General features: G+C 60.1%; 45 protein-coding genes (2 of these 45 only partly in view). 28 read left to right on the top strand and 17 right to left on the bottom strand.

Annotation, left to right across the window (positions count from 1 at the left end; translation table 11 throughout):
* On the bottom strand, positions 1–359 hold the beginning of the coding sequence (locus MOP44_RS16835) for a LysR substrate-binding domain-containing protein (protein WP_260791378.1). Its footprint begins 559 nt before the window's first position; only the first 359 of its 918 coding nucleotides appear in the window; its start codon is at positions 357–359; its stop codon lies beyond the left edge, outside the window.
* Positions 360–853: 494 nt separating this feature from the next.
* Between MOP44_RS16835 and MOP44_RS16840 the strand changes: the two genes are divergently transcribed.
* Entirely contained in the window at positions 854–1,858 is a 1,005-nt protein-coding gene (locus tag MOP44_RS16840; protein ID WP_260791379.1) for a tetratricopeptide repeat protein, read from the top strand.
* 425 nt (positions 1,859–2,283) lie between these two features.
* Here the strand turns inward: MOP44_RS16840 and MOP44_RS16845 are convergent, their stop codons facing one another.
* Positions 2,284–5,922, bottom strand: coding sequence for a TonB-dependent receptor (locus MOP44_RS16845; protein ID WP_260791381.1), 3,639 nt, complete (start codon positions 5,920–5,922; stop codon positions 2,284–2,286).
* Between the two features lie 186 nt (positions 5,923–6,108).
* Between MOP44_RS16845 and MOP44_RS16850 the strand changes: the two genes are divergently transcribed.
* From MOP44_RS16850 to MOP44_RS16875, 6 genes are all read left to right on the top strand, one after another.
* Positions 6,109–7,173 carry a LacI family DNA-binding transcriptional regulator gene (locus MOP44_RS16850; RefSeq protein ID WP_260791382.1) on the top strand — a complete coding sequence of 355 codons (1,065 nt, stop codon included), beginning with the start codon at positions 6,109–6,111 and terminating at the stop codon, positions 7,171–7,173.
* 180 nt (positions 7,174–7,353) lie between these two features.
* Positions 7,354–8,418: a G1 family glutamic endopeptidase gene (locus tag MOP44_RS16855; RefSeq protein ID WP_260791383.1), complete on the top strand. Its 1,065-nt coding sequence runs from the start codon at positions 7,354–7,356 to the stop codon at positions 8,416–8,418.
* Positions 8,419–8,536: 118 nt separating this feature from the next.
* Positions 8,537–9,193: a class I SAM-dependent methyltransferase gene (locus tag MOP44_RS16860; protein WP_260791384.1), complete on the top strand. Its 657-nt coding sequence runs from the start codon at positions 8,537–8,539 to the stop codon at positions 9,191–9,193.
* Between the two features lie 45 nt (positions 9,194–9,238).
* Positions 9,239–10,627 carry a M28 family peptidase gene (locus MOP44_RS16865; protein WP_260791385.1) on the top strand — a complete coding sequence of 463 codons (1,389 nt, stop codon included), beginning with the start codon at positions 9,239–9,241 and terminating at the stop codon, positions 10,625–10,627.
* 108 nt (positions 10,628–10,735) lie between these two features.
* Positions 10,736–12,253: a phospholipase C gene (locus MOP44_RS16870; protein WP_260791386.1), complete on the top strand. Its 1,518-nt coding sequence runs from the start codon at positions 10,736–10,738 to the stop codon at positions 12,251–12,253.
* Positions 12,254–12,340: 87 nt separating this feature from the next.
* Entirely contained in the window at positions 12,341–14,452 is a 2,112-nt protein-coding gene (locus MOP44_RS16875) for a RecQ family ATP-dependent DNA helicase (protein WP_260791387.1), read from the top strand.
* A 12-nt stretch (positions 14,453–14,464) separates the two neighbouring features.
* On the opposite strand, the gene MOP44_RS16880 is transcribed toward MOP44_RS16875, so the two are convergent.
* The 3 genes from MOP44_RS16880 to MOP44_RS16890 all read right to left on the bottom strand — a co-directional run bounded on the left by MOP44_RS16880 (position 14,465) and on the right by MOP44_RS16890 (position 17,385).
* Positions 14,465–15,934, bottom strand: coding sequence for a metallophosphoesterase (locus tag MOP44_RS16880; protein WP_260791389.1), 1,470 nt, complete (start codon positions 15,932–15,934; stop codon positions 14,465–14,467).
* 98 nt (positions 15,935–16,032) lie between these two features.
* Entirely contained in the window at positions 16,033–16,563 is a 531-nt protein-coding gene (locus tag MOP44_RS16885; RefSeq protein WP_260791391.1) for a peptidylprolyl isomerase, read from the bottom strand.
* Positions 16,564–16,647: 84 nt separating this feature from the next.
* Positions 16,648–17,385 carry a peptidylprolyl isomerase gene (locus MOP44_RS16890; RefSeq protein WP_260791393.1) on the bottom strand — a complete coding sequence of 246 codons (738 nt, stop codon included), beginning with the start codon at positions 17,383–17,385 and terminating at the stop codon, positions 16,648–16,650.
* Between the two features lie 68 nt (positions 17,386–17,453).
* Between MOP44_RS16890 and MOP44_RS16895 the strand changes: the two genes are divergently transcribed.
* From MOP44_RS16895 to MOP44_RS16940, 10 genes are all read left to right on the top strand, one after another.
* Positions 17,454–18,989, top strand: coding sequence for a S10 family peptidase (locus MOP44_RS16895; protein WP_260791395.1), 1,536 nt, complete (start codon positions 17,454–17,456; stop codon positions 18,987–18,989).
* 137 nt (positions 18,990–19,126) lie between these two features.
* Positions 19,127–19,456, top strand: a complete 330-nt coding sequence (locus MOP44_RS16900) for a PadR family transcriptional regulator (RefSeq protein ID WP_260791396.1) — start codon at positions 19,127–19,129, stop codon at positions 19,454–19,456.
* A 36-nt stretch (positions 19,457–19,492) separates the two neighbouring features.
* On the top strand, positions 19,493–22,135 hold the full coding sequence (locus tag MOP44_RS16905) for an ABC transporter permease (RefSeq protein WP_260791397.1): 2,643 nt from the start codon (positions 19,493–19,495) through the stop codon (positions 22,133–22,135).
* 118 nt (positions 22,136–22,253) lie between these two features.
* The gene (locus MOP44_RS16910) at positions 22,254–22,799 is read left to right on the top strand and encodes a retropepsin-like aspartic protease (protein WP_260791398.1); all 546 of its coding nucleotides are present in this window, start codon (positions 22,254–22,256) and stop codon (positions 22,797–22,799) included.
* Positions 22,800–22,950: 151 nt separating this feature from the next.
* The gene (gene efp, locus MOP44_RS16915; protein ID WP_260791399.1) at positions 22,951–23,511 is read left to right on the top strand and encodes an elongation factor P; all 561 of its coding nucleotides are present in this window, start codon (positions 22,951–22,953) and stop codon (positions 23,509–23,511) included.
* Between the two features lie 157 nt (positions 23,512–23,668).
* Positions 23,669–24,094 (top strand): DUF2178 domain-containing protein, encoded by a 426-nt coding sequence (locus MOP44_RS16920; RefSeq protein ID WP_260791400.1) that lies wholly within the window; start codon positions 23,669–23,671, stop codon positions 24,092–24,094.
* Positions 24,094–24,309 carry a helix-turn-helix transcriptional regulator gene (locus tag MOP44_RS16925; protein ID WP_260791401.1) on the top strand — a complete coding sequence of 72 codons (216 nt, stop codon included), beginning with the start codon at positions 24,094–24,096 and terminating at the stop codon, positions 24,307–24,309. Before MOP44_RS16920 ends, MOP44_RS16925 begins: the two co-directional genes overlap by 1 nt.
* 144 nt (positions 24,310–24,453) lie before the next feature.
* Entirely contained in the window at positions 24,454–25,773 is a 1,320-nt protein-coding gene (locus MOP44_RS16930; RefSeq protein WP_260791403.1) for an HD domain-containing protein, read from the top strand.
* A gap of 116 nt (positions 25,774–25,889) precedes the next feature.
* Entirely contained in the window at positions 25,890–26,381 is a 492-nt protein-coding gene (locus MOP44_RS16935) for a DinB family protein (RefSeq protein WP_260791404.1), read from the top strand.
* Between the two features lie 433 nt (positions 26,382–26,814).
* A complete protein-coding gene (locus MOP44_RS16940; RefSeq protein WP_260791405.1) occupies positions 26,815–27,567 on the top strand; it encodes a hypothetical protein in 753 nt (250 codons plus the stop codon).
* Between the two features lie 801 nt (positions 27,568–28,368).
* Here the strand turns inward: MOP44_RS16940 and serA are convergent.
* The 4 genes from serA to MOP44_RS16960 all read right to left on the bottom strand — a co-directional run bounded on the left by serA (position 28,369) and on the right by MOP44_RS16960 (position 35,115).
* Positions 28,369–30,198, bottom strand: coding sequence for a phosphoglycerate dehydrogenase (gene serA, locus MOP44_RS16945; protein WP_390905442.1), 1,830 nt, complete (start codon positions 30,196–30,198; stop codon positions 28,369–28,371).
* 130 nt (positions 30,199–30,328) lie between these two features.
* Positions 30,329–31,504: a pyridoxal-phosphate-dependent aminotransferase family protein gene (locus MOP44_RS16950; RefSeq protein ID WP_260791406.1), complete on the bottom strand. Its 1,176-nt coding sequence runs from the start codon at positions 31,502–31,504 to the stop codon at positions 30,329–30,331.
* Between the two features lie 358 nt (positions 31,505–31,862).
* Positions 31,863–32,888, bottom strand: coding sequence for a FecR family protein (locus MOP44_RS27880; protein ID WP_313901013.1), 1,026 nt, complete (start codon positions 32,886–32,888; stop codon positions 31,863–31,865).
* Between the two features lie 139 nt (positions 32,889–33,027).
* Positions 33,028–35,115, bottom strand: coding sequence for a PP2C family protein-serine/threonine phosphatase (locus tag MOP44_RS16960; RefSeq protein WP_260791407.1), 2,088 nt, complete (start codon positions 35,113–35,115; stop codon positions 33,028–33,030).
* Positions 35,116–35,300: 185 nt separating this feature from the next.
* Here MOP44_RS16960 and MOP44_RS16965 point away from each other — a divergent pair, with 185 nt between their 5' ends.
* Positions 35,301–35,780, top strand: coding sequence for a GatB/YqeY domain-containing protein (locus MOP44_RS16965; RefSeq protein WP_260791408.1), 480 nt, complete (start codon positions 35,301–35,303; stop codon positions 35,778–35,780).
* Between the two features lie 637 nt (positions 35,781–36,417).
* Here the strand turns inward: MOP44_RS16965 and MOP44_RS16970 are convergent.
* Entirely contained in the window at positions 36,418–37,251 is an 834-nt protein-coding gene (locus MOP44_RS16970; protein ID WP_260791409.1) for an NmrA family NAD(P)-binding protein, read from the bottom strand.
* Positions 37,252–37,654: 403 nt separating this feature from the next.
* Positions 37,655–38,953, bottom strand: a complete 1,299-nt coding sequence (locus MOP44_RS16975; RefSeq protein WP_260791410.1) for a Gfo/Idh/MocA family protein — start codon at positions 38,951–38,953, stop codon at positions 37,655–37,657.
* A gap of 281 nt (positions 38,954–39,234) precedes the next feature.
* Here MOP44_RS16975 and MOP44_RS16980 point away from each other — a divergent pair, with 281 nt between their 5' ends.
* From MOP44_RS16980 to MOP44_RS16990, 3 genes are read left to right on the top strand one after another with little or no spacing between them, the layout of a single operon-like run.
* Complete coding sequence (locus MOP44_RS16980; RefSeq protein ID WP_260791412.1) at positions 39,235–40,401, top strand: acyltransferase family protein; 1,167 nt, start codon at positions 39,235–39,237, stop codon at positions 40,399–40,401.
* Between the two features lie 18 nt (positions 40,402–40,419).
* The gene (locus MOP44_RS16985; protein WP_260791414.1) at positions 40,420–42,024 is read left to right on the top strand and encodes an alpha/beta hydrolase; all 1,605 of its coding nucleotides are present in this window, start codon (positions 40,420–40,422) and stop codon (positions 42,022–42,024) included.
* 20 nt (positions 42,025–42,044) lie between these two features.
* Positions 42,045–42,779 (top strand): alpha/beta fold hydrolase, encoded by a 735-nt coding sequence (locus MOP44_RS16990; protein ID WP_260791415.1) that lies wholly within the window; start codon positions 42,045–42,047, stop codon positions 42,777–42,779.
* Here MOP44_RS16990 and MOP44_RS16995 read toward each other — a convergent pair.
* From MOP44_RS16995 to MOP44_RS17005, 3 genes are read right to left on the bottom strand one after another with little or no spacing between them, the layout of a single operon-like run.
* Positions 42,776–43,540 (bottom strand): sugar transferase, encoded by a 765-nt coding sequence (locus tag MOP44_RS16995; protein ID WP_260791416.1) that lies wholly within the window; start codon positions 43,538–43,540, stop codon positions 42,776–42,778. The two genes, MOP44_RS16990 and MOP44_RS16995, sit on opposite strands and share 4 nt — an antisense overlap.
* A gap of 48 nt (positions 43,541–43,588) precedes the next feature.
* Complete coding sequence (locus MOP44_RS17000; RefSeq protein WP_260791417.1) at positions 43,589–43,888, bottom strand: c-type cytochrome; 300 nt, start codon at positions 43,886–43,888, stop codon at positions 43,589–43,591.
* The gene (locus tag MOP44_RS17005) at positions 43,885–44,937 is read right to left on the bottom strand and encodes a hypothetical protein (protein ID WP_260791418.1); all 1,053 of its coding nucleotides are present in this window, start codon (positions 44,935–44,937) and stop codon (positions 43,885–43,887) included. Before MOP44_RS17005 ends, MOP44_RS17000 begins: the two co-directional genes overlap by 4 nt.
* Positions 44,938–45,184: 247 nt before the next feature.
* Here MOP44_RS17005 and MOP44_RS17010 point away from each other — a divergent pair, with 247 nt between their 5' ends.
* From MOP44_RS17010 to MOP44_RS17040, 7 genes are all read left to right on the top strand, one after another.
* Complete coding sequence (locus MOP44_RS17010; RefSeq protein WP_260791419.1) at positions 45,185–45,565, top strand: cupredoxin domain-containing protein; 381 nt, start codon at positions 45,185–45,187, stop codon at positions 45,563–45,565.
* Between the two features lie 93 nt (positions 45,566–45,658).
* Positions 45,659–46,036 (top strand): c-type cytochrome, encoded by a 378-nt coding sequence (locus MOP44_RS17015; protein WP_260791420.1) that lies wholly within the window; start codon positions 45,659–45,661, stop codon positions 46,034–46,036.
* 11 nt (positions 46,037–46,047) lie between these two features.
* Complete coding sequence (locus tag MOP44_RS17020) at positions 46,048–47,379, top strand: nucleotidyltransferase family protein (RefSeq protein ID WP_260791422.1); 1,332 nt, start codon at positions 46,048–46,050, stop codon at positions 47,377–47,379.
* A 349-nt stretch (positions 47,380–47,728) separates the two neighbouring features.
* Positions 47,729–48,466 carry a response regulator transcription factor gene (locus MOP44_RS17025; protein WP_260791424.1) on the top strand — a complete coding sequence of 246 codons (738 nt, stop codon included), beginning with the start codon at positions 47,729–47,731 and terminating at the stop codon, positions 48,464–48,466.
* Positions 48,467–48,471: 5 nt separating this feature from the next.
* A complete protein-coding gene (locus MOP44_RS17030; RefSeq protein ID WP_260791425.1) occupies positions 48,472–50,307 on the top strand; it encodes a sensor histidine kinase in 1,836 nt (611 codons plus the stop codon).
* A complete protein-coding gene (locus tag MOP44_RS17035; RefSeq protein ID WP_260791426.1) occupies positions 50,307–51,827 on the top strand; it encodes a hypothetical protein in 1,521 nt (506 codons plus the stop codon). The genes MOP44_RS17030 and MOP44_RS17035 overlap by 1 nt, the downstream gene beginning before the upstream one ends.
* A 44-nt stretch (positions 51,828–51,871) precedes the next feature.
* A complete protein-coding gene (locus MOP44_RS17040) occupies positions 51,872–52,546 on the top strand; it encodes a hypothetical protein (RefSeq protein WP_260791427.1) in 675 nt (224 codons plus the stop codon).
* 28 nt (positions 52,547–52,574) lie between these two features.
* Here the strand turns inward: MOP44_RS17040 and MOP44_RS17045 are convergent, their stop codons facing one another.
* From MOP44_RS17045 to MOP44_RS17055, 3 genes are all read right to left on the bottom strand, one after another.
* Positions 52,575–53,837, bottom strand: coding sequence for an MFS transporter (locus tag MOP44_RS17045; protein ID WP_260791428.1), 1,263 nt, complete (start codon positions 53,835–53,837; stop codon positions 52,575–52,577).
* Positions 53,837–54,844 carry an HPr kinase/phosphorylase gene (locus tag MOP44_RS17050; RefSeq protein ID WP_260791429.1) on the bottom strand — a complete coding sequence of 336 codons (1,008 nt, stop codon included), beginning with the start codon at positions 54,842–54,844 and terminating at the stop codon, positions 53,837–53,839. Before MOP44_RS17050 ends, MOP44_RS17045 begins: the two co-directional genes overlap by 1 nt.
* 65 nt (positions 54,845–54,909) lie before the next feature.
* Positions 54,910–57,671, bottom strand: partial view of a TonB-dependent receptor gene (locus tag MOP44_RS17055; RefSeq protein WP_260791430.1) — the 3' portion only. Its footprint extends 712 nt past the window's final position; the window shows 2,762 of its 3,474 coding nt (coding positions 713–3,474); its start codon lies beyond the right edge, outside the window — the gene reads right to left on this strand; the stop codon is at positions 54,910–54,912.

Raw genomic sequence — 57,671 nt, forward strand, 5'->3', positions numbered from 1 at the left:
AGGCCTGGGTAGGACTGCCGTAGCGGCTTGAGGATCAGTGGCATGAGGTAAGGAGCCAAAGTCGGGATCACGCCAAGACGCAGAGGGCCGACCAAAGGGTCGCGGGCGGACTGCGCAACGGCCTCCATTTCTCGAGCCTGGGCAAGCGCGAGTCGTGCGTGCTCAAGAATCTGCGATCCCACGGGTGTGAGCTCAACACGCTTGTTGGTCCGCTCCAGCAGCTTCACGCCCAGTGAGTCTTCTAGCTTTCGAATCTGACTCGACAGCGTGGGCTGGCTCACATTGCATGCTTCGGCCGCGCGGCCGAAGTGCCGATGCTCCGCGACAGCTACTAAGTACTTAAAATCCTGCAGGTTCATCTTCGCCCTTCAAGAATTACTTGAACAATGGCGGACGCTATTTGAGCAGCAGCCCTTTCAAGGATAGAGGACAAAAATTGCAGATGCGAAATCTCGTCTGAATTCTCCTTCACGTTCTTCAAACAAGACAAACCCAACGTCAGACGAAGGGAGAGGTAATTGTCCATCCCTTCGTCGTCGGCCCATCGCGATATTGGTAGGCCGCTCACCGGCTGTGACCACAGACACATTACCTAGGGTAAATACGGGGTAGAGTTTCAGCCTGGAAATTCACTTCGATCGCCGCATCCGGCGAATTGACATCGCGGACAACAAAGCGGCGACCGGTCCCCGCATGCAAACCCTTCAGGCTTGCATCGGGAGTGGGGGAGGGGACCGTGTGTATCCTTGCTCGTTTTGTCTTAACTTCTCTCAGACTTGTCCTGGCGGCTACCGCCCTGCTTTATGTCAGTGAGATTCCGTGCGCAACTGCCGATAGTAAGAGCGAAAAACATTTGAATGACTTGCGCAAGCGCGCCGAGCAGGGTTACCCGGAGCAGCAGTTGGAGTTGGCCAAGGCTTATCTCATGGGCAAGGGAGTGCCGCAGGACCTCGAAAAGGCTGCTCATTGGTATGAGATGGCGGCGCGGCGCGGCAATCCCGAAGCGGAGAACCAGATCGCGTACTTTTATCAGAAGGGGATTGGCGTACCAACGGATCCGGTGCGCGCGTTCCACTGGTACCAGCTTGCATCGGCATCGGGGCTGGTGTGGGCCAAAGTGAACCTGGGGGTGTCCTATCTGTACGGAATGGGGGTGCCGAAAAATGCATCGACGGCGCGGCACCTGTTCCAAGAGGCAGTCGGCAACGGCAATGGCCTTGCGGCAGCCTACCTGGGTCACATGGATTACTTCGGCCTGGGCGGACCCGTCGACAAAGCTGCCGCGGATAAGTGGTTTGTGATCGGATCTAAACTGCATGATCCGATCGCCGCGTACAGCCTGGGACTTCTGTACTCGGAGTACGACGACCATTCCAAGGATAACCATAGAGCGGCGGAGTTGTTCCGGTTTTCTGCCCGCAAAGGATACATACTGGCGAAGCATGAGCTTGGGCGCCTGCTTGTCAATCACCCGGAACTGGCGAAGTCACCCCAGGAGGCACGCACTCTGCTATTAGAGGCTTCGGGAGCAGGGCTGTGGAACTCGTCGGCGGTGTTAGGAGCGCTGGCGCGCGACGGTATCGGAGAGCCGGCGGATGCGGGCCACGCGTACTACTGGTTCTTTCTGAGTAAGCTGCAGGGCGGTGCGATTGCAGAGAAGGTCGTTGCGCGCGACGTTAGCGTGCTGGAGCAGGAACTACCTGATAGGGAGCTGGCGAAACTCTCGAAGGAGGCGCAAGATCGCTTCGGGCAGCAGCCGAAGGCGGTGATGTTCCTTAGCCAGCTCGGCGACGATGGAGGGGTTCAACTTCGCGTGCCGGTAATTCTGGATTCGACAGGAAAGACGACTGGAGACTGACGCGATGGGCCCATTGGTCCCAGTAAGTGCTGCCCGCTTTACCACCGCACCTACGGGGTCACGTGTATTGCCACGTCTCCTCGTGGTGGTTAGCAGCGCTCAGCCTAACCTCTACCAGCCTTAGGACTCAGGGAAGCGAGATCGCTGCCGCGATTGCGGGAGTCGCGGCAGGAATGGAAGTCGGGGTGGGGGGCGTTAACCACGCCACCCGCTCGTCTACGAAGGGATGCGTCTAGCAGGGTCCGAACAGACTCCAACTAAAAAATGAAAAGCACCAGTGACATATCTGTTATCGCAGGTACAACGACTGGTATCGAGCCCGGAAAGGTTGTCAGCGTGAAGGGGCGTAAGGAATCTGTGCGAACCATGGTTAACAAAAGAGCCCCTGCCGGTCGGCAGGGGCTTCAGGACAACAGGCCAGACATTCAGAAGGTGAATCTTGCGGCGAACTGAAACTGGCGCGGGCTGTTGACGGTTGAGGTGATTTGCCCGAAAGCATCCACATCGGGGGAGCCCGGGGTCAGGGCCGACTTGGCGCTGGGCACGTTGGGCATGCCAAGCTGCGCATGATTGGTTACGTTGTACGAGGCGATCTCGAGTCGCAGATTCTTCGTCTCGCGGATCTTGAAGTTCTTGTAGAGCGACAGATCCAGATTCTGCGCGCCCATGGTGCGGACGTGATCGAGATAGGCAGGCGCCGTTCCCGGCGTGAACGGGTCAGCCGGAGGCCGGAAGCACTCGGTCGTGAACCAGCGCGATTGCGAGTGCGGCGCGTGAATGCTGGGATCGCAAACCATGTCGGCTCGCTGGTTGAAGTACGCAGGCTCAAGCCCTGAACTAGGCGAGGCGATAGGGATGCCGGTGCTCAGGTAAAGGATGAAGCTGCCAGTCCATCCGCCCAGGAAGCCGTTGCCAAGACCGCCAAGGTCGACCGCGCGGCCGCTGCCGATGGGCAGGTCGTAGGACGCGGTGCCGGTGTACTGCAGATGCACGTCCTGCGGGCTAATTGCCCAATCGAGCTTGAGGTTCTTCCAGTCCTGCGGCGCGCCGGCATGCGAGCCCACGAAGCTGAGCGGAGGATTGCCGTCATCGGTCATCAGCTTTGCCCAGGTGAAGGACGACAGCAGAGTGAAGTGATTCGTCAGCCGCTTCTGCACCTTCGTCTGAAGCGAGTTGTACTGCGAATCGCCACCGGGATAGGCGGAGACGTTCACGCCGTTTCCGCCGCCATAGCTGCCGTTGCCGAACTGGGGATACGGCTGCAAAGCGACCCAGAGAGGAACCATGTCTTGGCCGTAATTGGCATTGGTGGCAGGCAAAATCGAAGCCCACTGATTGGGCACCATCTGGCAGCCGTCTGATCCGTCGATGCAGAGCGCTGTTTGGTACCTGCGAATGGTCTGCAGATCAAGCTGGTTCAGATCGACTGAGCCGAGCGGCAGGAAAAGCCCGCGGCTGCCCACGTAGGCTGCGCTCAGCACGAACCCGTGCGGAAACTCATACTCCCATCCCAGGTTGTAGTTGTAAGTGGTGACGGTGCGCTGGGTGTGCAGCATGGTGTTGATTGACTGTCCGAGGTTGTTGCCGAGCCCGCTGGGTGCCTTTGTGAATGTGGGAACGACTCCGTCAGGGAACGGATTGGTGACCGAATAGGGCACTGTGTAATCGCCTACCCCGCTCGAAAGATTGGTTCCACAGGCCGCCGAGCCGTTGAATACGGTGTTGCCGTCCGCGTTGTAGCAGGTGGACTGCCAGTTGGTGACCGAGGAGAATCCATCGCTATTCTGGGAAGCGCCGCCGACCATATGCGCGCTGGGTCCGTAATAGAACCCACCGCCCGCACGGACGACAAAGTGCCGCGTCGCCTGCCATGCGATGCCCAGGCGTGGGCCGAAGTCGTGAAGGTTCGTCTCAAACGGAGAGCGATTGCCGCTGTTCACATAGACCTCGGCTCCCTTGTACGCAACACCGTTGACGGTGTTGCTCACATTCGGTTCGAAGTATTCCAGGCGGTCGTGGCGCTCATTGCGGCTGCCGAAGATGTCCCAGCGCAGCCCGGCAGTGACCGTCAGATTCTGCGTCGGGCGCCAGGTGTCTTCAACGAACGCTGCGTAATACGGGTTGGACCCTGCGATGAACAGGTCCTTGGTGAAGTTATAGCTTTCGGCGCCGGGAACCGAACCCATGCCGACGAGAAAGGAGGCGAAATCGCTGCCGCCGTTGCCGTTGCTCACGGAGTCATCTGTCGCGGTGATGTCGAATGAGTAGTCGCCGGAGGAGGACGGCGGCTGCCCCACGTTGAGGTAGCGCTTAAGCCATTCAAAACCAGTGCTGATGGAGTGTTTGCCCCATGCCTTGGTGATAGCGGCATTGGCATCGCTGTTTTCGCTGGCGTACTGGAAGGTGTTCCAGTTAGCCGTGCCGCCAATGCCGCTACTCACATCCCAGAAATCAATGATGGGCAGCGTCTTGTAGGTCTGCTCCGCCGCGAGCGAGGCGGGGAAACCGAGTTTGGTGATGTCATAGCCGTTCTGGCGGGGATCGCCGCTCTGGTTCTCATAGTGGCGGGTGAAGGAGTAACGCAGCTGGAGAACGGTTGTGGGATTGATGGTCAGGTCGTCGGCAACCAGGATGTTGCGGCCGTTGGTGACGTTCTGTGCGTAGTTGAGATCCCACATGTTGTTGAACGCGTTGAAGCCGGCGGTGAAAAGGCGGTCGAAGGAAAAGCGCCCGAAGATGCGCTGTTTCTCGCTCTGCTGCCAGTCCATGCGGACGTCGAACCGCTGCGCGTCGAAGGGGTCGGTTCCCGGCTGGAAGAAGTTGTTGATGACTCCTCCCTGCGCGTCGCAGGTGGAGGGGCTGGGCATGTTGCACTTAGAGAAGTTCTGGAGGAACGCTAGCGCCGTGGGGTTGGGGTTGGTGATTTTGTTGCCGGGGAAGGGCTGGCGTGTGCCGTCCGCGTTATCGGGCCGCGTGGGGTCGTAGATGGTGAATGGATCGGCGGAGAAGTCGCCCGTGCGCTCGGCCGTGGTGGGGACCGTAAACCAGCCGGAGCCGTCGTACGACTGCTGCTGGGTAGCTTCGTAATCGCCGAAGAAAAACAGCTTGCCATGGAGAATGGGGCCGCCGATGGATGCGCCTTCCTGGTAGCGATGGAAGTCAGGCGTGCCCGCGCCGCTCTGCTTGTTGAAGAACTCGTTGGCCGCGAGAATGTTCGGCCGGAATACGCCGAAGACGCTGCCGTGGAACTTGTCGCCACCGGACTTGCTGGCGAGGCTGATCACGCCCGCGCCGCCGCTCAGGTACGACGCCGGCGTGTTCTGCGTCTCGACGCGCGTTTCCTCCACAGCATCTTCGGGGAGATCGAGAGCGGGCATGATCGCGCCGGCGTTGTTTTCGGCGATGCCGAGTGGGCTGCCATCGACCATGTAGTAGACCGAGCCGACGATGGCTCCGTTGAACGTGTAGGACGAGACGTCGATGCCGGGGCGTCCGGCAGAGATACTGGTAATCTGCTGCGAACTGGAGGAATTGGGCGCGCCGTTGGCGGGCGTCACGCCGGCGCTCAACTGGACCAGGTCATAGACATTGCGGGTCAGCAAGGGCACGCGGTCGATAGTCTCGGCATTGATGAGCTGGCCGACTGTCGAGTTGCTGGTGTCGACCAGTTCGGTCGAGCCGGTGACCGTGACAACCTCGTTCACCGATCCGACCTTCATCGAAATGTTGACCGTGGTCACCTGGTCCAGCGTGACGGTGACATGCTTCTGGACGACGGTCTCGAATCCGTTGGCGGTGGCGTTCACGTCGTAAGTGCCGGGCGCGAGGGAGACGAAGGTGTAGAGGCCGGCGCCAGTGGTGACAGTGGTGAGCTTGGTGCCGGTGGCGGTGTTGATGATCGTGACTGCGGCGCCGGGAATGATGGCTCCGGTGGTGTCGGAGACGAGGCCGCTGATGCCTCCGCGCCCCGCTTGCGCAAAGAGGGAAGGCGCAAGCCCGAGAAGGATGGGGAGCAAGAGGAGGATTTTGAGAATGGGAATATGTTTTCCTTTTTTGATATGCATTGAGCGCCTCCCGGTGTACTATTCAAACGTTTGAATAGCGTTGACTGAATATAGGTCTCACTCGGATAGGTGTCAAGAAGAAACCCATAAGGATTTGTGAGCGGCCAGCGCCGGATGACAGGCCCGGCGTGGGATGATTGCCAAAACCACTGCGTTCCACATGGGCCAAAGACCAGGGGGTCGGTTGTGAGCCAGAGGAAATCCGGTCACGTCACTTTGCTAGACATCGCTCGCACGAGCGGCTTTTCGGTCTCGACGGTTTCAATCGTGCTGCGCGAGACCCCTCTGTCGCAGAATGTCGCGGCCAAGACGCGGGCTCACATCCGGGAGATTGCGCAGAAGCTCGGCTATCATCCCGACGCGTATGCGCAGTCATTGCGGCGGCGGAGTACACAGACCATCGGAATACTGGCGTTCGATTTGTCCGACCCATTCTGCGTTCCGGTTCTGCGCGGCATCCATCAGCGGCTGGAACAGACCGGCTACCTGCCGCTGACCATGGACGCGCAGGCCAAGCGCGAGCTCTTCGACAGCTATCTGCACATGACGCTGGAGCGGCGCGCCGAGGCTGTCATTGTCGTGGCGAGCTGGGTATTTGAAGAGACGAACCTCTTGGCCGACGTCCGCAAGAACAACGTGCCCATCATCATCCTCGGGCGCGACCTCACCGCGCGCGGGATCAGTTCCGTGCTGGTCGATAACGAGGCCGGCGGGGCACTTGCGACCCGGCACCTGAGAGAGCTGGGGCATACGCGCATTGCGGTGATTCGCGGGCCGCGGCAGATGGTTGACTCCGAGCCGCGGTGGCGTGGGATTCAGAAGGTCGCCGAAGAAGATGGGATCGTCATCGACCCTCAATTGGTGTTCGAGCTCCCCGCACTCGCCGATCCAGCCTCGGGATTTGAAGGCGGCCTGAAAATCGTGCGGCAAATGCTGGCGGCCGGGCGACCGTTCACCGCAGTAATGGCGTTCGATGATCTCACTGCGCTGGGGGTGGTGCGTGGATTGACGGAGGCCGGCTTACGCGTGCCGCAGGACTGCTCTGTGATGGGCTTCGACGATATTCTCCCCGCGGAGGTATCGACGCCTTCGATCTCCACCATTCGGCAGCCCCTGACGAAGATGGGCGTCGAGATCGCTGACTGGGCGTTGAATGCAATCGGAAAGCCGGCAGAGCACAAGCCGAGACTGCACATGCCCGCGCCTGAACTCGTTGCGCGCATGTCGACGGCGCGAGCGCCAGAGGAATAGGTTCCTCTTCAATCGACGTCGATTCGCAAGCCACAATCAGAATGTTCGAATTAGTCGTGGCACATAACTCATGATGAAGAGTTATAGATTCTGCTGTCACGATTCCCACCTGCGACTCCACTGTTAAGCACAACACTCTGATGCATGGTCAGAGAACCTCCCCATAAGGAATGGAAATTTATGAAGAAGCTGTCCTCCGCCCTCGCGGCGGTCGTAGTCCTTGCTGCGCCTATCACAGCCCTGGCGCAGAATAGAGTAGAAACACCTCACCGGATGCAGCCAAACGAGCACGCGCTGAATCTTCCGGGAGCCACCACAATTGATGCGCCTCCGGCCGGATTCGATCCGATAACCGCTTCAGACGAAGAACTTGCCTATCACGGCTTCCCGCCGCGTCCCAACCAGGCCACAGATGGCAAGGCTTATGCGAGCTGGGCGGAAGCGATGCAGCACTCCAAGACTCGCGTAGCTCCGAAGCTGGAGCAGACCAATATTTTCCACGGTCCGGCGCAGATGAAGAAGAATGCGACCCCGGCCGCCGTTGACAGCAATCCCCGGCTTGCAGCTCAGCCGAGCAACACGTACTACTCCAGCAACTGGAGCGGCTATGTTGCGACCAGCGGCGCAACCAGCTACGGCTCCTCTTCCTACTACTACCTGATCAATGACATGGTGGTTCCGATCGCGCAACAGCGGCCAGGCGCCTGCACAGGCGGATGGGCTTACGGCTCTGAGTGGAACGGTATCGACGGCTGGGGATCAGGCGACGTGCTGCAGGCCGGCGTGGAATTCGACGCCTATTGCAGCGGCTCTACCCGCAGTGCTTACTACTCCGCGTGGTACGAGTGGTACCCCTACGGCGAAGTTCGCATCGGCGGCCTGCCCGTCACCGCGGGCGACGACATGTTCGTCGAAGTGTGGCACACCTCCGCGACGCAAGGCTATGCCTACATCGTGAACTACAACACGAACCAGTCGACGACGGTGGGCTTCACGGCGCCTCCGGGGGTTTCTCTGGTCGGCAACTCTGCGGAGTGGGTCGTTGAAGCGCCTACGGTGGGCGGCAGCCTTGCCACCATGGTGGACTACACGCGGATTCCGTTCTGGGATTCCTATGCGTACACCGAGGCCTATACCTTCTACGATGTAGCCTCGTCGACCCCCGTTGACATGGAAGTGGGCACGTCGATCGTTTCGTATCCGGAGTACCTGGGCATCGAAGCGTTCACCATGCACTTCCAATGAAGCGATCTCTTCGCGCGATGTAAGCAGTGGCGAGGCTGACATGCCTCGCCATTTTGCTGCGCTGCGAGAATGTGAACGGTTGAGAGGCGCCCACTCTGCGACAATTTATGCAACCGATATGCCTGATCATCAAGCACCTCTAGACGCGATCCGCACCAGCTATGACTGTATAGCCGACGCGTATGCTGACGCCCTCTTCCACGAGCTCAAGAAAAAGCCATTCGATTGCGATGTACTCAAACGCTTCTCTGCAGCGACGGCCGACCGCGGGCCAGTCTGCGACTTGGGCTGCGGGCCTGGGCAGATAGCGGGCTTTCTGCATGAGTTGGGCTCAGACGTGTTCGGAGTGGACCTGTCTGCCGGGATGATCGAGCAGGCGCGCCGTCTCAACAAGGGCATCGAGTTCCACACCGGCAGCATGCTCGCCCTCGATCTGAAGGATGCGTCGCTAGCGGGCATTACCGCCTTCTACTGCATTGTGAACCTGCCCGCGGAGCTTCGTGTGCAGGCGTTCCGTGAGATGGCCCGCGTGCTGCAGCCAGGCGGAATGCTCCTGCTCACATTCCACATCGAGGGCCCCGTCCCGGGAGTGAAAGAGTTGTTCGGCCGCCCCATCACGATGGATTTCTACATGCTCGATCGTGCCGTTATCGAATCCGAGCTTCACGATGCCGGCTTCGAAATGGTCGAGGCCCTCGAGCGCGATCCCTATCCGCCGCCCATCGAGCACCAGAGCCGCCGCGCTTATCTGTTCGCCCGCAAGCCGGAGGCGTGATCGGGCGCTATCATTGACCCATCCCCGCTTCCGGAGAAAATCTTCGTGACCTTGCGTTCCGCAGTACTTGTGGCCGCTGTTGTTGTGTGTGCCGCCGCCGTCGCCCAGCAGCCCACCCAAACCTGGACAGTCCATCCCGAGTGGGTTCGCGCCCACGAAGACTTTCTCGCCTCTGACGCCCTTGCAGGCCGCGGTTCAGCTACCCGCGATGAGGAGATCGCTGCGACCTACGTGTCCAGCCGGTTTGAGAGCTATGGCCTGCAGCACGCGCCGGGGATGAACTCCTACATCCAGGCAGCTGGCGTCGAGTCCATCGAACTCGATGGCAAAGCGACGCTGACTGCTGGTTCGACGAGTCTGGCTGAGAGCGCGGACTTCGACCTGCTGCTTTCGCCCGGTGAGTCCGCTTCGGGCCCGCTCGTCCGCATCGCGGTCGCAGACGTGAAGACCGCGACGCCCGCCGCGGGATCTGCTGTGTTGCTTACCGGCGCGACTGATCCAGGCGCCGTCTTCCAGGCCTTCCGACAAATCAATCAATCAAAGCCTGCGCTCATTCTTATCGCCGCCTCTCCGGCTCTCACTTCGCTCTACGACATGATGGGCGGCAAGACGCGCACGCCCATCCACCTCGCCGGAGACACCGCACCCGCGCGCAACGGCAATGTGCTCCTCGTGCGTTCCACGGACAAGTTGCCCGCCGATGGAACGACCGTGTCCCTCTCCGTTCACACGCTGCCGCCCACGCCGCGCCAGACCTACAACGCCATCGGGTACCTGGCCGGCACCGATCCGAAAGCCGGAACGATCCTTGTGTCGTCGCATCTCGATCACCTCGGCGTTGGTCGACCCGTCAACGGCGACAGCATCTACAACGGCGCTGACGACGACGCAGCCGGCACCACCGCTGTGCTCGAACTGGCCCACGCGCTCGCTGCCGGCGCACGGCCCCGGCGTTCCATCCTGTTTGTCTGCTACGGCGCTGAGGAACTCGGTCTTCTGGGCTCGCGCTACTTCGGCGAGCATCCGCCGGTTCCCATCTCCGACCTCATCGCCAACCTTGAATTCGAGATGATTGGCCAGCAGGACCCCAAAATGCCCAAAGGCGTTCTCATGCTCAGCGGCTGGGACCGCTCCAACTTCGGGCCCACGCTCAAGGAGCGCGGCGCGCTCATCGGCCCCGATCCCTACCCCGAGCAGCACTTCTTCGAGCGCTCCGATAACTACTCGCTCGCATTGCAGGGCGTGGTGGCGCACACCGCCGCAGGGTGGGGCATGCCGCCCACCTATCACAAGCCTGACGACGATCTTGCGCACATCGACGTCGACTTCATGACGGCAGCAATCCAGTCGCTGGTCGAGCCGGTACGGTGGCTGGCGACTAGCGACTTCAAGCCGACCTGGAATCCAGGCGGATCGCCCCAGCAAGGGAAATAGAAATCGAGGCAACGGGCCTCCGCACCTCGGCCGAACGACGGAACTGCCGGGCAAACAGTGTATTCGTTCTCTTTTCGCATCCAAGCGGCAAGAGGACGGATTTACTGTATGCCGAAATCAGGCTTGTCGCGCCGCGACATTCTCAAATTTGGAGCCGCCGCAGGCGCGGGCTCGCTGGCAGGATCGTTTCTGAGCGGGTGCAGCGCCGCAAACAAGGTTGCGGGTGCACTCTCCGGCTGCGCCAAGGTCACCGACATCGATCACGTGGTCATCCTTATCCAGGAGAACCGATCGTTCGATCACTATTTCGGCAGCTACAAGGGCGTCAAAGGTTTCAACGAGCAGAGCGCCGCGTTCAATCAGCCCTATTCCGGCAACACTTCCAATGCCCCCGTCGGCGTGCTGCTGCCCTTTCATCTCGACATCACCAAGACCAACGCAGCGTGCACGCACGACATCAGCCACGACTGGGTTCCGCAGCACAAGAGCTGGAACAACGGTGCTCAGGACGGCTTCGTTAGCTCGCGTTTGTCCATCAACTCGACCGATGCCGTGATGACGATGGGCTATTACACGCGCGCCGATCTGCCCTACTATTACGCAGCGGCCGATGCCTTCACGCTCTGCGATAACTTCTTCTGCCCAGTCATGGGCCCCAGCGATCCAAACCGGCTCTACAGCATGGCTGCCTCGCTCGATCCCGATGGCACGCACGGAGGCCCGCTTCTCCAGACGCTGGCCTTTGATACCCGCGAGCCCTTTTACGGCAAGATGACGATGACCACCATGCCTGAGCAGTTGAAGGTGCGCGGCATCTCGTGGAAGGTCTATCAGACACCGGACCAGTCGATCGCCAACGGCGCGTTCTCTGACAACATCCTCTCGTATTTCAAGAACTATCAGGACACATCATCGGATCTTTACCACAATGCATTTACGCCACAATTTCCCGCTGATTTCATCTCCGATGCCGCCAAGGGCAATCTGCCTCAGGTCTCGTGGATCCTGGGTTCTCTGATCGATTCGGATCATCCGCCGGCCCCAGCTACCTTCGGTGAGAACACGCTCTCCTTGATCGTGCAGGCTCTGATGGCGAATCCCGCGGTATGGGCAAAGACGGTTCTTTTTGCCACCTATGACGAGAACGGCGGGTTCTTCGATCACGTGCCGCCACCCACTGCGCCGCCTGGAACTGCCGGCGAATGGGTCACCGCTCCAAGCGTGCCCGATCCGAGCGCGTCGGGAGGCATCAACGGGCCCATCGGCCTTGGCTTCCGCGTGCCCACCATGATCATCTCGCCCTTCAGCCGCGGTGGATTCGTGTCCTCCGACGTCTTCGACCACACGTCGATTTTGCGTTTCCTTGAAACCCGATTTGGGGCCGAGGTGCCCAACCTCTCCGCGTGGCGGCGGCAGACCGTAGGCGACATGACGAGCGCCTTCAACTTCGCAAAGCCAGACTATTCGATTCCGAAGCTGCCCTCGACCACCGCGGCGCTGCAGAACGAGCTCACCGAATGCCTCAACAACCTGGCGGGATTTGAGCCATACACATTGCCTTCGCCGCAGCAGATGCCGGTGCAGGAAGCTGGATCTCCACAGCGGCCGAGCGGCGCAAGCTGCTAGAGGGCTGGGCGAGCATCGCGCCGGATCGTTCTCCTGTAGAGTGGAGGAAGACACACCTCTACAGTGTGCGTTCCGGCGCTGCTTTCGTTGACCTCCTCCGTCCAATCCGCCCCGCTGGTTCAGATCCTTCGCGACGCCTTCGGTTTTCCAGCTTTTCGCGCTAACCAGGAAGAGGTGTGCCGCGCGGCCGTAGCAGGTCACGATCTGCTGCTGGTTATGCCGACGGGTTCGGGCAAGTCGCTCTGCTATCAATTGCCGGCACTCGCCCGCGGCGGAACCGCGTTGGTCATCTCGCCGCTGATCGCGCTGATGGAAGATCAGGTGGCCAAGCTTGCTGCGCTCGGCCTCAAAGTGGCTCGCATTCACTCTGGCCTAGACCGATCGGCTTCACGCCAGGCCTGCATCGACTACTTGAATGGCAGCCTGCAGTTTCTGTTCATCGCGCCGGAGCGGCTGCGGGTGCCCGGATTTCCTGAGATGCTCGCCAAGCGCCGTCTGGCTCTGATCGCCATCGATGAGGCCCACTGCATCTCGCAATGGGGACACGACTTTCGTCCCGACTACCGCATGCTGGGTCAGCACCTGCCGCAGCTTCGCGCTGGCGACAACCACTGCCCAGTCCTGGCGCTCACCGCAACGGCCACCACCACCGTGCAAGCCGACATCATCGCGCAACTCGGCATGACCTCGCCCGCGAAGTTCATCCACGGCTTCCGCCGCGACAACCTCGCGATAGAAGTGGTCGAAATCCCAATGCCGATGCGCGCGCAGATTGTGACTGGCCTGCTCAAGGATCCGGCGCGCAGGCCTGCCATCGTCTACGCGCAATCCCGCAAGCAGTCTGAAGCACTCGCGGAAGAGTTGGGCTACCAGGTGCGCGCGGCCGCCTACCACGCTGGACTCGACGCCGACACACGCGAGCGCGTGCAGACCGCGTTTCAGCAGCGCGAGCTTGAAGTGGTGGTAGCGACGATCGCGTTCGGCATGGGCATCGACAAGGCCGACATCCGCACGGTGATTCACGCCGGCCTGCCTGCAACGCTCGAGGGCTACTACCAGGAGATCGGCCGCGCCGGTCGCGACGGCAAGCCGAGCCGCACCATCCTGATGCACAGCTACGCCGACCAGCGCACGCACGATTTCCTGCTTACGCGCGACTATCCACCGACTGAAAATCTCAGCACTGTATTCAACATGCTGAGTGGAGAATCGCGCTCAGTTGACGATCTGCGTGAAGATTCTCGACTAGGTCCTGAAGAGTTCGACAAGGCTCTCGAGAAGCTGCAGATTCACGGCGGCGCGCATGTCGACTTTGGCGGCAATGTCACCATCGGCCGCCCTGCATGGAAGAAGACCTACTCGGTGCAGTCGGCCTATCGCCGCGAGCAGTTCGAGAAGGTGGTGCGCTACACAACCTCCAATGATTGCCGCATGTCGGCGCTAGTGCGGCACTTCGGCGATGTGGAGGACGCGAATCGCCGGTGCGGTCACTGCGATGTTTGCGATCCGGCGGGCGCGGTGCTCCGACTGTTTCGCCGCGCCAGCAATCGCGAGCGCCACCAGGTCCAGGAGGTTATCGATGCGTTGCGTGCCTCGGCCTACAAGACCCCGAAGGGCCTGCGCGGAGAACTTGCCTGGGCCGAGTCAATGGAACGTGACGACTTTGAAGACTTCATCGGAGCGATGCTGCGCGCAGGACTCATCGCAGTTGAAGACGCGGAGTTCGAAAAGGACGGCAAGATCATTCCGTTCCGCAAGATCAGCCTGACAGACGCAGGTTTTGAAGTGCGCGCGACCACGCCCCTCGATCTTCTGTTCAGCGACGGCATTGTCGAAGAGTTCGGCACGGCGCCAACCGCGAAAAAGAAGAAACGCGCGCCGGAGTCATCACCGCCCGGCAAAGCACAGACTTCTGCGGCCCCCAGTTCGCCTTCCGCCAAGAGATACCGCTCCGACGAGCCCGCCCCCATCGAACTCACCGGTGACTCCGCAGATCTCGCATCGCGTCTCAAGGAATGGCGCGCTGCTGAAGCCAAGCGCCTGGGCGTTCCCGCGTATCTTGTCTTGCACGATCGCACATTGAATGCGCTGGCCGCCAGACGGCCGTCTACTCCGCATGAACTGCTCGCGGTTGAAGGCATGGGTCCGTCAAAGGTGGGCCGCTTCGGTGATGCCATCCTGGCGCTCTGCAGCCATTAGAGCAGGCCGGCGTTAGTGTCGGTCTCCGCTCTGCGGCTGTTGTCCACATGCGCAAGAAGAGAATCCCTCTGCGGTTTGGTGGGCCATGCTGCACACATATCCAGTCCACACCAGCGAAAGCAACGGAACAGGATTGCCGATCGAGAAGTTGTGGATATATTTTTGGCTGGGCTGTGTCCTCTCATCCCGGTCGGCGCTGAACCCGCCGATCAGGTGTGCCACCGCAGCTGCGGAGAAAGAACCCTCCGCATACGCAGTTCGATACTCGTACTGCTGATGCCATGCAACTCTGTTGCTTCCGGCAATCACTTCGTAATCCGCAAGCGTTGCCGTCGCAGGCTCGATTTGCGCGATGGTGAACGACGGCAGATTGCCGTTGACGGGCGAGACGGACGCGACCACTTTCACTGGAATCCCGCCGGAAGCGTGCTCCGTTGTCCCCGCGTCCTCACCGGATTCGAGCAATTTGATCTCGTCTTCGTGCGTGTGGCCAAAAATGCCCAGCTTGATCGAATCCGCCTCGCCTTCGAGTGTCTGCGCCAGTCGGTCTGAGGAAAGCAGCATGGTGGGCTTGCGGCCGCAGGGGCCGGAAAGGTGCGCCAGCGTGCCGTAGGCGTCCACGCCGGGAGGAATGTGCGCCATCACCCAGACGTTCTGCTTTGCCTTCCGTGCTTCCTGCAACTGCGCCGCCAGCCAGGCGTACTGTGCGTCCTGGTCGGCGGTGTCAGGCTTCCCGGAGCAGGCTGTGTGTTTGGCGGAGAAGAACACGTCATCGAGGACAATAAGGCGCGTGTGGGTCATCGGTGCCGGAAGCATCACGCTGTAGTTGCCGGTTTGCGCGAACGAGGCGAGCGCCGCCGCGCGCTCCGCGGACGGAAATCGTTGCGTGACTGCTTCTCCAACTTGCTTGAGAAACGTGCTGTTGGCGTCCAGCTTGTAATCCCCGCAGTCGGAGTCGTTGTTGCCCAGAGCCGTATAGATGCGCAAGCCGGGCGCGGCCGCTTGTAGCTGCGCAAGCACAAAGCGAATCGTTTTGACCGTGAACGCGCGATACTCCGCAGCCGTTGCCGCAGGCATCAGCTTTTTGAACTTGCAATCGAAGCCGTGGGCCATCAGGTCGCCGCTCAACGTGATGAACCGCGCGCCCGCAGCATGAGTGCGGATCGCCCTCATGCTGGATTGCAGAACAGGGAAGGATGTATCGATGCCGCGAGCGTGGCAGGCGTCCTGGATCTTATCAAAAGCCTGCTGGCGATTGGGCGAGTCAGGCGCAGAGAGAATCCTCGCCCAGGCGCTGACGGGCGAAGCCGCAAGCCGTGAGACCTTGGCAGGATCCCAGAACGGTTCGAAGTGAATGTCGCTGACGAGGAGAGCCTCGACCACCTTCGGAACCATCGGAGCGGCTTGCGGTCCCGGCTGAGCCCGGCTGAGGCGGGAAACGTCTGCGATCAGAAGCGTACACAGCAAGCATGCGAGGAACATCCACCGTCGGTGGAGAAGGGAAGTGCGCGCTGTGAGAATGGCAGGTCTCCTGGTGCGCCGCCGCGGCCAGCTGTGGATCCGCGACGGCGATTTTGAGATCAGGCAACGCGCTCGATGGTCAGCGACTCGAGCACGACGGGCGTGCGCGGCTTGTCCTGTGGACCCGTGGGCACCTTCGAGATCTTGTTGGCGATGTCCTGGCCCTCCACCACTTCGCCGAAGATGGTGTGATTGCCGGTGAGCCACGGCGTGGCCGCGACTGTGATGAAGATCTGGCACCCATTGGTGTTGGGACCGCTGTTGGCCATGGCCAGCTTGCCGGGCTTGTCGAACTTGTGCGGCGAGCCCTTCGTCTCATCCTGGAAGCGGTAGCCCGGGCCGCCCATACCGGTGCCTGTCGGATCGCCGCCCTGAATCATGAAGTCGGGAATCACGCGATGAAAGATGGTGCCGTCATAGAGCTTGTTCGACGACTTCTCGCGCGTACCGGGATGCGTCCACTCCTTCTTGCCTTCGGCGAGCTCGATAAAGTTCTGAACCGTGACGGGCGCGTCAGCCTCGAAGAGACGAACTGTGATTTTGCCTTCTGTCGTATTGAAGTGCGCGTAGGTGCCTGGTGCAAGTGCCATACTGGAAAACCTCGTTTGCGTGAGAGTTTTGGGGGATGCCGGCGAGCATGCTCACCGGCAGATTGCAGCAGAGCAGGGAACTGTTCAGGGTTGCGGCTTTTCGGCCGGCGCTGTCGCTGAGGGGGCTGCAGGCGGCGCGGGCGGAGGCGGAACAGGCTGTCCTTCCGGCACAATCGTCACCTTGTTCAGAAACACTGGAACGATTGGCTTGTCATTCGGATTGGTCTGCACACGCGCGATCGTCTTCACCACGTTGACGCTCGAATCATCGCACTGGCCGAAGATGGTGTACTTCTGATTGAGCGAAGGCTGCGGCGCCTCCGTGACGAAGAACTGGCTGCCATTGGTGTTGGGTCCTGAGTTGGCCATCGCGAGACGGCCCGGCACGTCGAAGTTTAAGTTAGGATCGAACTCATCGTTGAAGCTGTACCCCGGATCGCCCGTTCCAGTTGCCGTCGGATCGCCGCCCTGGATCATGAACTCCGGAATCACGCGATGAAACTGGGTGTGGTCGTAGTAGCGCTTGCCATGCATCTTCTTGCTCGTCGCCGGATCGGTCCAGTCCTTCGTGCCGTTGGCGAGACCGATGAAATTGGCCACAGCGACAGGCGCCTGCTTCTGGAAGAACTGGCAGGTGATCCGGCCCATCGAGGTATCCATCACGACAGTCGGACCGTTCGGCTGGGTCAGCACAGCCTGCGTAGGCTGAGGCCCATCAGGAAGGTCCTGCGCCGGTTGCGTTGCTGGAGCGCTGGATTGCTGAGCCAATGCTGAAGCGCTGAGCGCCGTCACAAAAAGTGCTGCAATGAGCTGATGTTTCATGCCATTTCCAAGGGTAAATGATGGCCCTGCGGCGCTGCCACCGCTGGAGGGCGCTGTATCCTCTTGCCATGGACAATCCAAGGTTCCCCGCGCGTGCCTTACGCGCTGCTTCGCTTGCCTGCCTTCTCTCGCTCGCTGCCGGTTCCGCAATCAGCTTCGCGCAGACTCCGCCGCCCGCCGCCGATAACAAACCGGCTACCAAGGAAGCGCCGCCCGAGAAAACCGCGCTTCCTCCGCTTCCTCCACCTGCGCACGTTCAGCAGCAGATCACTCTCGATGGCAAGCCGCTCAAGTACACCGTCACTGTGGGTACCATCCCCGTGCGCGACAAAGACGGCAAGACCGCCGGCGAAGTCGTCACCACTGCGTACACAGTCGAAGGCGAGAATCGTCCTGTCACCTTCGCGCTGAATGGCGGTCCCGGCGCCGCCAGCGTCTATCTCAACTTCGGCGCGCTCGGTCCCAAGCACATGAACGCCGGCAACGAAGGCGACAGCCCCTCCGATCCCGTCACACTGACTGACAATCAGGGCACATGGCTCGACTTCACCGACCTGGTTTTCATCGATCCCATCGGCACCGGCTTCAGCCGCGCCAACGTCCCCGAGGATCAGCAGAAGAAACTCTTCTTCTCCACTCAGTCCGATATCGAGTACCTCTCGCGCGTCGTCTACGACTGGCTGGTGCTCAACAATCGCCTCGCCTCGCGCAAGTATCTCGTTGGCGAGAGCTATGGCGGATTCCGCGGCCCGCGCATCACCCAATATCTGCAGTCGCAGCTCGGCGTGGCTCTGAATGGCGTGGTGCTGGTTTCGCCATATCTGAACCCATCGCAGGAACAGAACGGCGATATGTCGCCGCTCCCCTGGATGATGACTCTGCCGTCAATCACCGCCGCACACCTCGAGCGCGAGAAGAAGCTCACGCCGGAAGCGATGGCAGACGTGATTGCGTATACGCGCGGCGAATACGCAACGACGCTGCTCAAGGGCCGCTCCGACGAGGCAGGTCAGCAAAAGTTGATCCAGCGCGTCACGGAGATGACCGGCCTCGATCCGCAGTTCGTGAAATACTCCGGTGGCCGTATCGAAACCGGCGCCTACCTGCGCGAGGTCCACCGCGAGGAGGGCAAGCTCGGCTCCGTGTACGACTCGAACGTCACGTCCTTCGACCCATTCCCGTTCGCGCCGGAACAGCGCGCCAACGATCCCATCCTGGCCAGCATCATTGCGCCGCTCACAACAGCCATGGTCGATTTCGTGACCCGCACCGTCGGTTGGAAGGTGGACGCGCGCTACAACGCCCTCTCATACGAGGTGAACCGTCTCTGGGATCGCGACAACGACCTACGCCGCGGCGCGGTGCCCGAGCTGCGCGAGGCCGTGGCCGCCGACCCCAAGCTCCGGGTGCTCATCGTCCACGGATGGAATGATCTCTCCTGCCCATTCATGGGCTCGGTTCTCACCGTCGATGAAATGCCAGTCATGGGTGATCCCACGCGCGTAGCCGTTCGCGAGTTCCCCGGCGGCCACATGTTCTACACGCGCGACAGTAGCCGCGTGGAGCTGCGCAAAGAAGTGATGGCGATGTTCCAGAAGCACTAAAGAACAGACAAGCTGAATCGAAGGCTGCAACGGCCGCGGAGGCCCAATCCGCGGCCGTTGCTTTTGCGTGGAGAAACCGTCAAATCTCCTATGCTTCCATTGACATTCTATCCCTAGATTACCTATACATAGATTCCATGGGTAAACCTGACCTGCTTCCGGGCACGCTCGACATGCTGATCCTTAAAACCCTCACGCGCGCACCGCTCCACGGCTACGGCATCGCGCAATCCATTAAGCGAATGTCTGACGATGTGCTGACCGTGGAAGAGGGTTCGCTCTACCCCGCGCTGCAGCGGCTCCTGCTGCAGGGCTGGGTGAAGGCGGAATGGAAGATGACCGAGACCAACCGGCGCGCGCGCTTCTACACGCTCACTGCCGCCGGCCGCAAACAGCTCGGTGTCGAAGTTTCGCAATTTGAGCAGATGATCGCCGCCATCGGCCGTGTTCTGGCAGAGCAGAGCTAGCCCTGATTCACCCTGGGTTCGTTCCCCGGAGGTTGTATGAACGTACTGGTTCAGTTTTTCAAAAAGGTCTCGCTCGTGTTTTCGCGCAAGCGCTTCCGCAGCGATCTCGATGAGGAGATGGCCTTCCATCGCGCGCAGGTCGAAAAGGATTTCACTGCGAGCGGCATGTCTCCCCAGGAGGCCCGCTATGCGGCCCAGCGTCAATTCGGCAATACAGCCCGGCTGAACGAGCAGAGCCATGAGGTCATCGGGTTCCGCACCGAGACTGTGCTGCAGGACATTCGCTTCGCTCTGCGCCAGTTGCGCAGGAATCCCGGATTCGGCGTGCTCGCCATTCTCATTCTCGCGCTTGGAATGGGAGCTAGCGTGGCCATCTTCGGCTTCGTCGATGCTGCTCTATTGCAGCCGCTGCCCTACTCACATCCCGATCGCCTGATGGATGTGGGCGAAAGCGCGAACGTCCATCCGCGATCAAACCTCTCGCTCGAAGACTTCCGCGATTGGGCCCGCCTGAATCACTCGTTCTCGGCATTCGATGCCTACACTGGCGGGGGATTTCTGTTGCGCGCACCGGGCGGCGCGGAGCCCGTGCCCGGCGCACGCGTTACCGCCGGCTTCTTCAGAACACTCGGTGTGCATGCCATGCTCGGCCGGGATTTCAATGATGCTGAAGGCCGGCCCGGTGCAGCCAAGGTGGTCATGATCACCTACGGCGCATGGAGGAAACGCTTCGGCGCGCGCCCGGATATCGTTGGTCAAAGCGTTCAGCTCGATACCGACAACTACACCATCGTTGGCGTACTGCCTCGCGAGTTCTCGTTTGCTCCGCGCGGCAACGCCGAACTCTGGGCTCCAATCGCCGATCCCACCTCGTGCGAGCAGCGGCGTTCCTGCCACAATCTTTTTGCCGTGGGCCGCCTGCGCGATGGCATCACTCCGGCGGCCGCGCTGGCCGACCTGAAATCCATCGCTGCGCAACTTGAACGCATGTATCCCGAGAACAAAGGGCAGGGCGCCGCTCTCATGCCACTCTCAGATCAGATCAACGGCAGCATGCGGCCAGTTCTTCTCACTCTTCTGGTCAGCTCTGTACTCCTGCTCCTCATCGCCTGTGTGAATGTAGCCAGTCTGCTGCTGGCGCGATCAGAAAGCCGCCGTCGCGAAGTGGCCGTGCGTGGCGCACTGGGTGCCACTCACCTGCGTCTCATCCGTCAGTTCGTCACAGAGGGTCTGCTGCTTTCGTTCGCCGGCTGTCTGGCCGGTTCTGCCTTCGCGTTCTGGCTGATGCGACTGCTCACGCGGCTCATTCCCGAAACCATCGCGAGCTTTCTGCCTTTCCTTAACCTTGTCGGATTCAGCCTGCACACTGCGGTCTTCGCCCTGCTGGTTGCGGCCGCGGCAACGGCCATGCTCGCGCTGACTCCATCGCTGCGGCTCGGCTTCCAGAAAATCCACACTGGTCTTGCCGAAGGTGGTCGCGGCTCCGGCAGCCGCATGTGGAGCCGCCTCGGCGCGAATCTGGTTGTCATCGAGCTGGCTGTTGCCGTCGTGCTTCTGGTAGGAGCGGGACTGCTGGGCCGCAGCCTATACAAGCTACTCCACGTTGACATGGGGTTCGATTCCTCGCATCTCGCCATGGTGAACGTGAAGCTCCCGCCGAAAGCCAATGAAGCCAAACCTCGCCGCGTGGAGATGTACCGTGCCATTCAGCAGCGGCTGATCGCACTTCCTGGAGTTCTTTCCGTGGGCATCACCAGCGATCCTCCGGTCCAGTGTTTCTGCGACACAGACTGGATCCGCATTGTAGGCAAGCCGTTTAACGGCGAGCATAACGAGGTGGTGGAGCGCGACGTCAGCGCCGGGTACTTTGCGAATCTCAAGGCGCAGCTGGTCCGTGGCCGCCTCTTCAATGAAGATGAAGACAGCTCGAAGCCTTCGGTCATCCTTATCAATGAGGCCCTCGCGCGCAAATACTTTCCCGGAGAAGATCCCATTGGCAAGCGCGTTGGCAATGGCGGGCTCACGCCCGATTCGATGCGCACCGTCATCGGCGTTGTCGCCGACTTCCGCGAGGGCGGTCTCGATGATGAAATGATTCCCGGCGAGTACTTCCCCATTAATCAATCCTCCGACGACAACTTCGTTGTGCTTGTCCGCACAGCTCAGGATGAGGCATCGGTCCTACCTGCCACGGTCTCCGCCTTGCATGGGCTCGACCCCAACATGGGCGTCTATGGCGAGCAAACCATGACCCAAGCCATTGAAGCGACGCAGCCCGCATTGCTTCATCGATTCAGCACGTGGCTGGTGGGCGGCTTTGCTGTGATAGCCCTGGTGCTCAGCGTGGTTGGCCTCTATGGAGTGGTCGCGTACTCCGTCAGTCAGCGCACGCGCGAGATCGGCGTCCGCATGGCCCTTGGCGCGCAGCGCGGCACTGTCTACTCCATGGTGATGCGGCAGGCGGGCCGGCTTACCGCAATTGGCATCGCATTAGGGCTGCTCTGCGCGATCGGCGCATCGCTCGCCATGCGGAAGCTGCTGTTCGGTGTAGCTGCATGGGACGCCCCGACCCTGGCAGCTGTTGCCGGCCTTTTGGCCTTTGCCTCACTGCTAGCCAGCTTCGTTCCGGCCAGGCGGGCAGCATCAGTGGATCCAAGTGAGGCGCTCCGCAGCGAATGAACCGATCTGCCAATCTCGCAGGCTACGATTCCACCGCCTCGGCCATCCAAGCTCCTCAGTGGTTGACCGCGGCCAAGGAACGCAGTCAAACGGTATGCGACATTAACATATGCGGCTTTTGGCATCCCTTCTTTTTCCCTTGCTCTTCCCCGCAATCTCCGGCGCCCAGAATGGATGCCCGGCGAAGGTGAAGGCCATTCCCTTGCGCATGCTCAACGGGCACCAGATGGTTGTTGGAGTTTCGATCAACCACACCGGCCCGTACGATTTCCTCGTCGATACCGGAACGCAGATGACGGTAGTCGACCGTGCTCTCGCCGCCGACCTTCACCTGGTCACGACCGGGAATGCCAACGTTGCTGGAGCCAGCTTCCAGGGTGGCGCGGCGTTTGCGCAGGTCGACTCCCTCCAAGTCGGCGAACACGAAGCCGCCAGCCACGGCGTTGTAATTTATGACATGAAAACTGTGCAGCACGCCGGTTTTCCGTTGCGGGGCCTCCTCGGCGAAGATTTCCTCTCCCGCTATGACGTGCTCATCGATAAATCCCACGCCGTGCTCTGCATCGACGACACCGGCATGATGCTGGAGCGCCTGACCGGCCAGAATCAGCCCCACGCCCGCCCGGGCGTCGAGTCCGGTCCCGTTCGCACAGCCCAGCGCTGACGATCTTCGAAAGCTCCTTCACTCTGATCATCCGACGGCCGAGCACCCGCTCATCCAGGTGCTGCAGTTGCGCTTACGGTACAATGAAAGATGGCGTCAAGGCCGACTTTTTTGCGCCTGAGAAGCGCAACCAGCAAGGAGTTTTACCCTTATGGCGATTCCCGCCACACAGATGCGTCCGGGCATGATCATCAAGCACAACGACACGCTTCACCTGGTCTTCAAGGTGGAGCATCGCACGCCCGGCAACCTGCGCGCCTTCATCCAGGCCAAGCTGCGCAACCTCAAGTCCGGCGCCATGTTCGAGCACCGCTTCCGCTCAGCCGATGCCATCGAGAAGGTTGTCGTGGACGAAATCGCGATGGAGTTCCTCTATAACGACGGCGACGACTACTACTTCATGAATCCCGAGAACTACGAGCAGACCGTGCTCAAGGCTTCCACTCTCGGCGATGCCGTGGAGTACCTCACGCCGAATTTGCAGATCCGCGTCAGCTACCACGACGGCAACGCGGTCGGCATCGAGCTGCCCACGTTCGTCGAACTCACCGTGGTGGAGACCGAGCCCGGCCTCAAGTCCGCGACCGCCTCGAGCGTCACCAAGCCTGCGAAGACGGAAACAGGCCTGGTGGTGCAGGTACCGCCTTTCATCAACGAAGGCGAGAAGATCCGCGTCGACACCAGCGAAGGCGCCTACCTCAGCCGCGCATAGCTTCCCTCAAGCTGGAAAAGCACAAGGACATCCGCAAGGGTGTCCTTTCTGTTTTGCACGGAGTCCCTCATTTGCGGGATGTTAAAAATATTTGACATCCCATTTGCGTCGCGCTACAGTCGTCAATGTCAAATTTTTTTGACATGGAGCTTTGCCGATGCCGAGCCTTTCCTATCGCGAAAAGTCCCTTTACGCATCCCTCGTCGCCGAGCTGCTCGTTTACGGCTCGTACTTCTTCCTTCACCATCAGAACTCGATCAACAAAGTCGCGGGCATGATCGTCGCGGTCATCCTGCTTCAGGTCTTCGTGCAGTTGCTGATCACGCTCTTCACGCGGAACCGGGTCACCGATGAGCGCGACCAGCTTATAGAATTGCGCGGCTATCGCGCAGGATACCTCACCTTCGCCACGCTCATGGTGGTGGGACTCGGTATGATCTGGTTCCACGCCACCCGCACTGACTTCAATTTCGAGGGCAGCCGCGTTGGCCTGCACTTCCTCAGCGCTTTCTTCAGCATGCTCGTGATCGCCGACATCACCAAGACAGCCACGCAGATCGTGTCTTATAGGAGGGCTCTCTGATGCCCGCCATCCGCAATCAGATCCGCGAACTGCGGGGTGCGCGCTCCATCACGCAGCAGGAACTTGCCGATAAGGTGGGCGTCACGCGCCAGACAGTGATCGCCATGGAGCAGGACAAGTACTCGCCTTCACTCGAAACCGCCTTCAAAGTCGCGCAGGCTCTCGGCGTCACCCTCGAGCAGTGTTTCCAGTACGACCCCCACGGCAAGCGATGAGCGACAGATCTCCCGGCAGGTCAACCTCGCTTCAGCGACCAGCAAACCAGCCAATCGGCGGACGTTGCACAATTTGCCAGCAGACCAGCGAAACTACGTGACCTAAAGTACCCGGGAGTACGCCGGTGAGCAAGGGGATACGTCTTGGGGGAACTCGTTAAGTCCGCGAAGCTGTTTGCCAATGAAAACCACGAACGCATTCACGTTGGCGCGATTCCCGCGGTTCGTGATCTCCCCATGCACCGCAAATCCGTGGCGCAGATCGTCTCATCCGTAACAAACGATGAAGAGACGATTGCCGCTGCGTGGCTGCATGACATCGTAGAGGACACCGCGGTCACCATTGGCGACCTCGAGCGCAGATTCGGCTCCGAAGTGGCGCGGGTTGTCGGCGAGCTCACCGTCCCCACGCACGCCGGTTTCCGGAACCGCGTGACCCGGACAGGACTTGCCAAACAACACTTCGCCGGCGCATCCCCAGCAGCAAAGACGGTCAAGATTGCCGACCTCATCGATTCCTGCAGCACTCTGCACAAGACCGACCCCATCGCCCTGATTCCGTATGCGTCGGAAACCAGCGAGCTTATTGAGGTACTCGCGGGAGGCGATTCCCGCCTGCTGGCAAGACTGCAGCGCAACCTCGATAAGTACGCGATCGATTCGCTGCCCGCCCAGAAAGGAGCCGCCGCCCCGCGCTTCCGTCCGTTGGCCATCCCCATCGCCGCACTTCGGGTTTTCGAGCAGGCGATCACCGCGCAGTACGTTGCGGAACCGCTGGTCTCCTTCGATTCGGAGCTGCATCCTGCGGAACTGCACCAAGCCATGACCGTCGCGGGCATTCACGTAGCCGGCCTGCACCGGCATGGAAAGCTGTGGGGGTTCCTCCCGGCCAGGCAGCACAAGTCCGGCGAAACACCGCAAGGAAGGGAATTCGCCAAAAGCCAGATCGTCAGCGGACGCAGCCCGCTGACCGAAGTGACCGACGTTCTCACCCGCCATGACTTTTGCTTTGTAAGTGTGAATGAGAGCATTTCGGGTGTAATCGCGCGTAGCGACTTTCACAAGCCCGCCGTGCGCATGTGGCTGTTCGGCATCATCACCTTTACAGAACTGGAAACCACCGAGCGCATCCGCCAGAAGTGGCCGGAAGACTCCTGGACGAGCCTGGTCTCAGAGCAACGGCTCGAGCGGGCACGGCGCCTTTATGCCGAGCGGCAGCGCCGCAAAGAAGACTGCGACCTGCTCGACTGCCTGCAATTGAGCGACAAGGTCGATGTGCTGTTAACTGACCCCGCGGAGCGTAACGTCCTGGGAATCACCAGCGCGAGCGGAGCGCAAAAGGCCAGCAAGGAACTGGAGATCCTGCGCAACAAAGTGGCCCATTCCCAGAGCTTCGCCGATAAGGATTGGGCGCAGGTGGCGCGCATGGCGCGCCGCATCCATCAGCTGCTGGACGGAGCGTGAACGGGCGGCCGGTGCAGTAGGAGATAATTTGCCTGCAGCCTTCTCGCGTGCCCGGTTGACAGTTTTGCGTACACCGCTGACACGCTCTGTCTGGATTCTTTGACCGGAGACGACCCATGCCCGTTCCCGCAGCGATTGCCCATGCCGCTGAAGAGTTTCGCTATAACAACAACTCCATCAAAAAGTTTGTGAGCGACCTCAGCCACGACGACTGGCTCAAACAGCCGCAGGGCGCCGCCAACCACATCGCATGGATCGTCGGTCATATCATTTGGGCTCGCACCGCCGTGCTGGCGCGGCTCGGCTCCAAGTGGTCGGCTCCCTGGCTTGGCATGTTTGCGCGCGGCGAAAAGGTTGACGGCACTGCGCCCTATCCCTCGCCCGAGGTGCTCACGGCGGCCTGGCAGGAAGTTGCCGCGGCGCTCGAGTCGGCGCTCGAAAATGCGTCCGAAGAGACCGTCAACCAGCCCGCCGCCAACCCGGGCCCTCCCAGCGCTGACGGCAAGATGAGCGGAACCATTCGCTTTCTTTCCTGGCACGAGACCTATCACGTTGGGCAAATTTCCTACATCCGCTGCCTTCTGGGGCACAAAAGCATGATGGGTTGAGTGGCGCGGCCCTGCAAAGCTAGCAGTATTTACAGTTGAGCCCCTGTTAGCAACCTAGCCACAATGGGGTATTCCCGGTGAGGGCGGCGAATACTCCCAGGCCCACATCGCAGCAGATCACAGTCCCCAGAGGGTTGCTGCGCAGCGTGCGTCTCGACGAACCGTGTGGAAGCATCGCGTGATCGAGCAGTGCCACGACGGTGATCGAACGCAACGGTTGGAGTGTGGCTATGCCGCCTCTTCTGGATTTCGCGGCGTCTTTTATCGCCCGGCGAAGAGAGGCAGGTAGACGGTGAGAATCGATCGCATCCTTTGCGTTTTCTCCCAGAAAATGGGAGCAGCGCGTGCGCCATTTGGCAGAGGCAGAGTCCCCTGGCGAGGACTGGGAAAGATAGCTGTCCTTGCATGCCTGCTTCTTGGTGGGCTGAGGCCGATGTTTGCGGACGGCGACGAAGTCGATTCCGACAGGTTGCACGTAAGAGCCAACTGGTGGTTTTCCGCGCCTGGGGGCTACATCAAGAGCGATCTAAATGAAGGCGGAGACCAGATCGATCTGCATCGTGATCTCGGGTTCGGATCCTATTCGACCTTTTCGGGCAATCTGGACTGGAGGTTCGCCCGCAAGCACCATCTGCTTCTGCTGGTAAGCCCGGTCAACAGCACTAGGAAGACCACCCTCAATCGCCAGATCGACTGGCAGGGCGAAACGTACGATGCGGGAGTCACCGTGGACACCGATATCCACTCATTCCTCTATGCGCCCGGCTATCAATGGGACATCTTCCGCAGAAGCCAGTGGTATCTGGCGCTGGTCGCCCAGTTCAATATTCTCGACACCAGCGCGACCATCACAGGCACGGCTACAGTGAACGGGCAAAGCGCTGAGAGAACCTCCAAGGGCTCTGTAATTGCGCCGATCCCTGCAGTAGGTCCGCGCGTGAAGTTCTTCCCGATTCCGGGTTCGAGGAAGTTTGACTTGGATGGTGGAATCCAGGGAATGTATCTGTTCGGCTATGGCGATTTCTGGGCGGGCAGGGCCACGGCGGACTACGCATTCGCTCGGCATTGGTATGTCAGCGGCGGCTATCAGTTGGGAACCCGCCTTAGCGTTCATGGCAGCGACAACCAGATCGGCCTCCGCCTCACGCAGAAGGGCCCCGTCGCCGGCATCATGGCTTCGTTCTGATTTCGGCTTTACTCCCGCGCCCGGCGCTGTAGAGGGTTTGCAGCACCGGGCGTGTTTTTTGTTTCGAGGAGCATTCGCAACCGAGATCCTGGCCCGCCGTCCGATGTCACCCCTTCCAGCGTCCACGTTCCCGCCTCGTCAGCCCTCCTGCCACGACTATTCGTATCAGGGGCCGCCTTCAGGCAGCCCGAATGCCAAAGAGACGATTAGGGGGCTTTACGGGCTGCGGAAAAACTCCACCAAGGCCACTGTTTTGAAGGGGCACGAATTTATTCGTGCCGTTAAGTCCCGCAAATCTGTCCGGCTCAAGCCGCTGGGGGATGTTTTTGCGATGTCGGTAAGGGCAAAAATGAGTTTTTCCGCAGCCTCTTTAGCCCCCGCTGCTGGAAACTCCCGTCGACTGTGGCGTTGTATCGGACGGAGAGCCTCACCGACAACTGAACGCTGGACCCGTGACAGCCATCACATACCGGGACTGCCGAAGTCGCTATTCTTCATCAAGGGCTGCGCTCGATTCACAGAGCGCGGCCCTTTGAGATATCAGCAGGGGGTTACTAGAAAATTAGCTACCCCTCCCCCTGTTTTTACTTCTCCTTATATTCGCTTTTTGAGGGCTATTTTCAAGGCAAACTATTGAAGTAAAAAGCTTAGACGACCTATGGAATCTTATATATATTTTGGTTCCAAATTGGGAATCGAATTCAAAAGGTTACGTTGCAGTAAACAGGCGAACGCGGCGGCTTCGTCGCTCCAGATGCCCGCAGACCTGTAGTTCGCAGGCATCTGGCACTCAAACGCCCCCTAGCTCTTCCCTTCAGGCAGCGTGACCAGTTTGGCTTCGAGCAGCGCCTCGATTTTCGTCAGCGCCTGCAGCACATCCTGCGAGACCGGCGCGTCAACCTGCACCACGGCCAGCGCCTTCACCGGCTGAACGCCGGATCGATCGCGGCCGAGTGCGAAGTTGGCGATGTTCACGCCATGTTCGCCCAGGATCGTTCCGATCTTGCCGATCACGCCTGGAACGTCCAGGTTGCGGCACACCAGCAGATTGCCTTCAAGCGGAGCTTCAACGTCGATGCCGTCGAACTCGAGCAACCGCGGCTGTTCCCCATGAATTACCGTCGCCGTCGCGTGGCTCGCGCCACCGGCCGAGTGCAGCTCCACCGCAAGCAAATTCGCCGCTCCGCCGCGATGCCCATCCTGCTTCTCCTCGTGCACGCGAATGCCGCGCTCCTCCGCGATCGCAGCAGCGTTGATCAGGTTCACGTTCTCTGAGCCTGCGAGCAGTCCGGCAATCGCCGAGTTACGAACAAGCTCCGTCTTCGCATCGGTGAGCAGCCCGCCGTAGAAAAGTTGAGCCGACTCGATTCCGCCCTTTCCAGTCTGTGCCAGAAACGACCCCAGCCGTCCCGCAAGATCGATGTAGGGCGAAAGCTGCACATATTCTTCGTGGCTGAGGGAAGGCAGGTTCACGGCGTTCTGCACCACGCCAAGCTTCAGGTACTCACGCACCTGGCGCGCGATCTGGATGCCGACTGCTTCCTGCGCCTCGCCGGTGGAGCCAGCGATATGCGGCGTCAGGATCACATTGTCGAGACCGGTGTAAGCCGAGTTCTTCAGCGGCTCCTCGCGGAACACGTCGAGCGCGGCGCCGGCTACATGCCCGGACTTGAGGGCTTCGACAAGCGCAGCATCGTCAATCAGTTCGCCTCGCGCGCAGTTAATGATGCGCACGCCCTTCTTCATCGCGGCAAGGGTCTTGGCGTTGATGATGTCCGCAGTCTGCGGCGTCAGTCCCACGTGCAGCGTGAGGTACTCGCAGCCTGCGAAGAGCTCATCGATCGTGACCAGCCGGATCCCGTTCTCGCGCGCAACCGCAGCCGAGACGAACGGATCGCTGCCAATAATCTCGAGACCGAATCCGCGGGCACGCCGCGCGACCTCAAGCCCGATGCGGCCGAGGCCGAGGATGCCGAGAGTCTTACCGCGCAGCTCCGAGCCTTGCAGGGACTTCTTTTCCCACTTGCCCGCGTGCATGGTGCCGTTCGCCGCGGGCACCTTGCGGGCCAGCGCGAGCATGAGACCGATGGTGAGTTCGGCAACGGCGACGGCGTTGGCTCCGGGCGTGTTCATCACCACGATGCCGCGGCGCGTGGCGGCTTCGGCGTCGATGTTGTCGACACCCACACCGGCGCGGCCGATCACGCGAAGCTTCGGCGCCTTCTCCATAAGCGCATCGTCCACCTGCACGGCCGAGCGGACGACGAGTGCGTCGGCATCGGCGAGCGCGGCGGGCAATCCGTCGGGCAGCTTGTCGTGGGTGAGAACTTCCCAGCCGGGCTCGGCCGCAAACACCGCCAGCGTGGCCGGCGACACTTTTTCCGCGAGGACAATCTTCATCGCTTCTCCCTTTTCCGCTGCGGCGGGAGCGTACTCGTCAAAGCGAACGCCCTCCTTCTCGCACAGCAGGTCGAACATGCGAATGACAGCAGCGTGGGGCTTGCCCTCGCCGCGCTCATACTTCCAAATGGAGTTGGGGTGCACGCCCAGCTTCTCGGCCATCTGGTACTGGTAGAGGTCGAGCTTCTTGCGGGCGATGACAAGTTTTTCGCCGAAGGTGAGATCTGCCATATTGAGTTCTCAGTTCACAGTTCGTAGTTCGCCGTTAAAGGACAGTCGTTAGTTCACAGTTCACAGTGACAGACCCCGCGAACAGCCGCTGAGGTGGGAATGCTTAGAACTGTGAACTACGAACTGTGAACTACTTGGAAGCTGCTTCCGCGTAAACCTTCTGCGCCGCGGCTACCGCTTGTCCCCATTCGACTGGCAGCTTCAACGTGTCCTTGGCGATGTGCTCCATGGCACCGAGGAACGCGATGGTGTCGAGATAATCGAAGAAGCCCAGGTGCGCGACGCGGAAGATCTTGCCCTTCATCTCCCCCTGGCCGTTGGCGATGACCGAAGCGAAGCGCGTCTTGAGAGCTTTGACGACGTCGCTAGAGTCCATGCCTTCAGGAACGGCAACAGCTGTGGCCGCAGCAGAGGGAGACGTGGGCGCGAACAGCGTGAAGCCGAGTGCGGTGAGACCAGCCCGAGTGGCCGCGGCGTTCACGATTGCGTTGTTCACGAGCGCGATGCGGCCCTGTTCGAGGTTGCCGTTGGCCTGTCCAGCGATGTAGTCGAGCGCAGCGCCGAGCCCGGCCACCAGCGCAACCGCTGGCGTGTAAGCCGTCTCGCCCTTCACCTGGTTCTTGCGTTCCTTGCGGAGATCGAAATAATAGCGCGGGTTCTTCGACTTCTCCATAGCAGCCCAGGCCTTCTCGCTCACCGAAAGGTAGGCGAGGCCCGGCGGAATCATGACCGCCTTCTGCGATCCGCCGATGAGCACGTCGATGCCCCAGCCGTCCACGTCGAAATGCGTGGTACCCAGCCCGGTAATACCGTCCACAACGAGCAGCGCCTCGGGTGCGACTTCCTTGATGAGCTTGGCCACGCCCTGAACGTCGTGGTTCACGGCGGTGGAGGTCTCGCTGGCCTGCATAAGCACGGCCTTGATCTCGGGCGTGAGCGCCTTCTTCACGTCGGCAAGGTCGAAGGTCTGGCCGTAGGGGGCGCTGAGGACGACAGGCTCGCATCCGTATGCCTTGGCGAGATCGCGCCAGCGTTCGCCGAATTTTCCGGCGGTAAGTACCAGGACCTTTTCGCCTGGCGACGTGAGGTTGGCGACGGCGGCTTCCATCGCGCCTGTCCCGGAGGAGGAGAGCAACAGGACATCGTTCTGGGTGCCGACAAAGACCTTGAGCTGCGCGAGGACTCTCTGGAAGAGGGCGCGGAACTCAGGGGTGCGGTGGTGCATGTCGGCGGCAGCCATCGCGAACTGAGCGGCGGGAAGCAGGGGGGTGGGTCCGGGAGTAAAAAGGCGCGTTTTGCGGATCATGGGCTCTCCTTAGCGGTTGGAGGAGATCACAACCGAACAATCACAGTATACACACGAATGTGATTTATGTGATCGATTGGGCGAGAGAATTTAGAACTGTTCGATCAACTGGGGGAGGGGGGTACCCTCAGGGATTCAGGTTAGGGGAGGGGGCGGGGGTGGGGGAGGCCCGGCGCTCGCCCTTGATCGCTGACGGGCGATTGGTGAAGAGGCGAAATGGGGTGGCAGACGGCATCGGGAGTTCGATTGTGGACCAGATAGGAGAGGCGGGGATGTGCCGGCGATCACAGAAGCAGGTGGAGCAATGCGGGAGCGCGGGTTCGAAGAACCCGCGCTCCCGGTTGATGAAAAATGGCGTTTACCGGTGGGCGCTGCCGTGGAATCCACCGCCGCCCATTCCGCCGTGAAATCCGGCGCCTGGCGTACCGCCGTGGAAGCCTCCTGGCATGCCGCCATGGAAGCCGGCAGAAGGCCGGGGTGCGGCGAAGCTATGGACGGTACCTCCGTGCGGTCCGCTGCCTACCACGAAGCGGTGGCCGTGGTAGGGGTGGCCATAGTAGCCCCACCCGCCGCCATACCATCCACCTCCCCAGCCTCCGCCCCAGCCCCAGCCGAGGGGATAGAAGCCCCAGCCGAACGGGCTGAAGAACGGGCCGGCGCCGATGAAGGTGTAGCCGTAGCCATACGGATTCCAGTACCAGCCGGGGGCGTAGCCTTCGGCGTAGTAGGGGGCCATCTCATTATTGGCCTCTGCGAGATACTGCGAACGCAGGCGACTCCAGTTGTAGAGGTCGTCCTTGTCGCGGTTCTCCTCGATCCCGGTGGTCTTGAGAGTGGCGAGGTCGGACTGCAGTGCAGCTTGATGGTTTCCTTTGACGCTTTTGGTCTTGCCGCCAGCGAGTTCCACGTCCGCCTTGCCGTTGAAGACCATGACTTGGGGCGAAGCGGCGTCGAATTCGTAATAGCCGGTTTTGGCGAGCCGGGTGGTGACGCCGTTGTCGACCACCTGTAGATTGTTCTGCTTGTAGAGTTGGTCGACTTCGATGCCGGCCCGGCCCTTCTCGATCTCTACCTGGGTATTCAAAAGGTCAGCGGAGACGAGCTTCACAGAGCTGTTGTCCGCGACGCGCAGGAAGACTCCGGGCGTGAGCAGGATTTCCGCTTTGCCCGTGCCGGTGGTGAGTTCCTGGCCGGCTTCAAGATTGACGGAGCCGATCTGGTTGGGCGCGATGGTTTGCCCGTCGATGGAAGCCGAGCCTTCAACGTAGTTCACCGTGCCCGGCCGCGCCGGCTGGGCGGGTCTGGATTCGACATTGAAGGCAAAGGCCGGCAGCCCGGCCAGCGCGAAACCAAGTAGCGGAATCGATATAGATTTAAGTTTCATGGCCCTGTATAAACCTCACTCCTTTAGATGGAACAAGAGGCGAAAAGTTCCAGGGCACCTGCGGTGCGGCCACTGCGGCTTCGCCGCCATTCGCGGCTAGGCGAGAAGGGTGGCACCGGCGCGGGCGGCGACAGGTCCCTTATTGCTCGGTGTGTATTCCGGCCAGTGTGGGCTGTTCGGTCCGCTCAGCCACGGTAACTCTCGTCACGGAGATCACGCTGATGTCGTCCTCCTGGCCGAAGGTCTGGGCGGCGTCGGCGATTTTCTCGGCTGTGGGCTGGGTGCGGACCAGTTCGAGCACGCGATCGAAACCGAAGAGCTTGCCCTGCAGGTCAGTGGCTTCGGGCACGCCATCGGAGACGAGCAGCAGGCGGTCGCTGGGGGATAGCTGGAACTTGAGCATCGAGGACTCGAGATTTTCGACGAGTCCTAGAGGAAGGGAGCCTTCGATCTCGACGGGGACTCCATTGAGATAGGGCGGCAGGTGACCGGCGTTAGCGAGAACTACCGCGCCATCTCGGCGGATCCGAAGGGCGAGGCAGGTGGCGCGGGCGTCCCCGCGGCCGAGCAGGCGGCGGTTCAACGCTGCCAGGATCGCAGCCGGCTCGGGATCGAGTTCCGCTGTGCTGCGGATGGCGCCGACGAGGAGAGCGACCAGCATGCCTGCTTTAAGGCCTTTGCCCGCCACGTCGCCGGCGACGATGAGCAGGCTGTCATCGGAGGCGTGGGGAATGATCTGGAAGAAGTCGCCGCCTACCTCGAGAGCGGGGCGGTACTCGCTTTCAATTTCGAACCCGTGAAGCACAATGCGATGCTCGGGCAGGATGACCTGCTGCACCTCCTGCGCCTGCTTCACATCGAGAGCCAGCTGACGCTGCCGCCGCACCGAGAGCAGCACGCGCCGGATCAGGAGGATGAAGATGACGGCGATCAGCAGCAAGTGAGCGATCATGCCGAGGCTGACCTGCATTCCGAACGGGAACCAGTGGGTCCGGACATGCAGAATGGCAAGCTCAAGCTGGAAGCGCGCGATGCCGACGAGCAGGAGCGCGGGCAGGGCGAGCCAGCCATCGCTTTTCTGCTGCTGAATGCCGCGGACAGCGAGGAACACAAGCAGCATAAGGAAGAGAAGGCGTATGTATACGGTGGCGGAGTGAAAGGCCCCACCGACAGAGGCTGGAATCGCGGTGAAGAACAGGTCACGCCCGAGCGCCTCGGAGAGAGCGTAGAGCAGGGTCAGGGCGGCGATGGCGCGAGGCATCCACGCGGGCTGGCGCAGGCGGAACCAGGTCCACCATACGATGGCCCATCCACCGAGGATGAGCGGATCGAAGATAACGTGATGAGCCACGAGTCCAAGGGTGCCGCTGACCAGTTGGGTCCAGGAGGTCAGGCATTGCTCCGCGTCCGCCATCGCCATCACCAGGAAGACCGCGGCCAGCCAGCGGTACGTGACGTCCCTGGGGTCGAACAGGACGAGGCTGGAGGCCATGACGGCTAGCAGGAGATACAGTGCGGCGAGGATTGGCAGCGAGCCGTAACTGCGCACGAGTTCGAGCCACGCGAGCTGGTAGCGTGCGCCGACCGCGTTGTAATCGCCTAGCAGGGGAGGCGAGTGCATGCCGCCCGCATCGGGATCCTCGCGCAGCGTGACCGGCATCATCCAGACGCGAAAGGCCAGCACGCGGGTGCCCGCGTCTGCGTCGTTTGCGGCGGGAAGCGCGAATATCCTGGGCTGCGCGTTGTAGACGATGGGATCACGGCCGCCGCCCGGAAAGCTTCCGAAGCTGCCAAGCAGAGTGCCGTTAGCGAAGACCTGGTAGACATCGTCGACGCCTTCGGGGCCGGAGAGCGCAAGGCGTTCTCCGGGGTGCGCGTTGACCTGGACGCGGATGCGATACCACGCGTAGCCCCAGTAGCCCTTGTGGCCCTTAGCAGTCCAGCCTGGCACGTAACCGGAAAGCCCGGCCATGGGATCGAAGGAGCCGGCCTTGGGCTTCAGATCGACCGTTTCCCATTGAGAGTCGTCGAAGGCGGGCTCGGCCCACAGCGGATTGCCGGTTTTGGGATCAACGGGTGAGTCGCCGACGGTGAACTTCCACGGGCCGTAGAGCGGCACAGCCGCCTGGCCGAGAATGATTTGGAGTGGCTCAGGAGTTTGCGCGCTGGGGAGCGCGGACACCAGTAGAAACAGACAGGGAAGAAGGACACGGCGAATCGTTCCCATGTTTTGACCTCGGGGAGCTGCGACGTGAGCCGGTTGGGAACACTATAGAAGCAACTGCGGATTTTGAATACGAAGAAAGATCTGTAGACCCGGCGTTAGGGATCCAGGCGCTTCACGGCATTTACACTTGGGGTGTTGCGGAGAGTCGTTGGCCGCGAGCGAATTCGATTGGATAGAGAACGAAGATGACGGAAGCAGCAGGACTGGAAGTAGTGGTTACGCAGCACATGGTTGCGGCGATGAAGGCCAAGGACGCCGATCGCACCGGGACGCTGCGGCTGATCAAGACAGCGCTGAAGAACAAGCTGATCGAAAAGCGCAGCGCGCTGACGCCGGCGGAGGAACAGCAGACGCTGGCCACGATGGTCAAGCAGCGGCGCGACTCGATTGAGATGTTCACGAAGGGGAACCGTCCCGAGCTGGCTGCCAAGGAAGCGGCGGAGATCACGGTCATTGAAGAGTACATGCCCAAGTCGCTGGACGAGGCGGGGCTGCGCGCGCTGGTGGATCAGGCCATTGCCGAGCAGACTGCGGAGGCAGGGCAGAAGCCGACTCCGAAGGAGATGGGGCTGGTGATGAAACGCGTGCAGGTGAAGATCCAGGCAACCGGGGCGCGTGCCGAAGGGCGCGTGGTGAGCGAGATCATCAAGGCTGCGCTAGCCTAGCAGATATCTATTACTCAAATGATAAACTGCTGCTAACGCTACGACTGCCTACGGATTTTCATATGTGATTTTTCATATATGCTCAAGCTGCTTACTGTGAGCATGATACAAGAAAAAAGGCGAAGAATGGGAGAAGTAAAAACAGGGGGAGGGGTAGCTAATTTTCTAGTAAACCCATTTCCTTTCTAGTAACTCCCCTTCCGTTCGTCGTTTGCCTAAGGACGGAGCCCAGGCACACCACGACTCACGTGAACAGAGTAGGCGATCTGGATTGCTGAGTCTGTGATGGTGATCACGGGTGAGGGGTCGACCGGATCACTGGCAGGGGTGGTCTTCGCGTAGACGATTCTGTCGGACAGGATGTAATTCGATCATCGCTCCCGGAAAGAGCCCTCTTTGGCGAACCAGCCTAAAGCCGATTCAATGCAGGGTCAATGGCCAGTCATGCAGGCACGAATATCCACTGGTCGCGATGAAAGCGCGAGGAGCGGGGCGCAACTCTGAGTGAGTAGTGCCAACCCCGGGGCCATGAGTGCGCCAACGGCCCGTGGCTGCGTTCGTGCCTGCTACTAAAGAAGGTAGAGAAATATTTGAACCGTGTTTTGAAATGGGCCGTTGATTCAGCCTTGGCCGACGATTAGCTCTCAAGAAATTCAGATGCATGATTGATCGCCCACTGTTCAAAAGAACGGGGTGCTTGCCCAGTCAGGTGAGTCACGGTAGACACAACCCTCGAGTCGTCGAATTCGCCTTTTGCATAAAATCGAAAGATTGCATCCGCAAACTCTTCGGAACTCTGTCTGAGTAGATCTGCAAAGGCTTCGTTGTCGGGCACAAACTGAGCGTGGAGTTTCCTGCCTATTGCTCGTCCAAGAATCTCCAATTGTTCTGCGGGCAGCATGGCGATCGGCCCACTCAGCTCGTACGTTTTGTTCCGCTGTCTCCCGGTCGTGAGGACAACGGCGGCTGCGGCAGCTATGTCGTAAGGATCGATCAACGCGATCGGAATATTCGGAAAGTGAACCCGCACGGGTCTGCTTGCCCGAATATCGGATCGCCAGCGCAAAGCATTCGACATAAAGCTGCTCGGACGAAGAATTGTCCAAGGAATCCCGGATGACATCACGGCGTCTTCAGAAGTCATCCACATCTTCACAATCGCGTTTGAGGATTGCCCGCCGATAATCGAGCGTGAAGACAACAAGACAACATGCTGAACTTTCGCTATGCGAAGCCGGTTGAGGACGGCGGGCATATCGCTGTATCCGCCCAACAGAAATACGCGAGTCACGCCAATTAGCGCGTTGCTGATGCTCGCGGGTTGACTGAGATCTCCGACGGCGCATTCAATGCCACCCGGTACTGCTGAGTTTTCTTTTCTGACGAGGGCGCGAACAGGCGCTCCTGCGGCGTGAAGATTCCTTATCAATTCACTTCCGACGTTGCCGGTCGCTCCTGTTACGAGGATCATTTTTTATCTCTCTGTTGCGGCTGCTTTCAGTATGGAAGAGTTTCACACGCGCACAGATGCTACATGTGTTCTTCATATTAGCGGTAACCCGATCCTTTTTGAAGGTAGGTCGTTATCCCGTGGTTGTGACTCATGCTTTGACGCGGCCACCGTTCGCAGGCCTAGTGAGCGCAGCGGTCTACCCGATCTCTGTCGCAGTTCATGTTGATGAGAGATGTAATGGAGACGGTCTCAAACTGTCTGTGAGTGCATTGGCGATTTACCAGTTATCCAGCTTGGACGAATTTACTACAGTCGGTATTCTTCGCAAAACGGGTCGGCCAGGAGTGGGCGCCCGGCTATAGAGGAGTTCATAGAGATTGAGGGAAACGAGCAAGCCACGAACCGGGATCAAAAGCCAGCCCTAAGCTTCAGGATGGGCATAAGGCGCTCGATATTCCTGGCGCAACAGTGCATTTGCCTCGGAATCTCCGATCACGAGCTGCTTCACAGGATCCCACGCCAGGCTTCGACCCAGTTTCATCGAATTGTTCGCCAAGATGCATGACGCGGTTGAAATGTAGCCCTGCTCGATGTCTGAGACAGGATGGCTACGCGAGTCGATCGAGGCAAGAAAGTTTTGCATATGGTGCCGGATGGCGGGCGCGACGTGTTTCTCGAGTTCCTTTTCAGTCTTATCTTCTGGGTATTGTTCCAATTCGTAGGTGACGTCTTTATGAACAGGCTGTCCACCGCCGAAGGGAATAAAGTCATATCCCATCACGCTTACCTTTAGCGTTCCTTTGTCACCGTAGAATGTAGCGCCCCATGGATACTTCGGATCTGCGGCCTCGCCCCAACTGCGGTGCTGCCACACGACTCGAAGATCCTGGAAATCGAAGGTGGCTGTCTGGGTATCGGAAATGTTGGCCTTGCTCTTCGTATCGACAAAGATGCCACCGGTGGAATCGATCTTCGTCGGCCAGCCCAAGTTGAGCATCCACCGCGTCATGTCAAGCATGTGGACACACATGTCACCCACAATGCCGTTCCCATACTCCATAAATGCGCGCCAGCCGCGGGGATGAACCAGGCTGTTATAAGGGCGCATTGGAGCAGGACCAGTCCAGGCATCGTAATCCAGATTCGGCGGCGGCGCGGTATCCGGCGGATTTGCCGTCGTGCGCATGTGGTAGTAGCAGTAGATCTCGACAAGCGCAATCTTTCCGAGCTTATCCTCGTCAATGAAGCGCTCTTTTGCCTCGACCAGGTGAGGCGTGCTACGGCGTTGCAAACCAACTTGGACGACGCGATTGTGTTGGCGGGCAGCGGCCAGCATGGCCTTGCCTTCGAGAACATCGTGGCTAATCGGTTTCTGAACATAGATGTCCATGCCGGACTTTGCGGCTTCAATCATGTTCAGCGCATGCCAGTGGTCGGGCGTTGCAATCAGCACCAGGTCTAGATCTTTCTCGGCAAGCATCTTTCGATAGTCCGAGTAGGTGCGAGGCCTCTTCCTGGATCGCTGCCGTGCCGCGGACATGTCGGCAGCGTTCGAGAGCATCTGCGAATCGACGTCGCATAAAGAGACGATCTCGACCGGCGATATCTGCACCAAGCGGAACAGATCGGATTTTCCGTACCATCCACAGCCGATCAAACCGACCCGTCGGCGTTTGTCGCGATCGTACTCTTGTGCAGGCGCGAGGGTGACCGCAGCCAACCCGAGGGCAGTGGTGTGGAGGAATTCACGTCGGTTCATAGGGAAGTTGGCAAAGCGGAATCAGTATATTCCTTCTTATCGTTGCGCCTGAATGGGCACGTGGCTGGGAGGATCAGTTTGGCTCAGAGCCCGAGTAACATTGGCGAACGAATGAAGCGATGCCGTGAGAGCGCAAGTGCAGTTGCTGTTGACCAGAAGAGGTCAGCGCGCGGCGGACGTTAGCGCTTTTGACGCGGCTTCCGTGCCATGATGAAAGCACATTCTTAGAGGCATCCTCTCCCTTGCAAAAAGCTGCTCCTCGCTATCACGGGCTCGACACGCTGCGCAGTGTCGCGATTCTGGCTGTTATTGGCTATCACCTGCTGGCATTTCACGGGGACACCGTGCCCGACTGGGCGGTTCCGATGCTGCGCCTAGGGTGGATGGGCGTCGATCTGTTCTTCGTGCTCAGCGGATACCTGATTGCATCGCAACTGCTGCGCAGGTACGCGGCGGGTTCGCGGCCAGGGTTGTGGGAGTTTTATCGGAACAGGCTGTATCGCGTGCTGCCCGCGTTCTTCGTGGTGCTGGGGCTGTACCTCGTGGCGCCGTGGTTCCGGGAGGCGGCGACGAGTGCACCGGCGTGGCAGTATGCGACGTTCACGTTCAACCTGCTGGCGGAGCATCCGGCAGGAAAGAACTTTTCGCACGCGTGGTCGCTGTGCGTGGAGGAGCACTTCTACTTGCTCTTCCCGCTGATTGTGTGGGCGGCGATGCGGAGACCGTCGTCGCGTCGCGGCGTGGCGCTGATAGCGGCGTTTGTGCTGGCGGGATTGGCAGTGCGAGGGTGGGTCTTATTCCATGTTCTGCGCCCGCTGGCGGATCAGGATGGGTTCGGCAACGCGTTCATGCGCCACATCTACTATCCGACGTATAGCCGACTGGACGGGCTGTTGGCGGGAGTTTCGCTGGCGATGGTGAGGACGTTTCGGCCCGAGTGGTGGTCGCTGATGGCGCGGCGCGGGCACATGCTCTTGCTGCTGGGCGTGGCGATTACGGGCGGAGCGGTGCTGTTGTTCGACGGGCATTTTCCGGCGGAGACGGGCACATCTGTGGTCAGCGTGCTGTTTGGGTTTCCGCTGGTGGCGCTGGGGCTGGCATGCCTGGTGGCTTCGGCTTTGAGCACGAATGGATGGCTGCGGCTGAGGGTTCCGGGCGCGCAGATATGCGCCACGCTGGCGTATTGTCTCTACCTGACGCAAAAGCAGATGCTGCACCTTACAGACGCGTGGTTTCCGCGGCTGGGAAGCGTGCTTTGGCTAGTGGTGTACATGACGCTGTGTTTTGCGGTGGCAGGGGTGCTGCACCTGTGCGTGGAGCGGCCGTTCTTAAAGCTGCGCGATCGCCGTAGGAACTTGGGGGCCGCGAGCGATATAAAGGTTGACACCAGCGTTCCCCTGAATTCCTGATTCTGCGGAGAAACCAGCATGCAGTTTGAGAGCGTGAGTGAATCTCGCTTGTCGTTTGTCGTTTGCTTTATCGCGGCTTTTGTGGGATGTGCACCGTTGCTGCAGGCGCAGACTGAGCCTGCCGCGCCGCATACGTTCTTCCGAGTAAAGGCGGCGGAGACGCTGACCGCTCCAGTGAGCGGCCGCCTGCTGCTGTTCCTCAAGCCCGGCTCCGGCGACAAGGAAGTCAGCATCGATGAGTTTCATCCCACCGCGACCTATGTAGCGGCTCAGGAGATTCATGACCTGGAGCCGGGCGAGGAGGTGGAGGTGAATGCCGACCAGCTTGCGTTTCCGAAGGCGTTCTCTGAACTGAACGGAGGGCTCTATGAGGTGCAGGCAGTGCTCGACACAGATCACAACTACAACTATGCGGGGCGCGCGCCGGAGGACTGGATCAGCAATGTGATGGCTCTGGCAGGGTGGAAGCCGGGCAGCACAGCGGAGCCGGAGCTGGTGTTGGACCATCATCCCGAGGAGGATGCGCAGCGGAAGGCGGCCTACGAGAAGCTGAAGGGGACGGCGACTGCAGATGTGGCGCGGCTGGAGGAGTTCGAGAGCCCGGCGCTGACGCGGTTCTGGGGGCGGCCGACGAAGGTAAGGGCCTGGGTGATTCTGCCTCCCGATTATGTGAAGAGCGGCGGGAAATATCCGACTGTGTATTGGACGCATGGGTTCGGCGGGGAGATTGACAGCGCGCTGGTGAGCGGGTTGCGGATCTACGAGCGAATGAAGGCAGGGAAGATGCCGCCCATGATCTGGGTGATGCTGGACGAGAGTTGTCCGCAGGGAACGCACGAGTTTGCCGATAGCGTGAATGATGGGCCGTGGGGCACAGCGCTGACGGCGGAGTTTATTCCGTGGCTTGAGAAGAAGTACCGCATGGATGCGCGGCGCGATGGGCGATTTGTGCAGGGGCACTCGAGCGGCGGATGGGCGTCGCTGCAACTGGAGGTTAACTATCCGAAGGTGTTTGGCGGGACGTGGTCGACATCGCCGGACCCGAGTGACTTCCACGATTTCACGGGAATTGATCTCTATGCAGATCACGCGAACGTGTATCACAGGCCGGATGGCAGCGCGTATCCGATCATGCGCGACAAGGGGCAGGTGCTGGCGACGGCGGAGCAGTTTACGCGGCTGGAGCAGGTGCTGGGGCCTTACGGCGGGCAAATGACGTCGTTCGACTGGGTGTTCTCGCCGAAGAGCGTGAGCGGCGCTCCGGAGGCGATGTTCGACCGCGTGACAGGCGATGTGGATCCGAAAGTGGTTGCGTACTGGCAGGAGCATTGGGATCTAGCCCATGTGGTCTCGACGCATTGGGCGGATCGCGGTGCGGACTTGAAGGGGCGGATTCACGTGTATGTGGGCACGGCTGACACGTTCTATCTGGATGGCGCGGCGCACAAGTTCGACGCGGTGCTCAAGGGGCTGGGGGCGGATGCGCACTTCACGTATATTCCCGACCGAACGCATTTCGATTTGTATGGAGTGGGCGATGACCGGCAGGGTCTGTTCGATGAGATCGGGCAGCAGATGTGGGATGTGGCGCGGCCGGGGAAAAGCTGGAAGAACAGGCAGTAGGGAATAGGGAGTAGGAAGACGTGGCGACGTTCGTGTTGATCCATGGGGCGTGGCACGGGGGATGGTGCTGGCGCAAGGTGGTTCCGCTGCTGGAGAGCCGGGGGCATACGGTGGTGGCGCCCGATCTGCCGAGTCATGGAGATGATCCTGCTTCACCGGTGACGGTGACGCTGGCGAGCTATGCTGAGCGGATCTGCGAAGTCGTCGCTGCGCAGAAGGAACCGGTGATTCTGTTGGCGCACAGCATGGCCGGGGTCGTGATTACGCAGGCGGCGGAGATTTGCGCGGAGCGCGTAAGGGCACTGGTGTATCTGACCGCGTTTCTACCGCGCAATGGCGAGTCGCTGATGACGTGGTCCGAGCAGGATCCGGGGAGCCTGCTGAACGGGAACATTGTGCGAGCGATGGACGGGGCGGTGAATTTTCGCCCGGAGGCCGCTCATGCGGCGTTCTATGCGAACTGCACAGCGGAGGATGAGGCTTTCGCTGTCTCGCGCCTGATGCCGCAAGGAGTGGGTCCTTTCGCGGACACGGTCACGACTACGCCGGAGCGATGGGGAGGCATCCCGCGGTACTACATTGAATGCGTCCGGGACAGGGCGATCAATTTGCCGCTTCAGCAGGCAATGCACAGCGCCTCGCCATGCCGGAAGGTCTTCTCGATCGACACGGATCATTCGCCGTTTTTCTCCGCGCCGGAAGAGCTGGTGCGGATTCTGCTGGAGATTGAAGAGGACTCGGAGCTCGGAAGCTAGGCGAAGTCGCTGGTGCAGATTGGCTCAGAGTCTGCCTGGCGACGAGATGCGAACGTTTGTTGAATGGGAAAGCTCGGCGCGTGCCAGCGACCGAGAGCCGTTAATGCAAGAAGGCGCAGGTCAGAGGACATGGTAGCCTGCGCCATGTAAGCCGAATCAAGTTGATGCTTGGCGGGCTGCACGTAGTCGCGGTAGTACTGCGGGAGTATCTCTGCGGGGATTTGCGCGAGGAGAAACTCTTCGCGTGCGAAGGCGAGTGTCGCGGCGCCAGTGATGCCAGGGCGGCAGAGGAATGCGCCCGTGTGCAGTTCGGCGATCTTGGGGCGAGGGCCGACGAGGCTCATGTCTCCGCGGAGCACGTTGATGAACTGTGGCAGTTCGTCGAGCTTGAGCCTGCGGAGGATGAAACCGAGAGGCGTGATGCGTTCCGATGCTGTGCACGCGAGGCCATGGTGCACAGATGCGTCCGGCTCGATCATGGTTCTGAATTTGAGGATGGTGAACGGCTCTCCGCGAGCGCCGATGCGTGTCTGGCGAAAGATCGCTGGGCCGGGCGACGATAAACGCACTGCGGCCGCGAGGATCAGCAGCAGAGGCAAGAGGATGGGAGAGGCCGCGCAGACAAGGGCTGCATCGAAGACGCGCTTGGCGGGGGAAAGAGACCAGGCGCTCATCTGCATGGTCTCGGCGAGGGCGTGGCCGTCTGACGGCGTTCTGGGCAGCGAGAGTGAAATGGCGTCAGGTTGTGTGAGGGCGCTCAAGTTTTCTTTCCATCCCGCGGATCTTTCGTGCAGCCGCGTTGATTTGTGCTACGGGTTCATGAACTGCAGCAACGCCTTCTCGTCCTGAGCACTCAAAGAGGCGCGTACGCGCATGTGGCGGAGGATGGTTCCCGAAACCGAGGGAGGGAAGCTCTGAGGCGCGTCGTGACAGCGCGCGCAGTTCTGGCGGAAGACGCGCTGGCCGCGGGATTCTTCCTGCTTCGGCATTGATTGCGTGTTTCCCGTGCGAGCGGTTTCGGATTTGGGCGATGGCCCTTTTTGCGCGATGAGCGGCAACAAAGCTGATAGGACGAAGGCAGCGGTAATGACGTGAGGGCGTCGATTCATTTGCTTCTCCATGTGGGGAAGAGGAATCTGTAGATGATTCCGGTTTGCCAGATGTTGCGATTGCCTGCCGATGAGAATTGGCGCGAGTAACTGGTGTTGATTCGGACTTCGTGGGGAAGGTGGTAGTCGAGCCCGAAGTCGGGTTGCTGCGTGTCGTGGGCGGGGAGGCCGTCGTTGGGATCTGGCGAACTGCGGAAGGTCTGCTGCATACGGAAGAGGGGTTCGAAGCCGGCGAGCAAGTTATGGTCGCCGCCGAAACGATGGAGACGATAGCCGGCTTCGACCCAGTAGCCGCGCGCGTGTTCGCCGGTTGCGAATTCCGAGCGAAGGCGGAAGGAAGAGTCGGCGGGCTCCCACCAGAGGTGAACGCCGGAGAAGTTTTCGTGCTTGTCCTGGAGGAGGCGGTTGTAGGAAGCGCCGATTTCAAGATGAGCCGCGGGAAGGTAGACGCTGGCGCGGCCGCCTGACGAGCGCTGCGCGTTGAACTGCTCGTTGGTGCTGGCAGCGGAGAAGTACGCAGCGTAGTCGAGATTGAAGTGTGCATTCGAAGCGGCTGAGCCACGAAGCATTCCGCCGACGCTGTGGGCGGTTTGCATGGTGCCGAGGCTGTAGATGAGTGGCGCGCTCTCGAAGTTGCTGATCCAGATGGGCGTGAGGCGTTCGTTGTAGGTCGCGAAAGGCGTGAGGAACTGGCCCGCGACGACAGTGAGATGCCGGTTGGCGGTGATGTCGGCCTGGAGGTAATCGAGGCCGAGGAAGGCATCGTGGTCGTATCCCTTGCCGCTTTTAGGGAAGAAGGCCTGCAGAATCGTGGCCCGGCTTTCGACGAAGACATGGCTGCCGATGGGTGCGCCCAGCACGGGCGAGACGACCGGAAGGTAAGTAGTGTTGCCGCCATTTGTGCTGGTGACAAAGCCGGCGCCACCGGAGATGAGTGGAACTTCCTGCCCGCGCACCGTCTGCACTGAGATAAGAGCGAGCGCGCACGCGAGGAGGTAGAGGCCCCTGGCGATTCGTTGATTGCGAACATCCTGGAGGAACGATGACATGGGTTCAGGGTCGCGCGGAATGTGCGTACAGGTGTCAGGAGGCGGTCTTGTGAATGTAAGCGGATTGTCACTTCGCTCTTCGCCGACGAGATGCGAATTGCCGCGCATCTCCTGCCGAATCAGCGGCGACAATGTCATGACAATCGGCTGACAGACACATGACACGCACCCGCGGGACGCGAACTAAGTTGAGTACACGATCAACGCTATGAACAGCGCACTTGCCTGTTCGAACCGTGGGAGATACATGAAGAAGCTATCAATCATTTTTGTTATCACTGCGACTTTCGTGGTTCAGGGAATTCGCGTTCAATCGGAGCCGGTTGCGGCGAGCGCATCGGTTGCGACCAGCGCACGCCGCGTGGAGGTAACCGCGAAGCGATACGCTTTCGATCCGGCGGTGATCACGCTCAAGAAGGGAGAGCCGGTCGTGCTGGTTCTGAAGAGCGTGGATGTGCAACACGGCCTGCGATTTCGCGAGCTCAATGTAGAAGTGAAGGTTCCGAAGGGAGGAACCGCGCAGGTTCAGTTCACTCCTGACAAGACGGGCGACTTTGTGGGGCATTGCTTCGTGTTCTGCGGTGAGGGCCACGGGACGATGGCTTTGACGTTGCACGTGGTCAGCTAGATGCGGCTCGCAATGTGGGTTGTACTGACGATTGGATGTATGTGGCTTGGGGGCTGCAAAGCTACGTCTCCGGGAGGAGTCGAGGCACGAACGATGTGGAGCGCGAAGCATCATGTGCTCGTCGGTAATAAGAAGCAGAAGAACCCGATCGCCACGACGCCGGAGAGCATTGCGGATGGCAAGGAAGCGTTCGGTCATTTTTGTGCCGCGTGCCATGGGCTCGATGGGCAGAACACGGGCGTGCCGTTTGCAAGCCGTATGTCGCCGCCGGTTCCGTTGTTGTCTTCGAAAGAGGTGCAGGCGTACACCGATGGACAACTGAAATGGGTGATCGATAACGGTATCTGGCCTTCCGGGATGCCGGGTTCCAAGGGGATTTTGAGTGACGACGAAATTTGGTCGATCGTCGTTTATCTGCGTCATTTGCCCCCGGCGGGAAGCCTGGGCGAACCAGAGATGTACAGCCACTGAGAAAGATGGATATGACGTCGAAGCTCAAACGCGGTTCCAGATCCGAACGGGTTGGCATGCTCAAGCGGGCGGTTGCCGCGGTCTTTGCGATGCCTGGTGATGAAGTGTCAGGAGCACTGAAGGGGTTCGGGGAAGACGAGTGGCAAGCTGCAATGTGGTGGCTCGACATCAGCGGCCTCGCACTGTATCTGCTGGACCTGCTGCACTCGACGGGCGCCATATTCACAGTACCTGAGTCTGTGCGTACGGCTCTGGAGGACAGGGCGGCGCGCAATCGGGCTCGCACGCGTGCATTGATGAAGGAAGCCTCTGCGCTCGCGGGCTGGTTCGATGCGTCGGGAGTGCGATACGCGCTGCTCAAGGGATTCTCGCTGACGCCGGACTCGGTTTCTGATCCGGCACTACGGTGGCAAACGGATCTCGATTTGCTGGTGGCGCGCAGTCACGCAAAAGCTGCGCAGCATTTCATCGCGCGACTGGGCTACACGCTGCACGAGGGCGAGGGGACCCCATCGCTTAGTTTCAAAGCAGGTGTAGCCGGCAAGCCGGACATAGCGAAGATCTATTCAGTGCACTCGCAGCGGACAATCGAGGTGCATATCGCAGACGATGATTCCCCGCTTCTTGGGCGGCGCGATGTGCGTTTCCTACCTGATCTACGTTGTTCGGTGCTTTCCGGCCCCGACATTCTTGTGAAGCAGGGGACGCATCTGCTGAAGCATCTTTGTGCTGAGTTCACCAAGCTTTCATGGGTCTTGGAATTTCGCAGGCACGTTGAAGCGCGCGAAGGAGACCTCGATTTCTGGAACGACGTGAAGGCGATTGCGTCGGGTACGCCGAACGCTGACCTGGGCCTGATGGTAGCGCTGTGGCTGTCAGAGACGATGTTCGGCCCCATGACGGCTAAGGCAATCAAGCACTGGGGAGGGGCCGGCTTGCCTGCTGGAGTGAGAGCCTGGTTGACGCTGTATGCGCAGCGGATGCTGTTTTCCGATGCGATCGCCAACAAGTATTACGCCCTCCTGCAGAAGCAAGTTGCGACTTCCCCTGCGGCTGCAAGGAGCATTCGCAGCATGTATTTTCCATTGCACGTACCGTGGCGGATCATGGAGCCTGCGCCGAACGAGACCGCGCGGGAGCGGCTGCAGCGCTACGTAGTTGAGGCAGGAAATATTTTCAGGCGTTTGCGGTTTCATGTTGTAGAAGGCGCCCGCATGGCTATCGAGTCTCTGCGACTGAGGAGAGCGGTGGCGGGCTTGGAATTGGGAGGAGCCACGGGCAGAGACGCGCGAAGCATGATCTTGTGCACCAGTTCTTCCGCTTTGGAAGTGCCGGAAGGTTGATGCTGATTGGTTTCACCGCTTGTCCGCGGAGTTGGGAACGTGAGCTCACCCTCAGTGTTTCAGCGATCCGGTTGATTGCCGGGAGCGTTCTTCAGTTGGGCGAATCGAGTGAACGGCCCGACCCCATTCTGATTCCCAGCCGTTCCTCGCGGTTTATCGCGCAGAAGTATCTTGAGTTGTACGAGATGTTGGCATGTCGCGGAGATTCGATTTCTGGTATGCTACGGCAACCCCAGGGCGAGCAGGCAATTTGCCGGTAAGAGCGGGTCCCCACGGCTAAATGTAACGGGAATGTCATTTTTGTTGGACTCGTAGATCCTCGCGGCGGTCTTCGAGGGAGAATGGATTCATGATCCGAGACGTGCAGGTCTATTCAAGCGAGGCAAGGCAAGCTTTCCCTTTGCAGGAACTCGGGACAATTCTGATTGTCGAAGACGATCCGCGCATGCAACGTGTGCTGCAGCGAATGTTTTCGGCCGAACAGTATGAAGTTGCAACTGCAGGAGATGGCCAAACTGCGCTGGCGCTGTTTCTGTCGCGCAAGCCGCTCGCAGTTGTGCTGGACCTGATACTTCCTCATATCTCGGGTCGCGAGCTGTGTCAGAAATTCAAGGTAGCGGCTCCGGAGACACCTGTCATCGTTGTCAGCGCAATTTCTGAAGTAGTGGACAAGGTGCTCCTTCTTGAGCTCGGCGCGGATGACTATGTTACGAAGCCTTTCAGCCCGCGCGAACTGATGGCGCGCGTTCAAGCAGCCATTCGCCGCCGCCGGCGCCCCGTGACGTCGACCACGTATCGCTTCGCGGACTGCGAAGTCGATTTCAAGAAGATGACGGTTTCGCGCGCAGGGCAGCCGGTGACGCTGACGTCTCACGAGTTCAAGCTTTTGAAGTTCTTTACTGATAATGCCGAGCGCGTGCTGAGCCGCGAAGAATTGCTTAACGAGGTGTGGGGATATAACTGTTACCCTACAACGCGAACCGTCGACAACCAGATGCTGAAGCTCCGGCAGAAACTGGAACCTGATCCAGCGAACCCGCGTCATCTGCTGACGATTTACGGAGCAGGGTACAAGTTCGTCCCTTAAACGAAATGACCGAGGAAAGTGTTGCCTTGAACCCTGGAGTGATTCCGGGCACGGAACAGAGTGACCAGGGAGTACGAACCCGCTTTCTTCTGATTCTGGCGATGGCGCTCATCACGACGGGCACTACGTTCGTGAGCCTTCTGGCCATTCGCCGTCCCCTTCGTAATCTGATCATCGAGAATGTCTCATCAGACCTGTCGCATTCCGTTGCGACGTTCGAAAATGTTCGTTCGCTGCGAATGACCGCGCTGGATCGCGAGAATGCTCTAATCGCAGACTTGCCTAGCCTCAAGGCTCTGATGACGACGAATGACGAGCCAACCATTGCAGATGCGGGGGTTGAATTCTGGAAGACAAGCGGGAATGATCTATTCGCATTGGCAGATCGCAATGGCGAGATTATGGCGGCATTCGTCGCGGGGGGAACTGCTGATCAGGCGTTTCGTGCGAACCTAAGGGGCTTCCTCTCGGCGCAACAGGGGACCTATTTTGTGAGCGGCAATCGACTATTCGAGTGCTCGGTGCAGCCGCTCTATTTCGGAAGCAGTTCTGAGGGCACTCTGCTGGGGCACGTTATCAGCGGGTTTGCGATCGATCGTGCAGCCGTTGAGACGCTGAGCCGCGCCACCAACGTGGATGCGGTGTTTCTCAGCAAAAATCATCTGCTGGCCAGTTCGCTCGATCCCAAATACGAGAAGGGCGTCTCCAGTATCCCTGCGCGCTCGTCCTCTGACGCTTCCGAGCCATTCACCACGGTGCTCGGCGGGGAAATGTTCCTGGCGGTGTCGCGGCAGTTGTCTGCGGATCCTGCGGCCCCACTGACGCTGGTCGAGTTGAAATCGCTGGAACCGGAAGAGAAGGCAATCCGGGAGATCGATCGCCTGGTTCTGCTGGCCGGCTTGCTCGCGCTGGTGCTTGGCGCGGCGCTGATGGCATTGCTGTCGCGGTTTGTTACGCGTCCGCTGGAGCAGCTTGCGGCCGGCGTGCGGGCTTTTGCCAGCGGCGACAGCGCGCATCTGCTTCCTTACCGCGGCACAAGAGAGGTGCGCGAACTCAGCACCGCCTTTGCAGGCATGCGGCGCGAGATTGTGAACGCGAACCAGGCGCTGCTCGAGTCGGAGCGCTTGGCTACGATTGGGCGCATGGCGAGTTCGGTCTCGCACGATCTGCGGCACTACCTGGCGGCGGTGTATGCGAATTCGGAATTTCTGGCATCGGGCAAGCTGCCGGAAGCGGAGCGCGTGGAAATTCTCGCGGAGATTCGCACGGCCGTGAATGGAACGACGGAGTTGCTTGAGTCGCTGTTGATGTTCAGCCGGACGGGTTCGCATGGCCGACGGAATCTGTACTCTGTAACTTCGTTTGTAGAGAAGGCTGTGTCGATCGTGCGGGCTCATCCCGATGCGGTTGGGGTGGCTTTCTCAGTGGAAGCCGGCGACGGGGCAGAGACTGAAGTTCTGGCCGATGCAAAACAGGTTGAGCGTGCAATCTACAACCTTCTGCTGAACGCGTGCCAGGCGCCGCGCGCGACGGGAAACGCGCCCATTGTTTCGGTTTCAGTTGTCCCGCGCGACGAAGACGTTGTGATCGATGTGGCGGATAATGGTGAAGGCGTTCCCACGGGAATCCGCGATACGCTGTTTGAGCCTTTTGTCAGCGAGGGCAAACACAAAGGGTCTGGCCTTGGGCTGACACTCACTCAGAGTATCGCCGCTGACCATGGCGGCGGAGTGATGCTCGTAAGGAGCCGGCCGGGCGAAACGGTTTTTCGCATGTCAATTGCCCGTGGCAGTTCACGCGCATCCTCAACGTTCGCAAGCCATGCGCGGATGGGGGAGTGATGAGACGCAAGCGCTCTGAAGCAGCACTGATGTGGAAGTCATACGTGCCGGTGGCCACTGCGGCCGCCGTTGTCGTTTTGTCTTTGGCCCCCGGCGCACGTTCGCAGGCAACGCAATCCGCAGATGTGCAGGAGCAGGTGCGCAGAATCAATGACGCGGTGAATCGCGTGCAGGCGCAGATTGATGAGTCACAGCGCGAGCTTGCGGAATTGAAGAGCCAACTAGCTGGATTGCAGGGCGGGACGGCGACAGCCACGTCCGTCGTTACCCAGGAGCAGCCCGCAGCCGCGGAGCTTGCGGCGGCTGTTGCGGGTATTCGCGAGACGCAGGGAATTCACGAGACGCAGCTCGCGACTCTCGATCAGGCGAAGGTGGAAAGCGAATCGAAGTATCCGCTCAAGGTGAGCGGACTGATCCTGATGACTGGCTCCGTCAACACGCAAGGGGTTGACGTGGCGGCTACGCCGACCGTGGCAGTCCACGGGCCGGGCTCCACGGCGGCAACAATTCGCCAGACGGTTCTTGGGCTTGATGCGCAAGGACCGCACTTGTTCGGCGCGACAAGCAGGGCGGATCTCCGATTTGACTTCTTCGCCAGCCCGGGCGGCAATGGTTATGGTGGAAGCACAGCTTTGGGAGTTCTGCGGATGCGCACGGCGCACGCACAGCTTGATTGGCAGCATTCAAAAGCGTATTTCGCGCTCGATCGGCCGCTGATGAGTCCTGATACGCCCACGTCGTTGACAGCCGTTGCGATTCCGCCGCTGGCGTGGTCAGGGACGTTATGGACATGGAATCCGCAGGTTGGCGGCTCGCATGATTTCTTTTCAGATCGAGCGATGAATCTACGTACGGAGGCGGCGCTGATTTTCGTTGCCGATCCGCCGCAGCTTTATGGAACGGCGCAGTCGGGAGGTTATGGACCTCCGAGCACGACAGAGCAATCGCGGTGGCCGGGAGCGCAGGCACGGCTGGCACTGGTGCATACAGGAGAGGGAGAGGGCGCGCACTTCGGAATTGGCGGTTTTGTTGCTCCGCACCTTTTGCCGCAGCCGAAGCGATTCAACTCATGGGCGGTAACGGCTGATTTCAATTTTCCTGTTACGCGCTTCACCCGACTCTCGGGTAGCTCCTATTACGGACAGGCGCTGGGTGGGCTTGGTGAGGGCGCGTTCAAGGACTATGCTGCGCGCATTTACCACAACGAGTGGTATTACCGCGCACTGGACGATATGGGTGGATGGGTGCAGTGGAAACAGCGCGCCGGCGAGCGTCTCGAATTCAATGAGGCGTTCGGCATGGATAACGTTCCGGCGCACCAGCTGCGGCCCTATACGTTCACAAATGCAGACAGCTACTACAATCTTGCACGCAATCGCACGATCAGCGGGAATGTGATTTACAGCCCCAGCGCGTACCTTCTGTTTACGCTGGAATATCGTCGCATTGCGTCGTCATTTGTGAACTCGCCGACAGAGTACAGCGATGTGATTGGACTTGGCACGGGGTACAAGTTTTGATGCGCGCGACACGGCGGCTCGCACATAGATGGGCGGCCGGTTGCATGCTGCTGTCGCCGGTGGTGATCACCGCTCAGCAGTCGCCAACCGAAGAGGTTCACGTTCAGGTGCAGTTGCCGGAATCGCCGACGGCGAAAGGGCACGGACCTGCGACGGTAGTGTGGCTCGAAGCGGCAGACAAACGGTCCAGCGTCCATCCGGCTTCTCCCGGGCGGTTCACTCTGCTTCAGAAGAACCGGATGTTCTCGCCGCATCTGCTCGTCGTCCCAGTGGGCAGTGTCGTTTCGTTTCCAAACGCCGATCCTTTCTTTCATAACGTCTTCTCTTATTTTAATGGGAAGCGTTTCGATCTTGGATTGTATGAAGCCGGAACGTCGAAAGAGATTACGTTCTCGCGCGAGGGCGTGTCGTACATCTTCTGCAATATTCATCCGGAGATGAGCGCGGTGATCCTCACGATAGACACGCCGCTCTACGGCGTGGCCGATTCTTCGGCGCGCGTCGCGATCCGCAATGTGCCGCATGGTGAGTATCTTTTGCACGTATGGGTGGAGGGCCTGATGCAGCCGGCGCTCGACCGAACGATACGCCGAGTCCAGGTAAGCGCTGACGGCACAAACTCAATTACGGTGGATGCAAGAAGCGCGCCTCTGCAGCCGGCGAAGCATCTCAATAAATTCGGTCAGCCGTACGATCACATCACGAGCGCTCCCTACTAGCAACGGGTCCGCCCATCGAATACTTTCCCTACACGGCTCCGGCGTGCTGAGCTTCGGCGGTGCTGGCGCGTTCGCGAATACCGAGGAACAGAAGTGCAGCGCCTATAGCGAATGCGGCATTGGAGAGAAGCACGGACCTGTAGCCGAACTGAACGATGCAGATGCCAGTGAGAGCCTGCGTGCCGGCCTGGCAGAGGGCGCCGCTCAGGTTCTGTACTGCCGAAGCTGTGCTGCGCTCGGATTCAGGGATGCGATTCATCAGAAGGTTGTAGATTCCGGGGCTGCACATGAAGAGCATCGCGTTGTAGGCGAGATAGAAGCCCACAGCGGCGCGCGGCATGGTTGTCGCGCCGATCAGTGCGAGGAAGAGTGCCGTGCCGATCTGGGCGATGACAATTCCTTTGACCAATCCGCGCCGGCTGAACATCAGCGGCGCGCCGAGGACTGCAACGAATTGAGCTAGTTGCGAGGCGGAGAAGATCATTCCCACCTGCACCAGCGGGATCTTGAGCACCTGTTGAAGGTAGATCGCGCCAAATGCGGGAAAGGAGCCCGTGACCACATTCCAGAGCACGAATGGCGGAAGAAAGCGCAGCAGGAAGGGATGAAGGCGCAGGCGCTGACCGGGCGCGGGCAGGCGATCGCGCAGCTTGAGCTTTAGCAGCGGCCAGACTCCTGTAAGGATCAGGCCGCACGCAAGCAGCAGAACGACGCGGATTCCGCTCACGATGGACTGGTGGCTTCCAGCTTTGTGCAGCAGCTCTGGGATGTATCCGCCGAGCAGGCCAGCGAATGTTCCCATGCCGATGCCGGTGGCGAACATGATGCTGAATCCCGATGTTCTGTTACGGTCGTCGGTTAGCGAGGCAACTGCGGGGGAGAAGCAGATGGGCCAGCAGCACATTGCCATTCCGGTCGCGAATGCAAGCGCGATTTGAGCCGTGCCCGACAGAATCAACACGCGAGCGATACACAGCGAGGGCGCGGCGATGAACGAGAACAGCAGGAGCGGACGGATTCCGAGTCGCCGGGCCAGGAAGGTTGCAGGCAAGGTGGCAACGACATTGCCGAGCGTGAGAGAGGCGGCAATGTTGCCGACTACCCGCTCGTTGAAATGCAGATCGGTTAAATAGAGATTGAACAGAAACAAGAACAGGCCGAATCCGAGATCGAAGAAGAATGCCGCCGCGAAGAATGTCCAGAAATCCGGACTGAAGCGGTGGCGGATGCGCTTCCAGCGCGTGAGGCGTATCTCCCGTTTGCGGGAACGAGCAATGACGAGCGACGCCATCAGCATCCCTCGCGCGCAAGGGTTTCGAGCCGTTCCACAGCCCAGTCCAGATCGTTGTAGCGAAGCTCGTAGACGCCTAAACGCAGAAGATCGTCGATTGCTTCGGAATGATTCTGTGCGGTGAAAGGCATGCAGAGTATCTGCTGCATCATGTACATGCGGGCGACCGGCGTGGGGAACGGAGCAAGCTCCTGCGTGGCCACATTGCGCTTGAGGAAGACGATCCTTTGCACATGCGCTGTGTTCGAAGTGGCAATCTGCGCGATGTCGAATGTGGATAGCTCGACGGAGGGCTTGCCCACGCCCGCGCGCTCCATGAGGTCGCGACCGCGGAGTTCAGGGAAGAGCGCTTCAGCAGTAGGGCGAAAGCGAACCTGGCAGCAGTTGCCCACCACGAGGCGATCGTCGCGGCCATGTAGAAGATAACTGCCGTCGTCTGTCACGTAGGTGAAGCCGGCGCGGGCGCAGGCATACGAGAGGGTCGTTTTGCCTGCGCCCGAGTCGCCGCACAACAGAATGCCGGTGCCGTTCAGCGAGACGCACGCTCCATGAATGCCGGTTGCAGAGCGGCCGGAGATGCCGCCCATTGCACACGATTCCAGGAAGAAGTAGCGAAAGTAATCGCGATGGTTCAACGCGGCCGTCGTGATCCACACCAACGAGTAGCCAAGGGAGTGATCGCTGATGGCGAAGTTCTCTCCATCGGCGATGTTGGTGAGAAGGTGATCGCGCACGCGACACACGGGAGTGGGAGGGCAGAGGAGAGAATCAGTGGATGCCACGCCGATGTTGATCTGCACCGGTTCCGTGTCGAACAGTTTTGTGAAGGAGCCCCAGCTCTCTTCTGCGCATGTCAGAACCTCTTCGCAATTGGTTGAAACGGTGACAGGAAATCCAAGAGGGTAGAAAGTCTTGCTGAGCGAAAACGGCGTGCGTGCGAGGGTCGGATCGCCGGTCTCGAGCTGCTCGCCGCGCAGCCAGGCAAACTTGAGTTGTTCCGTACTCAACAGATCACAGGGCTGAGCGGGCAAAGACTGCAGCGAACTCCGCATTTGTGTGGTCCCTTCCATGTTCAGAACTGATATTTCAACGCGATCTGGATGATGCGAGGGTTGTTCGACTTTGTTGTGATCTTTCCGAATGCAGGTCCGAAGTTGACGATGTTGAGTGGGTTCGCGAAGTTCGGTGTGTTCGTCAAATTGAAGAACTCGCCGCGCACATGGACGCTGTGCTGTTCGAGGATTGGGATCGTACGCTCGATGGCGAGATCCATATTGCGCTGTCCTGGGCCGCGCACGACGCCGACACCGCTGTTGCCGAAATCTGTATCTCCGGGGCCAGCGGCGTTCGGAGCAAGTGGAGCATCCGTAAAGCCGTTGGCATCGAGGTACGTGCCGATGACGCGCGAGTACAGTGAGCCTGGCGTGGCGATGCGCTTGCCGCTGAGTTGTGCACGATTCTCAAACGGGTAGTTGCCATACACGGCGCCGGCGCCGAAGTCGAGGACAGTGATGGGCGTGCCGGATTGGAGGACGAGGATTCCTGAGGCGAGCCAGTTGGAGGTCAGGGTGCGCACGAAGGCTGACGAGGTTCTTGCGCCGGGGATGTCGTAGGTGAAGCTGAATACTCCGCGATGCGTGCGGTCGAAGTCAGTGGGGCCGTAGCTCTGACGGGGATTACGCTGATCGTTTGTGAGCAGCCACAGCTCGAACACCTGGCTTCCGGATGAACCGCTTGTTTGATCCAGCGTGCGCGACCAGGTGTAGCTACCGAGGAATTGCAAGCCTTTGCTCAGACGCTTGGTTGCGCTGGCCTGAAGCCCGTTGTAGTTGGAGTCGTACGCGGTGGCGCATTCAAGCGAGCCCGGGGCGATGCCCTGATAGGGCGCGCGCAGCACCACGTTGCCGGCGCTGTTGATGGTTTCGCCATAGACCGGAGCGGAGGCACTCGCAAGCAGCGACTGGTTGAACTCTGCGCAGCCAGCGACGTGGAGCGTGCGCGTGCCGACGTAACCAATCTCGGCGAGCGTGTTCCAACCCATGCCGACCTGCACGTTGAGGTTGTATTCCTGGGTGTAGGGATCGACCATTTTTGTCGAAAGGCCTACGACGGTTGGTCCGCCGCCGCAGTTCGACGTGCTTGGATCGCAGTTCTTGATGGCGGGGATGCGCTGGATGAAGATGGGATAGCTTTCGGCGCTGGGCAGCAGAGGATTGAAGGGCGTGGTCAGGCTGGCGCCTCCATTCTGCGATCCAGAAAAGAGCTGGATGGTTGAGAATGGCGGCTGGCTCACGAGATTCTCGGCGAGGCCGCCAGCAAGGCGGTCGAAGTAGATTCCGTAACCGCCGCGCACGACGAGGTCCGGGTGATTCGAAGCGTGATACGCGAAGCCGAAACGCGGCGATACGTCTGTGTATCGTGTCGGCCATACACCGCGCCTGTCGGTTTGCTTCACGCCCTGGGGCACCGAGTCAGGAAAATTAGATGCTACGACGAAGCCGCTCAGGGTGCCGGTTGCCGGCGCGGTCAGTGTCGCGATGGTTGGGTCGAAAGTGACGAGGCGGCCGTGAATCTCTGAGGGAGGGCCGAAGACTTCATAACGCAGGCCAGCGTTGATCGTGAGGGAGGGGGTGAGTTTGACGTCATCCTGCACGAATGTCGCGAAGTCGGAGTAGCGCTCGTCTTTGCGGAAGATGCCGGAACTTCCGCCGCTTGACGTCACGTTGCTGAGCCCGTTAGGGCTGCCGTTTTGCTGCGCGCTCTGGCCTAGGAGAAAGTCGCTGAAGGTACGGATGTCGAGAAGGCCGGAAGCGGCGAAGGGGGCGTCGATCATAACCTGGTGACGCTTCACCTCGGCGCCGAAGCGGATGAAATTCCTGCGGCGGGTGAGCGAGACCGTGTCCTGCGCGATGTAGCTGTTGGTGCGCTGCGTCTGCGAGGGCGTGCCTGCGTCGCCGATGGTGAAGAGTCCGTCGACGGTGACGCCGGGTGCGAGAATGCCGGGACCGGCGAGCCCGGTGGGCGATTGTGTGCCGACATCGCTTGCGAGGATGGGCGCTTCAACAGAGGACTTGCCATCGAAGCGCATGTATCCGAGGCGGCCGACGTTGATGAGGTTGCTGTTGACGACGTGGGTGTCGGATGCGACGACCATGACGTTCTTGTCGACTTCATTGGTGCCCCATCCGGGCACGTTTGCTGCGTTGGGCGAGAAAGGATTGACGGTCGGCGCGCGCGAATAGAACAGGCGTGCCGACGCGGTGTTCTTATTCGAGAAGCTATGGTCAAAGTCGCCCGTGTATTGGTCTTCGTTGTATGTAGCTGGAGTTGCGTAGGTCGATTCTCCGATGGGCATTTGTCCGGGGTCAGCGGGCAGCAGAATCTGGGGACTCGGAACGGCAAACTGGCCGTTCGGCAGCTTGAAATTCAGCAGTTTCAGCGCCACCGGGTTGATGTTGGAGCCATTGCACTTTAGCTGCGTGCCGCCGGCCGCTGTGGGGTACGCGCAGAACTGCGCACCCAGCGTAGCGGCGCTGCGATCAGACGTGAGCTGTGGAAGAAACGTGGTGAGTTCCGTGCCTACGCCGTTGCTTGAGCGGAGGCCTTGATAGGCGACGAAGAAGAAGGTCTTGTTGCGAAGGATGGGGCCGCCCAGAGCCGCTCCGAACTGGTTCTGCTTGAGTACGGGTCTGGGCTGGCCGGTCAGCTTCGAGAAGAAATCGTTCGCGTTGAGAGCATCGTTGCGCAGGAACTCCCATGCGGTTCCATGGAAGCGGTTGGTTCCTGTTCTGCTCACGACGTCAACGTTGGCGCCGGTGCCGCGGCCGTAGGTCG

The organism is Occallatibacter riparius, assembly GCF_025264625.1.
GTDB classification, from domain to species: Bacteria; Acidobacteriota; Terriglobia; order Terriglobales; family Acidobacteriaceae; genus Telmatobacter; species Telmatobacter riparius.

Excerpts from the sequence above, each read along its gene's own strand:
- MOP44_RS16845 (WP_260791381.1), bottom strand. The coding sequence starts at position 5,922 with ATGCATATCAAAAAAGGAAAACATATTCCCATTCTCAAAATCCTCCTC.
- MOP44_RS16855 (WP_260791383.1), top strand. The coding sequence starts at position 7,354 with ATGAAGAAGCTGTCCTCCGCCCTCGCGGCGGTCGTAGTCCTTGCTGCG.
- MOP44_RS16860 (WP_260791384.1), top strand. The coding sequence starts at position 8,537 with ATGCCTGATCATCAAGCACCTCTAGACGCGATCCGCACCAGCTATGAC.
- MOP44_RS16870 (WP_260791386.1), top strand. The coding sequence starts at position 10,736 with ATGCCGAAATCAGGCTTGTCGCGCCGCGACATTCTCAAATTTGGAGCC.
- MOP44_RS16880 (WP_260791389.1), bottom strand. The coding sequence starts at position 15,934 with ATGTTCCTCGCATGCTTGCTGTGTACGCTTCTGATCGCAGACGTTTCC.
- MOP44_RS16885 (WP_260791391.1), bottom strand. The coding sequence starts at position 16,563 with ATGGCACTTGCACCAGGCACCTACGCGCACTTCAATACGACAGAAGGC.
- MOP44_RS16890 (WP_260791393.1), bottom strand. The coding sequence starts at position 17,385 with ATGAAACATCAGCTCATTGCAGCACTTTTTGTGACGGCGCTCAGCGCT.
- MOP44_RS16895 (WP_260791395.1), top strand. The coding sequence starts at position 17,454 with ATGGACAATCCAAGGTTCCCCGCGCGTGCCTTACGCGCTGCTTCGCTT.
- MOP44_RS16900 (WP_260791396.1), top strand. The coding sequence starts at position 19,127 with ATGGGTAAACCTGACCTGCTTCCGGGCACGCTCGACATGCTGATCCTT.
- MOP44_RS16905 (WP_260791397.1), top strand. The coding sequence starts at position 19,493 with ATGAACGTACTGGTTCAGTTTTTCAAAAAGGTCTCGCTCGTGTTTTCG.
- efp (WP_260791399.1), top strand. The coding sequence starts at position 22,951 with ATGGCGATTCCCGCCACACAGATGCGTCCGGGCATGATCATCAAGCAC.
- MOP44_RS16920 (WP_260791400.1), top strand. The coding sequence starts at position 23,669 with ATGCCGAGCCTTTCCTATCGCGAAAAGTCCCTTTACGCATCCCTCGTC.
- MOP44_RS16925 (WP_260791401.1), top strand. The coding sequence starts at position 24,094 with ATGCCCGCCATCCGCAATCAGATCCGCGAACTGCGGGGTGCGCGCTCC.
- MOP44_RS16935 (WP_260791404.1), top strand. The coding sequence starts at position 25,890 with ATGCCCGTTCCCGCAGCGATTGCCCATGCCGCTGAAGAGTTTCGCTAT.
- MOP44_RS16940 (WP_260791405.1), top strand. The coding sequence starts at position 26,815 with ATGTTTGCGGACGGCGACGAAGTCGATTCCGACAGGTTGCACGTAAGA.
- serA (WP_390905442.1), bottom strand. The coding sequence starts at position 30,198 with ATGGCAGATCTCACCTTCGGCGAAAAACTTGTCATCGCCCGCAAGAAG.
- MOP44_RS16950 (WP_260791406.1), bottom strand. The coding sequence starts at position 31,504 with ATGATCCGCAAAACGCGCCTTTTTACTCCCGGACCCACCCCCCTGCTT.
- MOP44_RS27880 (WP_313901013.1), bottom strand. The coding sequence starts at position 32,888 with ATGAAACTTAAATCTATATCGATTCCGCTACTTGGTTTCGCGCTGGCC.
- MOP44_RS16960 (WP_260791407.1), bottom strand. The coding sequence starts at position 35,115 with ATGGGAACGATTCGCCGTGTCCTTCTTCCCTGTCTGTTTCTACTGGTG.
- MOP44_RS16965 (WP_260791408.1), top strand. The coding sequence starts at position 35,301 with ATGACGGAAGCAGCAGGACTGGAAGTAGTGGTTACGCAGCACATGGTT.
- MOP44_RS16970 (WP_260791409.1), bottom strand. The coding sequence starts at position 37,251 with ATGATCCTCGTAACAGGAGCGACCGGCAACGTCGGAAGTGAATTGATA.
- MOP44_RS16985 (WP_260791414.1), top strand. The coding sequence starts at position 40,420 with ATGCAGTTTGAGAGCGTGAGTGAATCTCGCTTGTCGTTTGTCGTTTGC.
- MOP44_RS17000 (WP_260791417.1), bottom strand. The coding sequence starts at position 43,888 with ATGAATCGACGCCCTCACGTCATTACCGCTGCCTTCGTCCTATCAGCT.
- MOP44_RS17005 (WP_260791418.1), bottom strand. The coding sequence starts at position 44,937 with ATGTCATCGTTCCTCCAGGATGTTCGCAATCAACGAATCGCCAGGGGC.
- MOP44_RS17010 (WP_260791419.1), top strand. The coding sequence starts at position 45,185 with ATGAAGAAGCTATCAATCATTTTTGTTATCACTGCGACTTTCGTGGTT.
- MOP44_RS17015 (WP_260791420.1), top strand. The coding sequence starts at position 45,659 with ATGTGGAGCGCGAAGCATCATGTGCTCGTCGGTAATAAGAAGCAGAAG.
- MOP44_RS17020 (WP_260791422.1), top strand. The coding sequence starts at position 46,048 with ATGACGTCGAAGCTCAAACGCGGTTCCAGATCCGAACGGGTTGGCATG.
- MOP44_RS17025 (WP_260791424.1), top strand. The coding sequence starts at position 47,729 with ATGATCCGAGACGTGCAGGTCTATTCAAGCGAGGCAAGGCAAGCTTTC.
- MOP44_RS17030 (WP_260791425.1), top strand. The coding sequence starts at position 48,472 with ATGACCGAGGAAAGTGTTGCCTTGAACCCTGGAGTGATTCCGGGCACG.
- MOP44_RS17035 (WP_260791426.1), top strand. The coding sequence starts at position 50,307 with ATGAGACGCAAGCGCTCTGAAGCAGCACTGATGTGGAAGTCATACGTG.
- MOP44_RS17040 (WP_260791427.1), top strand. The coding sequence starts at position 51,872 with ATGCTGCTGTCGCCGGTGGTGATCACCGCTCAGCAGTCGCCAACCGAA.
- MOP44_RS17045 (WP_260791428.1), bottom strand. The coding sequence starts at position 53,837 with ATGGCGTCGCTCGTCATTGCTCGTTCCCGCAAACGGGAGATACGCCTC.